Genomic DNA, 57,671 nt, shown 5'->3' on the forward strand with positions numbered 1-57,671 from the left:
ATTGACAATCAACAAGGAGACGTTGGAAGTCCATATCAGCGGCAACCTCATCCCTTTGTCTACAAAGGAATTCCAGATCCTTGCTTACCTCGCTGAGCATCATCATCGTGTATTGAGCAGGGAACAAATATACGAAGCGATATGGGGGGACGAATTCGGAGACCTGAACACGGTGACCGTTCATTTGAAAAACATCCGTTTAAAAATGGACCCGGAGCATCGTTACATAAAAACAGTATGGGGCGCTGGCTATAAATTCGCCTGGGAATAATCAAAAAAAGGGACATGCCTCGGCGCACGTCCCTTTTCCGTCTATATATATAATCGAATTATAAAATTTTCTCCAGAAACTGTTTGGCCCGTTCCGTGCTCGGCTGGTGGAAAAATTGCTCCGGCGTCGCATCCTCGATTAACTGCCCCTGATCCAGGAAACAGATCCGATCCGCCACTTCCTTCGCAAAGCCCATTTCATGTGTTACGACCACCATCGTCATGCCCGTCGTCGCCAAACCCTTCATGACATCCAGCACTTCCTTCACCATCTCTGGGTCCAGTGCCGACGTAGGCTCATCGAACAGCATAATCTCCGGTTCCATGGCCAGGGAACGTGCAATAGCTGCCCGCTGTTTCTGTCCGCCTGACAACCGGTTGGGATAAGCGGCTTCCTTATCTGCCAGTCCCACTCTCTTCAGAAGCTCCCGAGCCTTCTGCTGAGCGGTCGCTTTTGTCTTCCCTTTTACCCGTATGGGGGCATAGGTGAGATTCTCCAGCACCGTCATATGCGGGAACAGATGAAAATGCTGGAATACCATCCCGATATGCTGCCTCACCTTCGTGATATCCGTTTTTTTGGAGGTGATCTCATCATTTCGAACCCAGATCTGGCCCGATGTGGGTACTTCCAGCAAGTTCATGCAGCGAAGGAAAGTGGATTTTCCCGAACCGGAAGGTCCGATGACTGAGACCACCTCACCGCGCTTAATTTGAGTAGAGATGCCCTTCAGCACTTCCAGATTCCCGTAATGCTTGACCAAATTCTGAACCTTAATCACTGCGACGCAGCCTCCTTTCCAGCAGCTTCGCTACGCCTGTCAATGCCATAACCAATACATAATAAATCATCCCCGCAATTAAATACGGCTCAAAGTATAAATACGTTTTCGCTCCGACATAATCCGCTCTGCGCAGCAGGTCCATCACCCCGATGGTCGAGACGAGCGCCGATTCCTTCAGCAACGCAATGCTCTCATTGACCAGTGCCGGCAAGATATTCTTCATGGCCTGTGGCAGCACAATATGGATCATCATGCGCGAATACGGGATGCCAAGCGACATCGCAGCCTCAATCTGTCCCTTGTCAATCGCCATAATTCCGGCACGAATCGTCTCGGAAATATAGGCCGCAGAGTTCAGACCAAAGGCCAATAGTGCCGCCTGAAAAGGACTGATCTGATAACCCGTCAACTGCGGAATGGCGTTATAGGCGATCATAAGCTGCAAGATGAGCGGCGTACCCCGAAATATGGAGGTATAGGCCACGGCAAACCATTTCAGCGGCTTCATGGACGAAATTTTGAAAAGGGCCAGAATGGTGCCCCAAATAAAACCGACAATGGCTGCTGCAAATGTATATTGCAGGGTAACCGTAATCCCCTCGAGGATAAATGGAATGTATTCTCTAATTTGCTCTAGATTCATTTCGCTTCGTTCCCTTATGTTTCCTGATTATTTCCTGTTGCTCAAATGCTTATTTCTCAAACCATTTCACAACCAGCTCATCCATCTTGCCATTCTCCTGCATATCCTTCAGCACTTCATTGAACTTGGCTGTCCACTCCGAACCTTTTGGAAAAGCAATCGCAGAACCGCTGAGACCTTCCACCGCGATTTCTTCATACACGAGATCATCATTTTGAGCGGCGTACTTCTTGATCACGGTATCTTCAATAATCGCCGCATCCAGTCTGCCTACCTTCACTTGCTGTAAAATCTCTGGGATTTTGTTCAGGCGTGTAATCTCAATCCCTTCCACTTTACTCACTGCTTCATCTTGGGTAGATCCAAGCTGCACGCCGACGACTTTTCCTTTCAATTCCTCCAGGGAGCTGTATCCGGTCTCCGCCTTGGACACAATCGTGTTCTTCGCTTCAAAATACATGTCAGAGAAATCTGCATTCTCTTCTCGCTCCGGCGTCGGAGTCATGCCAGCCATGACAAAATCAACGCGTCCACTTTGCAATGAACCGATCAGCCCTTTAAAATCAGAATTAACGATCTCTACTTCAAAGCCGAGCTGCTCACCGATATAGTGGGCAATATCTACATCAAAGCCGACAATTTCATCTGTTGCCAGATCAATATCTTCATAAGGGGGATAATCTGCGGATGTACCCATTTTCAACGTGATGGACGGTGCTTCGTTCTCCTGATTCCCTTGATTGGAACTGGACGATTGCCCCTGGTTGTCATTCGCGGCATGGTTATTCGCTGCGTTGTTGGAACCTCCACATGCAGCAAGGATCACGACGAGCATCAGCAGTACAGACCATGCAGTTACGGTTTTCTTCATCTTCTTCTGTCTCCTTCGGTCAAATTCTAGTTGTAAATGACCTTCGTTTAGATTATAAATAACCTTAGGTCAATTTAGATTTACACATTATATCAGAAATTTCGATTCGCTGAAACAGGTTTTATACAACAACGTGAATGTTTATACGATCCACAAAAGGAGATGTAACATGACTGTCACAAATTGGACCGACTATTTTGAACACATGCTGCCGGAAATGACGGCTGAACTGAAGCACTATGCCGAATTTGAAACCCCTACCTCTGACAAACAAAGTGTCGATGCCCTTGGAGATTACATCGCCGCTCAATTCGAGCAACTTGGTTGCCGCGTTCGCAAAATGGAACAGCCTATTTATGGAAATCAGCTCATTATAGAGTATGGAACCGCTGAGGATTCTATTCTTTGTCTGGGGCATTTCGATACGGTCAAACCAGTGGGCACCATCGAGCAGCAGCCCCTGCTCGAAAAAGACGGCAAATTATACGGTCCTGGCGTCTATGATATGAAAAACGGGATTGTTATCGCCTATTTTGTGCTGAAAACCATCATCGAGCAACAGCTGCCTCTGCTTCACAAGCTGGTTTTCTTCTGGAACACAGATGAAGAAGTGGGGAGTCCAAGCTCCAGAGAAGCCATACAGGACATCGCCGCGCAATGTCAAGCTGTACTCGTGCTTGAACCCTCCACGGAAGACGGAGAAATCAATACATCCCGCAAGGGCGGTGGCGAATTCTATCTGAAGGTCCTGGGGAGGGAATCCCACGCCGGCAATGAGCACCAGCAAGGCGTCAACGCCATCGAAGAGCTGTCGCGTCACATCCCGACCATTCAGAGCTGGACAGACTATGAAGCAGGCACCACTTGCTCTGTCGGGCTAATCACAGGCGGTACAGCTAGCAATGTCGTACCGGGGACTGCAGAGGCGGTCATTGATGTGAGAGTGAGCACACAAGCAGAACGGGAACGCATCACCCGTCTGTTCCAGCAATTAAAGCCCATCCATCCAGAGGCGAAACTCGAACTCTCCGGCTCCATTTACACCCCGCCTATGGAACGCACAGAGAGATCTGCTGCCCTGTTCCGCTGGATTCAACAATTGGCGGCAGAGGAACAGCTTCACTTGCAGGAGAGAGGCTCTGGCGGCATGAGTGACGGCAATTATGCCGCTGGATCAGGTACACCTGTTGTCGATGGTCTCGGGGCTGCTGGCGCAGGGGCACACGCCGTACATGAACATATCCTGATTCACAGTCTGGCAGAAAGAGCCTCCCTGCTGTTGCGTCTCCTCGCATCCAACTTACCGGGCGAACCGCGAAGCTAAAGCCAACGCCATTTCCTGAGATATCGAGACATGGGAGATATGTGCGAATCAGCAGGGTAAGTCACAAGGAGGGTCAGTACAGTTTTATGCTCTGCTAGTAAATATCCTGTCAAAGGGTTCAGCCAGAAGTCCAAGCAGATCACAAAAAAACCGTTCAGTTCGATGCGACATTGGGATCTGTATCCCTCGGATCTGAATCCCAGTCATCGAATTGAACGGTTTGCTATGGAATAGGCCAGATATAATCAGGAAGTCAGAATGATTCCACTCTTCTCACCTGAGAAGGTACCTCTCTCCACTTATGAAAAGGGATTTGTCCGTATATCCACAACGTGTCGGACGAATCCTTCAGCATATAATAAGAGGTTCCCGGCCCTTCTATCGGATAAGCATACATACTGTATAGGGTCTCCAAACGGGAATGGGGTGGAAGATCGAGTTGCTTGGTCGTCCGGGTAAACGGTCTGACAATTTCGGCCTGACCATCGCCAGCCACCAGAAGATAACCGGTTATCCATTGTACATCCTCAGCCAGTTTCTTCACTTTGTACGCATACGTTCTGGCCTCTTCCTGTTCGACTGTTGGCTCGTTCGATCCGGTTTGCGGATCTGAATCTGCCCCTTGCTCCATGTAAATCTCATACACTTGCTGATCAGACGTTCTGGCTCTGGCAATCGGGCCAGCGCCATCATAAAACGCGCCCTTAAAATCAGTAATTTGCTCCACCTGATCCAAACCAGGCAATGCCTCAAAATGCCATGTATTTGCATCCTGTGCCTGTGGCGCGTACACGTGACCATCTGGATGAAGCAGAAGTGGAATGACATGTGAGGTGGCCTCTCTCCATGCTCCCGCCCACTCCCTATCCGTTGTCATCTCGATTGGATCAAAGGGTTGAACAAGGTTGGCATTGGATTTGTCTACCGCCACCATATTTCCGTCTTCGAGTGCCAGCAGCCAGTGCTGATACAGATCAATGGCCTGACTAATTCTCCCGGTGCCCTGCAGCATCTTGCATGCAGGGGATGCCAACATGAATTGTCCCTCCTTCGTCAAGTAAGCCTCATGGGAAACGATCTGATCGATCTCGGCAGGCAACGATGTGGGCTGGAACAATCCTTTCTCATCCAGCTGCCATACCTTCCCCGCCGACAACAGATGGAACGAGTCACTTGTCGCGAACATGTGCGCTTCCCCTGGAAATTGGCCCAGTGAAACGAATGGCTCCGCATGCTGAATGTGCGTTCCCAGCTGTCCATACTGGTTGGAACCCCAGCTCCATACATGCCCTTGCTGATCCAGTGCCAGGGCATGATCCGTTCCGAGTGCCAGTTCCACGATATGTTCGAGTCCCGGCAGTTGAGCGAACGCTGGCTCACGTGACTCCTCACCCTCGTGCGAATCGTCTCGTGCCCGTTCACTTGGTTGTGGATGGTGTTCTCCTGTCAGAGCGTGATGGGAGGAAGAAGCCCATACCGTTCCGTCTGCCTTTACAGCCACCAAAAAGTCAGAATGGGCGTACAGGTTCACCAACACATCGAGCGCTACTTTGTCTACTTTTCCCGATAAGCTGTTCAGTATCAGCCAATCCCCTTCATCCTGAATAATCAGCACCTCGTCAGACAAGCCCGCCTGTAGCTCTTGCACGTCTTGGGCCTGATAGAGGGTCTGGTAATCGGGAACCGGATGCTCTGCATATCTATCGTACGAGATGACCACAATCTCCTGATTTTGTTTCAGACCATACAATCGGAAATAACCAGCCTCAACGCGAGATAATCCTGTATTCGATCTCATCAAACGGGGGTCAGTAAACACCGGTTCTCCATCCTCACCATAAGCGGGCTTCCACTCATACAGGGAACCATTCTGTTTCAATACATATACCTGATCATGCAGAGCCTGGGTGAAGCTCTTGACTTCATCGAAACCCGTTATCGGAAAAGGCTCGCCCTCATTTAAGTACCAAAGCTGATCCTCATCATCGAGCGCAAATTCTCCATCTAGTGCTTTCACCTTGGGGAGCCCTGCCACCTTGTCGGCAAAATTCTTCACTGGCTCCTGATCTCCCCGCATGCCCCACACATAGACAGAGCCGTCCTTATCCAGTGCATAGGAAGTTCCGAATTCGAAGCCGTAGCCCGCCATATCTGCCCATTTTCTCGCACTAATCTGACGGATGCCTTCCAACATATCGGCAGGCATCGGAGGAGCGAGTTGTGGCCGATTTCCCTCCTGTTCCTTGAACATACCGCCCTGGGTTGCAGAATGATCCTCTTCACAGAACGTAAACTGAAACGATGATTGAACAGGTTGCCCTTCTTCCTCCCCCATCCCCTCGTCTTCCCTGTCATCGCCATCACGGTGATCGATCGTTCCTTTCACAACCGGTGTCCGCTTCTCATCTCCCTGACCTTCGCAGCCTGCCACCATCATCATGACAGCCACGAACAGCAGCACCCATATCCTCATTCAGGTCATCCTCATCTCTTTATCCATTTTTCCTTCTCATCCCGTACTCGTTCTTATGTGCCGTTCGGCCGACTTGTAAATCCTTGCTTCCCGAATATGTATACGCAGACTCTTCGTCCTTTTCCCCTGCCATTCAACATCCGCTATAAAAAATAGACGGATCTACGAGGTTCCCTGTTCATTTTTTTTGTCTCTGGCATTTGCCACAACGTTTGTCCGTGACGATTGTTCCTTTTCCCTTTCATTTCTTCCAGGTAATTCTTCATTTCTAACAGGCGTTTGTGCGAAAGGCTTGTCTCTGACTCCTGCCCTTGACCTTGGTGCCGAGCAGACAGGCTGAATGTGCGTTCTGTATCATGCAAAAAGGACCTTCTACCATGATAGAAGATCCTTTTTGTCATTCTGCTTATGCGATTGTCTGTCATGCTTGTCCACACACAAACGTTACTGTCCTTCTGCTTCCTTCAAACTATCCATTTGATTTGCCGCTGTTTCAATGGATAACAGAAATTGTGGAAACTGAAAAAAGTCAGACAGCTTCTTCAAAATTTCAGGATGCGGGTTGGCCCCTTGATGGATGTATTTGCGAAGCGTGGCCGGACTAATCTCAATCCATCGACATACATCCGTAGCGGATACGTCATGCACTGCCAGCAGGCCTGCCAAAATCCGATTGTGAACCGGAGAGTTCTTGATCACGCGGAACATAAACTTGCTTTCCTCCGGAATCTCGATCTCAGGATTCCCCTGCTGCTCAGCAAATACGATATGCTCCGGAAGTCCCAGGAGCTCCGCTACCTTGCGCTGATTGTCTTCACTCGGCATTCTGCCTTCATAGACCCAGGCGGCTACCGTTCGTGGTGACACACCGATTTTTTTTGCAAGTTCAGAGAGTTTGATGTTCTCAACGATTAATACAGACATAAGCACCCGGTTCTGTACATTCCAGCTGTTCGGACGTCTGAATCGACTAATGCGTACACCTTTTCCAATATGATGTCTATTTTGCTTGGCTAACTCATGAATAGTTGGCACAGATTCTCACCTCAAAAATTTACTTCTACATATCATCTAACAAAGTGACAATAGATTAACCTTCTTCGTTAATTTAGTTTATACGTCTTCGAAAGAGATTGCAATACAAGTTGAGACGCGCGTAATTCAGTTGAGGTGAGTAAACCGATGAAACGTTTGTTTTTATCGCCCATCTATCCCATTATTTGTGCGGATGAAGCCGATTTGATCTAGTGCAATCTGTCCACCATATTCCGTAGGAAATTGGAAAATAATTTGTTGTAACGTATCCCAATCAAACGCCGGATTCTGGTTTTCAAACTGCTGACGGTCAAATCGAAGCGTCTGCAGCACCTCTTCGGAATCATTCCCCAGATAGCCATTCTTCACCCATTTGTCCAGCCATTCGGTCTTCATAAATGGCGTACGTATCACCGGAGGCACCCCAATCCCCTCTTCGAACTGGAGCGAGGCTTTATTTCCCTGTCCGTCCACGGCGACAAGCTCGATCGCCAGCGGTCTTGTATCTTCCTCCGTCAGCACAGCCGGACGAACCACATCCGTTACTCTGCTAATATCAAAGGTCAGACCATCGTAAGCGAGCAGTGGATCTGCCTGGTCCAATCGCTCCAGATCAATGACATATTGTCCACCCTGGCCAGCCTGCCAGGTCAGATAGACCACATCATTTCTGCGTTTGCCGGAATCATTGCGACTTTCCAGCTCCGCTTCCTTCCAACCCGTTACATGCCGAGCTTCGATGGCAGCCCGTCCATAGCCACATGTTCCTAGTTTGTCATCTTCCTCAAAATCACATATGGAGCGCATGAGCGAATCGGCATAGCGTTGCACGTAAACGCGATCTGGCAGCCAGGACAACCCATGGCGGTAATCCTGAAACATCGGCAAATACGCAAGGCGGTCTCGCAGGGTAACCTCCAGAAATGCGCCGATCCATGTCTTTGCAATCTCCCGCTGCTCCTCGCCGGACATGAGGGCTCCGCGATTGATAAACAGGCTTCGTGGAAAGGTCAGATCGGTATCACCCCAAACCATATTGAACTGACCATGATTGGCCCCTTCCACATATAACGACGATTTGAAATGAAAGGGCGCATCCGTTGTAAACTTCACACGATCATATTGCCGATCACCGCTGAACCAGTTAACATCACTGTCATGGGCGCCCTGAATCACCAGATAGGACACATCCTTCACCACCGCTGCCTGATCTCCGGTAGCTGCATCCGTCGGAGCAATGGCCACGACCGAATCGATAGAAAAGTGATAGTCCCACTGTTGATCTGCATCTTTCGGATCTTGCTTCAATTCGTTATATACCGCCGCCATCGCTACGGCCTGACCGCCTCTGGAATGACCGATCAGAGAAATATGATCCATATCGATCTTCTCATACAGTTCATGCTGCGCGTCCCCATTCCATTGCTCGAACCATTTCAGATGCTCCAGCAACATGATGGCTCTCATTCGGTAGTCTCCATTGATTCCTTTCGACCAGGAGCCGTTCAGGAAATTTTCATCCACAGACACAGCCGCAAAACCTCGGCTGGCCAGCATCTCGGTCAGATAGACGTATCCGGGATCAGAAAATTCCTCCATTTTGTGATTGCCGTGCACGATCAGCACGAGCGGAAAAGGTCCGTCGCCCTCTGGCAAATACAGGGTGCCGTTGACAGGCAGCTCCTTCTCATCAAAACCCCAGTACAGCGAACGCAGCCAATTCCATTTGCTTACGATCTTGCTTCCGTCCACCGTCCCCGTGACATAGTCGGCCTGCTTGCCGAATTCAGGCCGTGGTCGTGTATCACCACTGCCATACGTCCGAATCAGGACACCGTGATCACCGTACGCAGCTGGATGCGGCAGCGCTTGCAGATCGTCCAGCGCCTGTGGTTTTTCCAGCTGTTCATAGCGGTACAGATCATGACCCGGCGTCACGCTCCAGAGAACATTAAAGCCAAGCCAGACGACCGCAGCAGCAGCCAGCCCTTTGCTCCAGTTCGAATTCGGTCTCGCCGCATACAGCGCGAAAGCTGCCCCTGTGAACGTTCCGAATGCCAGTCCATAGATCGTAAAAAAGATCTCTGCCCGGTTACCGGTATGAAACTGCTCCAGCACCATGTAGATCGTGACGCCGGACAGGGCACTCCCAATCCAAAAATGCCAGGGCAGCGGCAGTCGTGTCCATTTCAGCAACCAGTAGCTGGTCCGCCAAAGGATGACCGAAGCGGCATGTGCCCCGATCATCAGAATGATGATATCCAGCGCCGTGCCAAGCCCAGTCTGAATATAATAGCCCGCCAGAAACAAAATCGTTTCGGCAACGATTAGATTACCAATGAGTGCACCCTTCCAGGTTAGTCTTCCAAAACCGTATAATCTGGCAAGCTGTCTGCGCAATCCGGTTTGCATGCTTACATTCCTCTCTGCTCCTGCCCATATTCCCATTCTATTAAATGACGTTATTGTCTATTAAATCATGCCGGACAACGGTTTGCAAAATTCCACCAAACGAAAAAAGGAGAACGATAAATCGCTCTCCCATTCCCATTTGTTACTGGCTATTCCGTGCATTTGCGCAGATCTCAGCTCGGTATAATTTTCATGAATGGCTTGACCGGTACTTCCACACGCTTCCCTTCAATCGCGGATTGAATAATGGCGTCCATTACCCGTTGAACCTGGGCGCCATCTGCATAGGTAGGACGATCCGCTTCGGCCTCATCAGAATCCGTATGTGGGGAGTCGGAATGGGCTGCATGATCCCGGATGGCATCTACCCATTTCCAAATTTCATTTTTTTCTGAAATTCGCCATGGGCGAAAACGCTGTTCACTCGGTTCTGCCTCATCATTCCACCCTGGCAGGGATGGAATGTCAATGGGCTGCCATTTCTTCTGAATCCCTGTATTCGGTGCATACCACAGCTTCGTACCCAGTTCGCTCGTCAACAAATGCAAACTGCCTTCTGAGCCATGCAGCATCATTTCAATCGTTTGATTGCGATTTCCCTGAGCCGAAATCCAGCTCGTCTGAAATACTGCATGTGCGCCGTTGTCGAACGTTCCACTGAACAAGATGGAGTCCGCCGCCTGATCCGGATTGGTGCGTTCTGGCAGCTCTACCAGCTTGCCTTCTTGCAGAAACTTCATGCTGGCCTGCACGTGTGTAAGTTTCTGCTGCACAGCATACTGGACAAAATCGATCAGATGCGAGCCCAGGTCAGCCAAAACACCGTCAATCCCGCCCTGTTCCACGCTTCCACGCCAGCCAGGGGGGCCGGACAGCCCATAGTCACCCGAATACTCGAACTTTCCGGACAGAAACGTTCCGATGGCCTGCTGCTCGATCATATGCCTGATCTTTCGAATACCGGGATGCTCCCGATATGTAAAATTCACCCCGTGAACCATGCCCGATTCCGTTACATGATGCAGCATTTGCTCAGCCTCAAGCCCATCGAGCGCCAGTGGCTTCTCACATAGCACATGGACACCGCGGTCTACCGCATACAACGTAACCGGCAAGTGAAGGTGATTCGGCGTCACGATACAGACACCGTCCAGCTCCTCTGCGGCCAGCATATCCTGATAAGAACGATACGTGTTTGGAATCTGGTATTTTTCAGCCATCTTGACTGCATTCTCACCGTTTCGACTGCAGATCGCAGCAATCTCGACATCCGGATGCTGCTGCAGAACAGGAAGATACCATAGATCGGCAAACCAGCTCGCGCCTACCAATCCGATTCGAACCTGCTGCTGCTCTCTATGATCTCTTTTCAATCGCCTTCCTCCCATTCCTGTCGAACTTTTCAGGTCACTACTCGGAGTACATGATCAGTCTAGCACATGCCGTCTGCCCTCTCTGGAAGACTGAATAATCGCATCCAAAAGTCGCTGATTGATAAACCCATCCATGAACTGAGGCGCGTCCTTGCGCTCCCCTTCCTGAATCATGCCGATAAAATCCTCCAACTGGTTCATCCGATAAGATTCAGGCACTGACCAGGTTTCAAACTGGCTCTCCCAGGCGTTTTCAGCGTCTCTCGGCAGACAAATACGCAATTCATCCGGACGCTCGCAATTGACCTGGATCGTGCCTTCATCCCCGTACAAGGTGACCTGCTGGTGGTTGCCATAACCGAACGCGTTGCGGGTCGTCATGAAATGACCCACTACTTCGCCTTCCAATTCCCCGTGGAAGCTGACATAATCATCGACGTCTACCGCGCGCATTGAGCCGGATTTCACATCCCTGCGTTCTGGGATAAAGGTAGACATTAATCCTTGTACTGACGTAAACTCCCCGACAAAATAGCGGGCACAATCTATCATATGAGCACCGAGATCCCCTAATGCCCCTGAACCCGACCATTCCTCGCTAAACCGCCACGTGTGCGGGGTGTTGAACATCGGCGCGCCCCACTGCTGCAGATACTCCACCTGAATATGACGAATCGTTCCCAGCTTGCCCTGCTCCAGCAACGCCTTTGCATAGCGAAAGGCAGCGACATAACGGTAGGAAAATCCAACCATGCATACAATGGGATTTTGGTCATACTGCTCCTTCAGGGCCACCGCTTCCTCAAACGTAACCGTAAACGGCTTTTCCGTCATGATCGGCTTCTGATGAGCGATGCAGAGGGATATGACGGGCGCATGAAACTTGTTGGGCGTAATGGATATGACCGCATCCACCTGCTCACTGGCAATTAGCCCTTCCACCTCTGTAAATTGCTGTTCGGAAGGGATGGAGAGCTTGGCACCTGTTTCAGCCAGCAACTCCGCATTCACATCGCAAATGGCCGTTACCTCTGCATGATCCAGCTCGGACAGCAACCGGATATGATGATTCGCCATGCCTCCAAGACCAATCACGCCAAACCTGATTTTAGTAGACATCTCTGATCTTCCCTCCTGTCTCTTCCTGCTCGGCACTGTTTCTTGGCAATGTTTCTTGTCACCGTTGGGCTTACAGCTTCTCCAGCGGTTCAGTATTGCCGTAGATAAGCTCGCGCGCTTCAAGTGGCTTCGCCCATTCGATGGCATTGGAGATGACTTTCAGCACCTCTTTGTTGTAGTACGTTGGATAAGTCTCGTGTCCAGGACGGAAATAAAAGATCTTCCCTTTTCCCCGCTTGTAGGTAAGTCCGCTGCGGAATACCTCTCCGCCCGTAAACCAGGAAATAAAGATCAATTCGTCCGGTGTAGGAACATCAAAATGCTCTCCATACATTTCTTCCTGCTCCAGTTCAATGTATTCGGAGATGCCTTCTGTAATCGGATGCGTCGGGTCTACCACCCACAGACGTTCCTTCTCGCCCGCCTCTCTCCATTTCAAGCGGCACGTTTGCGTACCCATGAGCTTGTTGAAGATCTTCGCACAATGTCCTGAATGCAACACAATCAGTCCCATGCCATCCAGCACACGCTGATGAACCCGATTCACAATCTCGTCTTCCACCTGATCATGACCCATATGTCCCCACCAGATCAAGACATCGGTCTGATCCAGCACTTCTTGTGTCAAGCCATGCTCCGGCTCCGCCAGTGTGGCTGTGCCAATCTCTCTGCCATCCTGCTTCAGGCCTTCCGCCAGCGCCACATGAATGCCCTCCGGATATACCGCCTTTACCTCTTCGTCCTTCAATTCATGTAAATACTCATTCCAAATCGTTACCTTTGCCATTGGAAACATCCTCCTCAATCTGAATTGTTCATAGAGTGTGCTGTCAACCTTCCCCGCTTCCCTATATTCTACAGCCAATCTGCAAAAAATACGGTAAACGATATTACTGAAAAGGTTTACATTTTTCAACTTGGATTGATTGTATCACCTTATTAAATCAGGACTCAACCGAGATCGCAGGATAGTATACAATGTGAGCAAAATTGCGCAATCAGGAATAAATCAGCGTGACGAAACCGATACTGATACGTATAAAAAAAGCAATTTTTTGCCGCCATACCGTGTCAGGAGGATAAGCCATGAACAGCAAAGATTTTTACCGGGTGCTGCTGCAGGACTCCGGCGTCAACGCTCATTCCTACAAAACCATCTCCCAGAACATCCTGGAGAACCACACACTCTCGGAATATGAGAAAATGCAAGAACTCCAGGCGATGAATGAGATATTCCAGCAAATGAGCGATGAAGATCAGCATACGCTGTTAAACTAATACGTTTATTCGCAAAATCTCCAATCTGCGCCCGGCCCGGATTGGAGATTTTTGCATAAACGGAACTTCCCTAACACTTACTTTTGTCAAGTATTTAACAATATGTTAGTATATAGAGGTCATCGCCAACACAACCTGGAGGGATATATACATGGATTACACCTGCATGTGTCCTCGTTACTACTCAGCCATCGATATATTGGGAAAAAAATGGACGTGCCTCATCCTGCGTGTCCTGATGTCGGGACCCAAGCGCTTCAAGGAAATCAAGGAACAGATTCCGGAGATGAGTGACCGCATCCTGACCGAACGAATGAAAGAGCTCGAACAACTGGATATTGTCGTCCGTAACGTATACCCGGAAACCCCGGTTCGCATTGAATATCAACTGACCGCAAAAGGACGTGCGTTGAAGGACGTCGTGCAATCCATCCAGCAATGGGCGGAAGCGTGGACGTAAAGGAGGCAGCCAATGGACAGACGATCATGGCTCGTTCAGATTCTGACAGTCGGTACGATCAGCGGACTGCTTTTGGGCAGTGTACTGTACATCGCGCAGAGACTATCAGGCGATTCGGTCTTCACCTTGCTGATGAATGTGGATTATATACCCGTTCTGCGTCAAACCGTAGGCATTCTGTGGATCGAATGGGTGCTTCATCTCATCGTCTCTGTCGTACTGACAGGCGTCATATGGACGCTCTATCCTCGTCTGTTCCGGTCGATGCAGGTCGCCAAAGCGTGGATAGTCGGTACGGCAATGGTCATTGGCCTTCTGCTGTTCCCGTCCACCGTGCTGTCTGATCGCACCCCTGCCATTCAAGATGCATCTGCCTGGTTTTGGTGGATGCTCGCCCACTTCATCTATGGGCTTGTCCTGATGCAATTCTATCAAATCTATCAAACACATCAACAAGCGAAATCGAAAGAACCCGCCTGAGATTCTTTTCTCTGAGCGGGTTCTTGTTTGTGGGGGCCGATCGATTACAGCGTGCTTGCCGTTTCCTGAATGACCCGCTGCATCGGCAACTGATAGGGACATTTCGGCTCGCACAATGGCTGCTCTTTGCAAGGATCATAATCTGCACACGAAGTCAGCTTTTCTTTATGTTTCTCGTAAAAGGCCTCCCCTTTTGGCAACAGGCCAAACTTGCTGCGAATCACACTGGAAATCATCACATCCGGAATGGATATTTCCAATGGACAACTGCAATAATTGCAGCGTCTGCAATCATGACTGCCCATGTCAGCAGCCAACTGCGCCAGCTCCTGTTGTTCCTGAGGCTCTATCACCGCCTCCAGCGCCCTCAGATTCTCGTCTACCTCCTGCACGGATACCATGCCGGAAATAAGCGTATGAATATCCTGACTGACCGGATAGCGCAGCGCCTTGTCAACAGGTTGAACAAACCCGCCCGATAAAGGCTTCATCGCGGTTTTTCCCATGTTCCACCGATTAGCCGACGGAATCAAATCATCCGCCGCAAAAGGCTGGGGCAGACTCAAATGAAAAAGCACCTGATCAAAATCCCCTTTGTCGATCCACTTTGCCAGCATCTCTGGCCGGTGTCCCGTCAATCCAATATAGCGAATTTTACCCTGTGCCTTCAGCTCCATCGCCGCTCTGTATGCACCATCTTCACTCATAATCTCTTTCATTTCAGCCGGATAATTCACATAATGAATTTGCAGCAGATCCACATAGTCGGTCTGCAAACGACTCAGGCTGCGCTCTATTTCTTCCTTCGCGCCCTCGTAGTCCCGCTTCGCGGTCTTGGTAGCCAGGAAATATTCCGATCTGCGATGCGAAATGCAAGCGCCAATAATCTCTTCACTATTTTTATAGGCAGCAGCTGTATCGATATAGTTAATTCCTTGATCTAACGCATAATTCAACGTTTCTCTTGCCTGTTCCAGTGGCACGCCGGGCAGGTTCATCGCACCAAAACCGAGCGCGGACACCTTGTATCCCGTCTTGCCAAATACGCGATATTCCATGACTGTATCCTCCTTCTCCCGTTTCGTGTCCATTTTATCACAGAACCGGACCCATGCGCGCATACATTCGGACTGGATTGGAAAAAACAAGAACAGACGACGTTACCCACAGGAAAAGGAGCGAACAGAAATGAAGGCGAGACGGGCGAATATTCTGGTTCTGACCGGAGATTGGGGAGATGGACATACCCAGGCTGCTCAGGCACTTCAGCAAACCGCAACCGCTTCCTTTTCCCATCATGCCCAGGTGCAAATCGTGGACATCCTCCAGCTTTTTTCCCCCAGACTGCATGCCCTTTGCAAAACCTTGTTCCTGCGTCTGATCCGAACCTGTCCCCGCCTCTATACCTTTTTGTATGAACGAACCCGAAACGAAAGCCGCTGGAGTCGAATATTTGAACCCTTCTCCCTGATGTCCTCCCACAAAATCAAAGATCTCATAGATGCCCTCGAGCCCGATCTGATCGTCTGTACCTTCCCCCTCGCCGCCGCAACGGTCTCACGACTAAAGCAGAATCAACTGATCGATCAGCCCGTTTTCACCATCATCACCGATCATACCTGTCACACCTACTGGCTGCATGCCTGCACCGACCATTACATCGTGGCATCGACCGATATTCGTTCAGACATGATTCGGTCCGGCCTCGAGCCTCGGCAGATTACGGCCGCCGGCATTCCTGTGAAGCCTTCCTTTCTGCAACAATATGACCGCATGGAACTGGCACGCAAGCACGCCTGTCAGCCTGAACGGACGACCCTGCTCTGGATGGGCGGCGGTTACGGCATGATGGGTGATGATATGCTTGCACTAATCGGGCAGATCATCCGGGAGTACGATGTGCAGATCATTATCGTATGCGGGCGTAATCAGAAGCTGTGGAAGCAATGCCGCAAGCGGTTTCACCATCAGCCTGCCATCACTTGTACAGGGTATGTCGAACATATTCATGAGTTGATGGCCATTTCCGATTTTATTATCACCAAGGCCGGTGGACTGACGACCGCTGAAGCGATGTCCCAGACGCTCCCGATGGTGCTGTATCGACCGCTGCCGGGGCAAGAAGAGGAGAACGCCCACTATTTTGTAGAACGGGGCTGTGCATGGCTCTCCAGACATCCTGAACAATTGCTGCGGCAAATTGAAATCCTCATTCAATCTCCTTCCGCACGTGCGGCCATCCGGGCCAATATTCGCTTGCTTCACAATCAAAAAGCCGCCTTTACCGCACTCCAGACCATGCTGAATGTGCATGTCCAGGCCAGGCAAACCGATGAAACAGCCCACCCCACATCCCTGCTCCTCACCCCTTGACGCGATTTCCACAAATATTCACCGTTTTTTCTGTTGTACAATCCTTGTACAAAAGTTATAATTTAATTATACAAACTGGAAAAAGGGGTGAATTCCTCTCATGTCTACGAAGTCAACGGAGTCTACGATGTCTACGAAGTCAACGGAGTCAAAGAAGTCAATGAAGTCTACAGAGTCCATGAGCGCTGCGAAATCAAAGCAAGCAACGAAGTCAACGAAGTCCACGCCAAAAAAAGCCGTCATTATCGGCGCAGGCCCGGGCGGACTTGCCGCAGGGATGCTGCTCTCTGCTCAGCAATATGAGGTGCATGTCTATGAAAAGCAACCGTTCCTCGGAGGCCGAACCTCCAGAATGGAATTGGGAGAGTATGCGTTCGATCTCGGTCCTACCTTTTTGATGATGCCGCATTTGCTGGAAGAATTGTTTACCCTGGCTGGTCGTCAGCTCGAAGATTATGTGAAATGGCTGCCGTTAGATCCGCTTTATACATTAAAATTCGGCGAAATGTCTTTTTCTCCCACATTAGACCGGGAAGAAATGGTAGACTTAATCGAAGACCTTTTTCCGGGAAATGGAAAAGGCTATCTGTCCTTTATGAAGAACGAAGGAAAGAAATATGATCGCGTAGAGAAGCTGCTTCAGCAACCTTTTACCTCTATCACCGACTATGTGAACCTGAATGTGTTCAAGGCTTTGCCACGCCTGCATGCGTGGGACACCGTCTATCAGCGTCTGTCTTCCTATTTCTCGGATGAGAGACTCATTCATGCCTTTACCTTTCAAGCGAAATATCTAGGCATGTCCCCCTGGGAATGTCCGGGAACCTTCACCATTCTGTCTTATCTCGAACATCGCTATGGACTGATGCATCCGATCGGCGGGGTGAATCAGATTTGCAAGGCGATGGCCTCCGTCATCGAGGAAAATGGCGGCACTGTCCATTTGGCTGAAGGAGTCAAGCAGGTCAAGGTGACGAACGGAAAAGCCACGGGGCTGATTCTGGAGTCAGGGGAAGAAACAGAAGCGGATCATGTCGTGATCAATGCCGATTTCGGCACAGCCATGACCCAGCTGTTTGCGCCTGGTGTTATCCGAAAGTACACCCCGGAAAAACTGGAACAGAAAAAATGGTCCTGCTCTACCTTCATGCTCTACCTCGGTGTCAATCGAGAGATTGAGATGAACCATCACACCATCCTGTTCTCTTCCGACTACAAAAAGAATGTGGATGAAATCGTCCGCACACAGACCCTGTCCGACGATCCTTCCATCTATGTACACAATCCGTCGCGACTGGACCCTACGCTGGCTCCGAAAGGGAAGTCCTCCCTCTATGTGCTGATGCCGTGTCCGAATCTCGATGGAAACATCGATTGGGAGCAGCAAAAGGAAGCGGTTCGTGAACAGGTGTTGAATCGACTGGAGCAGGAACCGGAGCTTCGAAATCTCAGACAGGATATTGAGGTTGAGAAAATGTTGACACCGCTCGATTGGCAGCAAGACATCTTTGTATATAAGGGAGCAACCTTCAACATGGCACACACGCTGGATCAAATGATGTATCTTCGTCCGAGAAACCAGTTCGAGGAAGTCGAGAATTGCTGGCTGGTCGGCGGAGGCACGCATCCGGGAAGCGGTCTTCCTACCATCATGGAATCCGCCAAGATCAGCACGGATCTCATTCAGAAGCAAGATCAGCGTAAAAGCCGTTTCCTGGGGGTGAGCGGATGAGTCAGGTAGGGATTATCGGCACGGGCATCGGCGGTCTGACAACGGCCCTGCTGCTAAGCAAGAAAGGCATCTCGGTTACGATGTACGAGCAGCATGCCTCAGCAGGAGGCCGATTGGCATTTGAAGAGCATGCAGGCTACCGCATTGACCAAGGGCCGACCATTGTATTGCTGCCGAATATGTTACGGGAGATTCTCGAGGCTGGCGGGTTCCCCTCCGAGAAATTGGAACTTCTCAGTTGTGACCCGATGTACAAAATCCATTATGGTGACGGAACCGTGCTTCACAAATACAATGAGCTATCGCAACAAATTCGTGAGCTAGAGCGTTTGTTTCCTGATGAGGTAGACGGTTTTCTCGCTTACCTCAAAGACATGCACGTCCGCTTCAACATGGGTAAGAAAGCCTTTCTCGACAAGCCGTTTCTGAAGCAGCGAGATTTTTGGAACTTGTCCAATCTGTTGAAGCTCTGGAAGCTGAAAGCGTACAAGGACACCCGTTCCTTTGCCGCTGAATATTTTACCGATCACAGACTGATTGATGCCTTTTCCTTGCAAACCCTGTACATTGGCGGAGACCCCTATCGTTCACCAGCCCTGTATTCCCTCATTCCGTACAGTGAATATGCACACGGAATCTGGTATGTAAAGGGCGGATATGCATCGCTCGTTCCGAAACTTATAGAAGAGCTGGAATCCAGGGGCGTCACGATTGAATACAACACCAAAGTGACAAAGTTGCATGTAGAAGGAAAGCACTGCAAGGGCTTTTGGAGTGAGAATCGATATGTCGAGCATGATACGATCGTGTTCAATGGCGATTTTCCTGGAATCAGCGAGTTGCTGCCTAAGGAACTGGCTGCGGCCAAACCGCCCAAGCCATACCGGCCTTCCTCAGGCTGTGTGCTGATCTATGCAGGCGTGTCCAAACGCTGGCATCATCAGACCCCGCATCAGTTTTTCCTGCCGCCTTCTTTTGAGGGCAATATGGATGATATTTTCGTCAAGGGCAAGATTCCCGAAGAGCCGTCATTCTATTCCTTCTCGCCGGTGGAACTGGACCCTGAGGCAGCTCCGGAAGGCAAGAGCGTCCTGTATATGCTTGTTCCGGTTCCAGCCGATCTCGGCATGGACTGGACGAAGGAAGGTCCGCGCATTGCCAGACAAGTGCTTGCGCTTGCCGAAGAGAAAGCATTCCCGGGCCTCCAGGAAAACCTGGAGTGGATGAAGATTCGGACACCTGCCGATGCTTCAGCTGACGGTTGCTATGCCGGAGGGAGCTTTGGCATTGCGCCAACCTTGACACAGTCCGGAGTGTTTCGACCGCAGATTGTGCCGTTTGACGTGAAAGGCCTTTACAGTGTAGGCGCCTCGATCCATCCAGGAGGAGGCATCCCAATTGTGATGCAGGGAGCGAGTTTGCTAGTCGATCACTTAATGAAGGAGTGGAACGAATGGAAGCCATCTTTGAACAATGCGAGCAATTTATAAAGCGCGGATCGTCTACTTTTCATCGAGCCTTCAGCTTTTTGCCAGAAACCCAGAAGAATGCGGTCTATGTGATCTATGCTTTTTGCCGGCTCATTGACGACGCGGTCGATGAGCCCGAGACATCCCCGTTTACGCTGGAGCAACTGGAACGCGGCCTGGATCACTTGCAGGATACGAAGGGACATTTCATATGGCCTGCCCTGCGCTGGCTGTTCCAGACCTTCCCGCGAGCTGAGAGAGCGCCCTTTTACCGTCAGATGAAGGGACAACGTATGGACTATGTCAAAACGCACTATGATACAATCGAGGAGCTGGAAGAATACTGCTACCTCGTGGCAGGTACCGTCGGTGAAATGCTTATGCCCGTTTTGCATCAGCAACCCCATCAAGCCGATATCGAAGCCGGTATAGCGCTTGGCAAAGCGATGCAGATTACCAATATTATCCGTGACGTGGGCGAGGACATGGCGAGGGGCCGAAGATATATCCCGCTTCAACTGATGCAGGAGCACGGCTATACGGAAGCAGACTTGCAGAGCAAGACGATCAACGAATCCTTTACTGCGACCATCGAGTCTCTGATGCAGCTTTCCAATGACTGGCTGGCGCAAGGATTGAGCAGGCTTCATACGTATCCGGGACAAAGCGCCTTCTGTGTGGAATTGGCGGCCCGCTACTACCAGGCCATTCTGGATGTCGTTCAGGACAACCGATATGATGTTTTCCATAAGAGAGCCGTCGTTGGCAAGGCCAGAAAGATGCTGATGCTGCACAGCATCCGTAAAAAGTACCAGCATCAAAACAAACTGGACGGGATGAAGGAGCTGGCTTCCAGCTCATGATCAGCAAGCTGTACTGGTTTTGGTATCTCGTTGGCCTTTTGCTGATGAGCTTTTACCATGTTCCCTCGTTCCTCTCTTTTTCCAACGGACTCTTTTTAATCTTTCTGACCTTGCATGTCTTGACGCAATACCATAAACGAATCGCCAGGGAACAGCGCACAGCTTTGTATACGACGTCCCTTGTCATTTTTCTGTCCACCTTCCTGCTGGAATGGATCGGTACCGAAACCGGGTTTCCCTTTGGCGATTATCACTATACATCCGTCTTGGGACTCTCCTTGTTCGGGGTACCGCTGGCTATCGCATGCGCCTGGATTGCGATCCTGCTGATGGCACGATCCTTTACCCCAATTGCCTGGTCTCGTCCCAAGCGTGCGGCCATCGCCGCGCTATATGCCGTTGCGCTTGATCTAGTCCTTGATCCTGCCGCTCATGCGATGCAATTTTGGCAGTGGGCACCGGATCAGTGGGCGATGTATGACGTTCCCTTTCAAAATTTCGCTGCTTGGTATGTGACGGCGTTTGTGCTGCTGCTCTTACTCCCGATCCCCGATTGGAAAGATTCTCCTACACCACTCGTACGCACCTATCAGGGCCTGCTTATCATGTTCGGCGTACTGTGTGCCAAGCATGGCATGCCTTTGCTTCTGCTCGCTGCTGCCGGCTGGATCGCCATCGTCGAGTGGAGAGAGAAATGGAGGGGATCACATGCTCACCGCAAACAAACAAAAGTGGTTTGAACGATTGTTTGACTTGTATATGAAGCATTCCCTGTTAAAGCGTCATTTCCATCGTTTGGAGGTCAAAGGAGACTTTTATGATGATGGAATCGGAGAACCGGACGGGAATGTTTCGGCAACGGTGTCCCCTCCCTCAGCCATGCAGCGCGATACATCAAAAGGAACGCTCTATATGATGAACCACAGTAGCTGGTGGGATGGCCTGATCGTCTACTATGCAGCAAGGCTGGCTTCCAGCCGTTCCCACTATATGATGATGGAAGAAGAACAGCTGCGAAAGTATGCTTTCTTCCGCAAGTTGGGGGCGTTCTCCATTAACAAATCAAATCCCAAATCGATGATGGCCTCGCTCAGGTACAGTCAGGAGCTGCTCGAACAGGGCGCGAGTGTGTGGCTGTTCCCACAAGGCGATATCTATCATCAGGAGGCCCGTCCACTGACGTTTTTCAGTGGAGCGGCCTATTTGGCGAAACAGGTCACTGAGGCTCCCGTAGTCCCGGTGACCCTTTATTATTCCCTGACCATGCATCAGAAGAACGAGGCATCGTTGTGGCTCGGGGATGCGCTGCCAGCGGATTGGAAGCAGCTGGATCGGCGGGAATGGACGAAACGGATGGAGGTCCACATGGAGAAGCAGCTGGATGCCCATCGCAGCCTTGTTATCGCTCATGCGCGAGCAGACTCACGGCCGGGGTTCTATCCACTGTTCGGCAAACGTCCCGTGACCGGACGACAGGCAACCGCCAAGCATAAGGCAGGTGGCTGAATATGTGGCTGACCTTTTTACTGCTCGGCACCATGCTCGTTCTCGGCATGCAGCTTGCTTTCGTTCTATGGAACCTGTTTGTTTTTCGCGGTCACAGACTGCCTCATCCCCGCATGCATTCCGATGAGTGGCACACCGATCCACCTCTCATATCGGTCTTGATTCCGGCGCGTAATGAAGCGCGCAACATCGCCGCATGCATCCAGGCCGTGCAGCATCAGCATTACCGCAACATCGAGATCATCGTGCTGGATGACCAGTCCGAAGATCAGACTCCGGCCATTCTCGAACAGCTGAAGCGAGAGGAATCGCGGCTGCAAGTTCTGTCTGGCCGCCCTCGCCCTAGAGGATGGGCCGGGAAAGTATATGCCTGTCATCAGTTGAGCAAGCAAGCGCGGGGTCGCTATCTCCTGTTCCTGGACGCCGATGCCAGACTGGAGAACGATGCAGTAGCGCGGGCTCTGCTGGCAGCCGAGCAGCAACAAATCGGACTGATAACCGGATTTCCAAAGCAGGTCACACGGACATGGGCAGAGCGGCTTGTGGTCCCTTTCATGATGTTTTCCATCCTCTGTCACCTGCCACTAAAGCTCGTCAGAGGGAGTTCGGACCCGAAATTTGTTGCCGCACACGGCGGTTTTATGTTTTTTCACCGTGACGTGTACGATCATATCGGTGGACATGAGGCCATCGCTTCTTCTCTAGTCGATGACATGGACTTGGCACGACGGGTGAAACAGGGTGGACATTCCGTGCTGCTGGCTGATCTGACCTCCATCTGCTCGATGCGCATGTATACGTCTTTTCATGAAGTATGGATGGGCTATCAGAAAAACATGTACCTCTTATTCGGCGGAAACAGCTTCCTGCTGGCTGCCATGATGATTGGCTACAGTTGGCTGTACGTACTGTCCCCGGTGGTCATGCTCTGCAGCCTCGCAACCGGTCACTGGCAAGCGGGCATACTGGCCGCCCTTAATGTGCTGCTGGGTATTTTCATAAAAGCAATCATTGACAGGCGAAATAGCATTCCCTGGATCGTCTCCTGCTTCCTGCCTGTCTCTGTCGTGCTTGTCTGTGCCATCGGCTTGTCCTCCTGGCTCAAAGCCAAATCCGGAAAAGGCTATACGTGGAAAGGAAGGGTCTATCATTGAATGGCGCACATCAATCGAGTAAATCAAACAGACAGATCATTGTAATCGGCGGCGGATTGGGTGGGCTGTCTGCCTCCATTCGCCTGGCGGCAGCAGGCTACCAGGTCACCGTGCTAGAAAAGGAAGCGCAGCTTGGTGGCAAACTGCAGCGGGTTTATGAGGGTGCTTATGTCTTTGACCGTGGACCCAGCACCATCACCATGCTGAATGCCTTTCAACAAGTGTTCGAACAGGCCGGCAGACGGATCGAAGACTATGTGGCATTTGTTCCTCTCTCCCCGCTCGCCCGCAACCGGTTTGCAGATGGGCACCAGGTAGATCTGGTGTCAGATACTGACCGCATGCAAGAGCAGATCGCAGCGTATTCAGCAGAGGACGCCGCCCGGTATCCTGCTTTCCAGAGCAAGGCCAGGGACATGCTCGATATTTCCGGCAAACAGTTTCTCCATACGCTGATGCTCAGCTGGAAGGACAAGCTGCGTCCGTCCCTGCTGCGCGCCTTTGCCTCCATTCATCCGTTGAAGACCTATCAGTCATTGCTGGGCGAACACTTCTCACACCCGAATACGCTGGCCATGCTGGGCCGCTATGCAACCTATACCGGGTCTTCCCCCTTCCAAACTCCTGCTGTCTTTGCCATGCTTCCGGCGCTGGAGACTGATGGCGGCATCTACGGAGTGAAAGGTGGGACTTATGCGATTGTGCAAGCTTTTACTAGACTGGCACAGGAATTGGGCGTTGTCATCCATACCCGTACAGAAGCGCATCAGATTCGGATTCAGAACCAGCAGGCAACAGGCGTAGAAACGAGCGCCGGCTTCTTTCCTGCCGATCAGATCATTTGCAACGGAGATCTCTTGACCAGCTATGCACGATTGCTTGCTCCGGAGCATCGACCGAGCATGCCGGACCGGAAGCTGAAGACCTATGAGCCTTCCTTGTCCGGATTTGTCATTTTGGCCGGTCTCCCGCGTGTGTATCCGCAATTGTTGCATCACAATGTGTTTTTTCCGGCTGATTATCCGCAGGAATTCGTCGATTTGTTTGAAACGCGCACGCCCGTGCAGGACCCGGCGATCTATGTATGCCGGAATGAAACTTTCCAGGATGAGCCACCAGACTCGCCATATGGTGCGCAGAGTCGCTTGTTCATTCTCGTCAATGCACCGGCCCTGCGTTCTCCGTCCTCGATTCACTGGGACTCCCTTCGTGAATCATATGCAGGCATGATCCTGGAGAAACTAGCCCATTATGGGTTGCAGGGCATCACAGACAGCGAAGTACGCATCACCTATACCCCGGAACAGCTGGCACAAGACACCTATGCACATCTGGGTTCGATTTACGGTATCTCCTCCAATGGCGCCAGGCAGGCTTTTTTCCGACCGGCAAACCGCTCCAGAGACATCTCGAACATCTGGTTTGCTGGAGGGACTACCCATCCTGGCGGCGGCACACCGATTGTCACGCTGTCCGGACAGCTTGTGGCTGAGCGCATGATTCAACTAGACAAAGGATAACTTCGTATATTCATACAAAGCAGGTGAGTAAATGACGTCCATTTCAAAACGCAAGCAAGATCATATCCAAATTTGTTTGGAAGAAGAAGTAGAAGGGCTGAACCAGACAAACGGCTTCGACCAATACCACTTTCAGCATGAAGCGTTGCCGGAGATCCATTTTCACGCGATCTCCACCCGTAGCAGCTTTCTCGGGAAAGCACTAAAGGTGCCCTATCTGGTCAGTTCCATGACAGGTGGAACGGATGAGGCTACGCGGATCAACCGCAAGCTGGCGAAGGCCGCTCAGGAGAGAGGATGGGCATTTGGGGTCGGCTCCGTCCGTGCCGCCATTGAACACCCGGAACTGATGGACAGCTTTCGAGTAAGGGATGTCGCACCGGATGTGCCGATCTTGACCAATCTGGGTGCGGTTCAGCTCAACGAAGGATACGGCGTAGAAGCTTGTCAGCAAGCGGTTGAAGCGATAGAAGCCGACGGACTCGTCCTCCATCTGAACAGCCTGCAGGAAATTTTTCAGCCAGAAGGAGATGTCAATTTCGAAGGACTGTTATCCAAGATCGAGCAGCTCTGCCGAGCCCTTCCTTTTCCGGTCGGAGTTAAAGAAGTAGGCTTCGGCATTAACGGTAAACTGGCACAAAAGCTGATAGAGGCGGGGGTTGCCTTTGTTGATGTCGCCGGAGCTGGCGGAACTTCGTGGATTCAGGTAGAAAAATATCGTCTGCAGGACCCGGTCAGACGAGCAGCCGCCCAGACGTTCGCAGAGTGGGGAATCCCAACCGCCGTATGTCTGGAGCAAATGCGATCATACGCCCCACATGCGGTACGGATTGCAAGCGGTGGCATGAAAAATGGGCTCGATGCAGCCAAGGCCATGGCGCTGGGCGGTCATCTGGTCGGATTTGGACGTACGCTGCTGCCAGCCGCCGTGGAAGGCGAGGAACCGTTGCACCTGCTGATGCAGCAACTGGAATTCGAGTTGCGGGCGGCCATGTTTGGCGTGGGATGTGCCGATCTGGATGCACTGGGATCTACGGACGCCCTGCATCAGGTTGATCGTACGCCGCCAATGCGTTGAACAATTGACCAAACAACGCGGTCCCGTGATGGGTCAAATTGGACTGTTCGTCGCGTACCACCACAGCCAGCGCATACCGGGGGCGAGGAACGGGGCCGTATCCGATGAACCATTCATGGCTCCCTTGCTCACCGTTTGTCCCGAGCTCGGCTGTACCTGATTTACCTGCCAATGCCCAGTCAGCGTGACGAAGGCTTTTGCCCGTCCCTTGCTCCACCACTGCTGTCATCCAGCGCGTCAGGATGCGGGTCGTTTTCGCTGACAGACCCGAATCAGCCAGTTTGACTTTCTCGATTTTGCGCTTCACCGTTTCATTCCGAAACTGCACGGAAGTGACGGCCCTCGGTTTCATCACCTTTCCTTCATTCAGAAGGGTCACAATCCAGTTCGCTGCCTGTAAAGGACTGATTCGAACATTTCGCTGACCAATCGCAGCCTGCGCGAGCTCACCCCCGTCTATCTGTCCCGATGAGACCGGGGATAGAAAGATGCGCCCCTTCTCCTCTTCGGGAAGCATACCATATGGGGTCAATAACCCGAGATGCTCACTCCATGCCTGAAGCTCTTCTGCCTGTATCCGCTCTGCTATTCGGGCAAAGGCCACATTGCAGGACTGGGCAAAAGCCTCCTGGGCCGTGATCTTCCCATGACCCTCTTTTTTCCAGCACATCAGTCCGTATTTTCCGTAATGCCCCCTGCATTCAAATTGTTCCTTCGGATGCAATAACCCGTGTTCCAGCGCATAGGCCGCGATAACCGTTTTGAAGATCGACCCGGGAACGAGGGCTTTGACTGCATAATTCGTCATCGCCGTCTTGTCCGGAAACGCGGCATATGGATCGAGCATTGGTCTGCTGACCATCGCCCGTACCTCGCCATGTTGCACATCCAGCAACACGGCCGCCCCTACCTCCAGCTGATGCCTTTTCATATAGTCATCCATGGTCTGTTCCAGTTTATACTGAAGGGCACTATCCAGTGTAAGCATCACTCGCAGCGGATACAGCTCATGTGCCGCTCCCACCATGCGGCTGCCCAGCCCTGCCAGAGGTCTCTGCTGCCCATCCTGGTAATGAACGAGAGCGTGACTGCCTACCCCAATCATCTCTTCATTCCATTGCAGTTCCAGTCCAGACACCCCGATTTGACTGTTCCGTGTCAATCTCCCCTGTTCCAGTTCCAGCGTATACCGCTTGTCAATCCGCTCCGGATACTGCGCCATTCGACCGATGAGATGACTGGCCAGGTAAGGGGATATATACCGCTGCGTATACGAAACCACCTCCATGCCTGGCATTGCCGCTGCATCGAGTGACTGGATCTGCGTCTCCGTCAAGGCAAGCGTATCCCGCCTAAAAGGTGATGCCGGCCACAAAAACGGCTCCTGCTCCGCCTCCAGCTGCTGTTGAATAGATGAAGCGGACTGCCTGACAATCGGGGACAGAAAGGAAGCCACATGTTCAGGTGAATGAATCATCGCCGGGAAAATCGCCAGCCCCTGTTGACGTTTCCCGGTCAAAGGTATGCCGTGTCGATCAACAAAATGGGCCCTCCCTTCATCCAGGACGAGTCGCTGCTGTCTCTGCATCACGGATCGTGCAATCAGATTCTTGCCCCCATATTGCTCCGCCCGCCATTGTATCCATCCCAGGCGGAGATCACAGACTAGGAGCATGAGCATGAGCAGAACCAGCAATCCAAATATACGATGTTTCTTGATCATGACATGACCCCCTTTCTTTCAAGCCTCGCTTGGACTCGCTTGTTCTTACTTGGAACTGCTTGCCTCCCAAGCTATGCGAGCCAGCCCCTCGTAATTTACAAGCAGTGCAATTCACGCAAGACTGGCAGATCATGCAAGTTACCGAGACGGCGTATAGATTCATCGGAAGCTAGTATGCGCAGATATGGAAATTTTATGAAATCTCATATTCGGAACGATTTGAACAGAAAAAGATCCCGATTGCAGATGCAACCAGGATCTAGACGGCTATCATTGAAATTTCGTTTTCAATTGTTCAGCTAATTCAATCGGGTCCGTCAAGGCCAGCGAACTCAGCTCATCTGATGAGCCCAATCGCCATTTCTCAGTATGCGAGATCCGTTGTTGGGGAGCAAGTTTTCTAAGTGGGCTTAACGATTCCAGCTCCAGAAAATCTCGGTTCGTATACAGCTCAAAATTCACATTGTCATCCGGATAGGTTTCCCCTTCTTCAAACGGAATCTCCTTGATAAAAACCTGGTCCTTCCACACATAGGCAGCCCAGCCCTCCGTATGGTTCAGACCGATCTTGAAGGGATCGCCCTGCAGATCCTGACGAACCGCGAGATAGGCTTCTCCCCACGTTACCCGGGCATCCCCCAGATTCGTATACGGCCATACCACCAGGCGACGCGTAGGGAGATAATCATCATAACGCTTCGGCTGCGGGATAACAGCCACACCTCCAGGTGCCAGCATCGTCAGCGACCAGGCCGCCAATTCAACCTCCCACACGCCCTGATTTTCAACGCTATGGTGTACAAGCACCTCCGACCCCTGCAGGGAAATCTGGATTTTCTTTTGCACCTGATTGCCTTCTTCAACAGGAGGAATAAAGCAGTAGCGGTGATCGCGCTGCTCCCATCTTACAGGCTGATCGTCGGGGTAATAGGTTCTCGGATAAATTTCCGGACTCGTCCACAGGCGGTGTCCTCCATACATTTTGAAATCTCGGCCGCCATAAATGGCAAAGGCATCTCCGCTCTTCAAGTACCGATGGTCAGGGTCCTGAAACAGCATATTCGCTCTGTTCAACAGCGAGACATGAAGAATTCGAGGACCGAACGAGAGGGACACCCAAAGCTCCAGTTCCTCATTATAGATTCGTAGACAGGATTGCCATACTTCATGCTGAAATACCTCATGTTTCACTTCATGCTTCACTTCATTCACCTGCATTCATCCTTTCTGAAGCCTGTTTCCTATTTACGCTGCCAGCCGGACTGAATCATAAACTGGTCAAACCCTGCCCGTCCTGATTCCGTTTGCTTGAACACGCCGGCATCAGCTAATACGCGGGAAAATTTCTCACCGACCTGTTCGTGCAGCCACGTCTCCCCTTCAGCTTCTGTCAGGCTATCTGGTCTTACATCTGCCTCCATCATCTCCGCTATCCATGTACGATGCTTGTGCAAGGGAGAATCGGCTGCCAATTCGCTTAACGCATCCTCACCTTTTATGATTCGCTCGATAGCAGATAATTCCTCCTGCAATCGCCCAGGCAATATGGCCAGCCCCATTACTTCGATGAGACCGATATTTTCTTTCTTAATGTGATGCAAAGGCCGGTGTGGATGAAAGATTCCCTCCGGATGCTCCTCATTCGTGCGGTTGTTTCTGAGCACGAGATCCATGACATAGTTCTCACCGTTTCGTCTGACGATCGGGGTAATCGAATTGTGCGGAATGCGCTCTCCAGCTTGTTCGCTATAAGCCTGAATCTCATGCTCTGCATCCGAATACCCTTTCCAGGCTGCCAGCAGCGCTTCAGCGGCCCTTGCCACTTCCTCCTTGCATCGGCCAGTCAATCGCACGACAGACATCGGCCATGCCACAATCGATGCTCGTACATTCGTTTCTTCTATACTCTGATAGCTGTATATATCTTTCGCATCTTCAATCGGAAACCGATGCTTCCCTGCCTGAAAATGATCATGCGACAGGATGGAACCACCCACGATTGGAAGATCGGCGTTCGAACCGATGAAATAGTGCGGCATCTGTTCCGTGAAATCCAGCAATCTTCGGAATGTCTGCCCCGTGATCTGCATCGGGACATGCTCTTCCCGGAAGACGATGCTATGTTCCTCGTAATAGAGATAAGGAGAATATTGAAAGTACCAGTTCTCCTCATTCAGTTGAAAAGGAAGAATGCGCAGGTTCTGTCTGGCCGGGTGATCCACTCGCCCTGCATATCCGACATTTTCCTTGCAAAGCACGCATTGCGGATAATGGACAGTTTTCGCCTGTCTGAGTTTGGCGATTTCCTTCGGGTCCTTTTCCGGTTTGGACAGGTTGACCGTGATTTGCAGGTTGCCATACTCCGTCTGGTGCTCCCAGTACAAGTTTTTGCGAATGCGATCCATGCGAATGTAATTGGCATGCTGGCTCAACTTGTAAAAATCGGTGGTAGCACGCTCGATGCCGTGTTCCCTGCGAATGTGCTGGAAGCGATGCTCCACGGCTGATGGTCGGGGCATAACAAGCCCCATGATGCGGGCATCGAACAAATCTCGCTCAGTCACCGTATTGTCCGGGATCAGTCCTCGTTCAGCCGCCATATCAATGAGCGGGGTCAAGATATCTGTGAGCGGCAACGGCTGCATGTGTGCATGCTGCATCGGCTGTATCTGCTTTGCGGCAGGCGCCTCTAACTGGAACAGATCAAGCAAGCCGTTCCTCGTGTAGGTGGTGTCCATCGGTTCCATCATGCCATGAGCCAGCGCATAGTGTAGCAGGGCTTCTATCCATTCCTCTGCCGTCTTGCCGTTCCAGTTCGTCTGTTCCGTCATGATGACTCACCGCCTTTTCGAATCAAGGATGGCGAGGCATACCCTTGGGGATGGTGAACATGCCACTCCCAGGCGGAGGCCAGCACCTCTCTCAAGTCCGTTCTGCTTGGCTTCCAGCCGAGCTCATTTCTTGCTTTCTCTGAGGAAGCAACCAGCACAGCCGGATCTCCTGCACGTCTGTCTTCCATACGAGCCGGAATGTCCCGTCCAGTGACTTCCCGCGCAGTCTCAATCACCTGCTTGACAGAGAAGCCTTGCCCATTGCCGAGATTATATATGCCGCTGCGGGACTGACTACGTAATGCATCCAACGCAAGGATGTGCGCGTCGGCCAGGTCACTAACATGAATATAGTCGCGAATGCACGTCCCATCTTCTGTCGGGTAATCTTCGCCGAATATGGAAATATGAGACCGCTGACCGAGTGCAGTCTGCAACACGAGCGGAATCAGATGGGTTTCAGGCTGATGATCCTCCCCGATTTCACCGCTCGCATGAGCACCCGCCGCATTGAAGTAGCGCAAGGAAATAAAATGAATACCATGCGCGGTTTCATACCATCGCATCATTCGTTCCATCGTCAGCTTCGTTTCACCATACGCATTTGTCGGAACGATAGGGTCATCCTCATGAATCGGAATCTGAACCGGTTCACCATAGACCGCAGCTGTGGAGGAAAAGACGATCCGTTTCACCTGCTGGCGCACCATGGCTTCAAGCAAGCACTTCGTGCCATATACGTTGTTTTCGTAATATTTGCCCGGATTCTGCATACTTTCGCCGACCAGTGAGTAGGCCGCGAAATGAATGACCGCATCCACTTCATAGTCCTTCATCGTCTGTTCCAGCTTCTGCACATCCCGAATGTCTCCTTCGACGAATAGCGCACTATCCGGTACCGCCTCCCGATGACCGGTCTCCAGGTGATCATACACCACCACCTGCTCTCCGCGTTCAAGCAGAGCAGCGACCGTATGGGAGCCGATGTATCCCGCCCCGCCTGTTACCAATACCTTCATCTTGCTTCCTCCTTCCATTCATGTACGCCGTTACCGATGCCACATACATAAAAATCTGCGGTCAATCCGGTTTCCGAGCGATAATGTTTGCCAATGTGTTCAATGAATTCGGCTATATGTTTCTCATGAACGAGGGATACCGTGCAGCCGCCAAATCCGGCTCCCGTCATGCGAGATCCGAGTACGCCTTCCATAGACTGGGCCGCCTCGACGAGGACATCCAGCTCTTTGCAGCTTACTTCATACAAATCGCGCAAAGAAGCATGCGATTCATTCATATATTGACCGAAGACGTTCAGTTCTCCAGCTTCCAGAGCCTTCACCGACTTCAGTACCCGTTCATTTTCCTCTACGACATGCTGGGCACGCTGTCGAACAAGCTCATCCGTTATCAGATGACTCGCTTCATGAAATTGCTTGACATTCAATTCTCCGAGCAGTTTCAGTTCAGCCCATTTCACCTGCAACGCTTCCACGGCCAGCTGGCATTGCTCACGTCGTTCATTGTATTTGGAATCAACGAGTCCTCTGCGCTTGTTCGTATTGGACACGATAATACGATAAGCACTTGATTCAAATGGCACATGTTGATAATCCAGGGTGTCACACATGAGCAGAACCGCATGATCCGCTTTTCCTCGTGCAACGGCAAACTGATCCATGATACCGCATTTCATTCCCATATACTCGTTTTCCGCTTTCTGAGAAAGCAGGGCAATTTCTGTGCGATCAATCGGATGATCCTCCATCGCAAGGAGGCCATAGGCGGTCACCACTTCGATAGAGGCAGAAGAAGACAAGCCGGCACCGTTCGGAATCTCTCCCTGATACAAAATGTCATAACCGCGATCTATCGTATAACCGGACTGCTGAAGCTCCTTGATCACCCCTTTCGGGTAATTCATCCAGTCATCCTCGGCTTGGTAAGGCAAATCATCGAGAGAGAAAGTCGCAGTCTGCGGAAAGTTGGCTGACGCAAGCCGAAGCTGTCGGTCCGTTCTCGCCCTCGCGATCATCCAGGTTCCGAATGTCAGGGCTGCAGGGAACACATATCCGCCATTGTAGTCCGTATGTTCGCCAATCAGATTGACGCGACCCGGGGCATGAAAAATTCGAATCGGCTGATCCGGGTGATCCCTATCTCCAAAACGTTCTGTAAATGCTGCAAACCATGTTGTCAAGCTATGCATATACGCTCACCTCATATCCCGATTATCGTCTTCACTTCTGGTTTTCTTCTATCTTCAATATATCGTGAGGCGGGTAGCATCTCTATAGAGGGATGTATCTACTTCATGGATAAATGTAACTTTTATGCTACAATAGTGAGAGCAAAGACTGGAAAGGAGGGCGCGGATATGACCCTTTCTACTTCCTATGAACTAGCCATGAATCCACTTCCCGGCAAGGAACGGGATGTGCATATTCTGTTCTCCGGCATCAGCCAGACAGCCGCTGGACACAAGATCGGTCCGCGATTGTATGATTATGTATTGATTCATTATATCATTTCCGGCAAAGGTCGCTTCGAAATTCAGGGCCAGCAGAATGATCTGGAAGCAGGTGACAGTTTTATTATTCGACCCGAACAGCTCATTTCCTATCAGGCCGATGAAGAAACACCGTGGAAATATGTCTGGATTGCCATCCAGGGGAGCGGATGCGAGGAATTGCTCGAACAGGCTGGCCTGAACCCTTCACGATCAGTCGTATCCATTCCGAACCGAAACCGGGTCATCACCCTGTTTGCCAAGATTCGAACCGCCTTTCAGCAGCAGGCGTCCCTGTCTGCCCTGATGCCTCTTGGCTATTTGTATTTGCTGCTGGCAGCGTACAAGGAAGCCCTGCTTGATTCCAATGCACGCAAGCCGGCACAGGCCGACCAGATTTCGCTGGTGGACCAGATGATCCATTACGTCTCTACGCAGTATACGTACCCGGTCTCCATCGAACAGATGGCAGAAGACCTGGGTTACCACCGCGCATACCTGTCACGGGTATTCAAAAAAGAAACCGGTCTGACCCCCGTCTCCTTTTTGCAAAAGGTGCGCGTAGACAAGGGCAGACAATTGCTCAGAGAGCGAAGAGATCTGACGATTGAACAAGTCGCCTACTCGGTCGGATTTGAAGACCCCCTGTATTTCTCGCGACAGTTCAAGAAGCATTTCGGCCTGTCTCCCACCCACTATCAGCAAGAAATCAAGTCGTGAATCATGAGGTTCGTCAAGCCATTATGATAATCAAAACAGAACGAAGGGAAGATTCAGATATGTGTAGAAATATTAAGACGCTTTTTAATTATGATCCGCCAGCTACAGAGTCTGAGATTCAAGCGGCCTCTTTGCAGTTCGTCCGCAAGATATCAGGCTATCGGGCTCCTTCTCAGGCCAACGAAGCAGCCTTCCATCAAGCCGTGGAAGAGGTTGCCGCTGCAGCAAGCAAATTGCTCGATAATCTCGTCACCCAGGCAGAACCGCGCAACAGGGAAGCCGATTTGCAGCGCTCCCGTGCAAGAAATTCCAAGAGATTCGCTCCGAGAGAGATGAGTGATACGAATCGTTTACAAAACACAGATAAATCGAGTTCCTATTAAGCGGACTGTATAACAATAAAAACAGGCTATCATCGATAGCCTGTTTTATTGTTGATAGTATCTTGTGTGTCTTACCAGGATCACTTCAGGTGCCAGGTAAGCTCCACTAGATATATATTATTCGGTTTTGAAACGGTTCAGAGATTCCTGCAGGGACTTGGATAACCCTTCCAGCTTCTCAGCCAGCTCCACCAGTCCTTCACTTGCACTTTGCTGCTGCCCAGACAGGGAAGCGACCTCTTCCGAGGTTGCCGAAGATTCTTCGGAAACCGCGCTCACACTGGACATGGCTTCTGACAATGTCTGTTGGGAGCGATTCAATTGTTCGATAGACTGGGTGGTTTCATCCAGACTCTCGACAAAGCTCTGCATCTCAGACTGTACATTTGTGAAGATGTCCGATGCATCCTTTACGGAAGCCAGCTGTTCCTGATAGAGCGGATAAGCCTCTGCAAGCGCAGATGCCGTTTCTTCCATTTCGGTCAGAATGCTTAACGTAATTTGACCCACGACGTCAATATTTTGTCTGGATTGGTCTGCCAGATTGCGAATTTCATCCGCTACGACCATGAAGCCTTTGCCCGCTGCGCCCGCTCTGGAAGCTTCAATCGTGGCATTCAGGGACAGTATGTTCGTTTGTTTCGTCATATTGTGCAGGACATCCAGCACCTTCTGAATAGAGGAAGTATTTTCTTTCAGACGATCTACGCGAGCGACCATTGCCCGGGTCATTTCTTCTGTCGTATTCGTCTTCGTAATCAGTTCGGCCATATGATGGCTTCCCTTTTCCCCCGCTCGCTGAATCTGCTGCGCCGAAACTCCAAGTTCCTGGTTGGAATCGACGACTTTGTTCATCTGTTGGGAGAAATGATTGGTGATTTCATTGCCTCTTTCAGCCTCCACCGCCAGTGTGGAAGCCCCTTCTGCAATTTGCTCGGTAGCCAGTGTAATTTCCTTGGCGGAGATAGCCGTATTTTTGGATACGGTGGACAAATGAACGGCTGTATCCAATACATCACTAGCCGATTGATTCGTCGCGACTACCAGCTTCGTGATTTCCTCCATCATCCGGTTGAAGCTTTCGCCTACCTGACCAATTTCGTCCTTCGTCTTGACCTTCGTACGAACCGCCAGGTTGCCTCTCTCCCCTTCATTCATCAGGTTTCGCAGGTTAGACAGCGGTGCCGCTACCAGCTTCACCATAATGAAGCCAACCAGCAAGGCGAGTACAATGGATACGAGCAGCATGATGGTCGTAATGTTGGCGATCTCGCTTGTACTTTCAGTCAATTCACTGATCGCAATCGTGCTCGCTACCGTCCAGTTGTTGGATGGAGATTGGTCATAGACGAGCAACAGCTCCTCGCCGTCCTCCCTCGTGACGGTTTCCGTATCGCTCAGTCGATCGGTCTTCTTCACATTTTTCAGCAAATCTGTAGATTGCGCGATCAAATCCGGATTAGCAGCGAATACAATCTGATGATTTTCATCAATGACATATTTGCTGCCTGTTTCACCAAGCTGAATATTGTTCAGTTGATCACCGATAACCGACAGCTTCAGCTCCATCAGGATCACACCGTAAGTTTCCCCGCTCATTTTATTTTTGACCAGTCGGGTCAGTGCGAAGGTATCGATTCCCTGCTCACTAATAAACCCGCCCTTGCGCGTTCCGGCCCAGTACGGTCTCCCGTCAAGTTCTGTGGCTTTCTGGAACCAGTCTTCCTCGGCCAGTCCCTTCTTCACATTCAGGGTATCGGTCGAAACCAGCAGTGTACCATCTGTGGAAATAAAGCTGAGGGAATCAATTCTCGAATCAGCCAGAATGATGTTGAGCATCGTCTCTTCCAGCGTCTTCGTCACCTGCAGCTTCTCATACTGATTGGCTCCCTGATCTCCCAGTACATCTACCAAATCACTGACACGCTCGGAGTAGGCATCATCCAGAATGAATTGCAGCGTGGTCGCTTCAAAGGAATCGTACACCATGCCCAGCTTTTCCCGTACCTGGATGATGGTCTGGTGAGAGGATTTGGACACTTCCTTCGTGATAATATCCTTGGAGGTTGTGTAGGACTGCCAGCCCACAATGCTGACGATCAGACAAATGCTCAAAAAGAAGAAGAGAAATAATTTGCTGCCTACAGATGTGACCGGATTAATACGGCTCCATAAGGTTCCCTTGCCACCTGAATGAGTCTGTTGAACCTTCGGCTTTTTTACTTTTTCACTTTTTGCGTTGGATGCGGCTTGCGTTTTCTTGTTTGGTTTCAGAGCCATAATTATCATCACCACCGTTGTCTATTATGTATAGATTGCATATTTTCTAATTCGACAGCTTTCGTGTGAATCCTTCACTTCAATATGACAATGTCTGTTGAAATCCTCTCCGATCCTACAAAAAAATGGAAGCGATGCACGTGATGTATTTATTAAACGAAAAGAAGCCCTTTCAAAGCAAGTCCTCCCATCGATCAAAAACCGTTCACATCCGCGATCATATAGAGTGTGCAATCGATTTAAATTCCACTTCATGCCCTGGCGAATTTTTCTTTGCAATTGCAACCCTGGCTTGTCCCTTTCTTGCCACTCACATGCCACATGCAACTTGAATGCATCTCCATTGTCATTTGCTCTTTGTTCTTTGCTTGCAACTAATGGCCGGAAATAGAAAGAGGACTGCCCGAAAGTCGAAAATCCCGCTCTCGTGCAGCCCCGTCTATTGAATCGAATGGTTTTACAAGCTTAGGTGCTGCCTGATCCACTGCCGGTTGTTGCGTATGCTATCCAGGGAGCCTATCTGACATTCGTCCTGCTCGACGATCAGCCACTCCACCCCGTTCTGATCGGCTGCAGCGGCAATGGCCTGCAGGGGCAGCTGTCCTTTGCCCAGTTCAACGGTTAGCGGGGTGCCATCCTCCGCGAGGGCCAGATCCTTGTAGTGGATCAACGGCACTCGTTGGCGGTACTGCTGAATATAGGAAACGGGGCTCAAACCGGCATGTTGAATCCAGCACACATCCAGCTCCAGCTTCAATTGCTGTGAGGACAAGTGCTTCGCCATCGCATCCAGCGCAGGCATGCCTTGAACGTGGCTCGTCAGTTCAAAATCATGGTTATGGTAGCAGAACTGAAGACCTGCCTCCTGACATTTCTCGCTAATCCGGCCAAGCTGCTCGAATACCTCGATCCAGGCTGCTTCATCTTCCCGCTTGCTTTCATCAACAAACGGAATAATCAGATAGGTACCCCCTAGCGTTTTCATGGCTGCAACCTGTCCGTCTGCATCCTCGAGCATGGCTTCCAGGGAGACATGACTTCCCGCCGCTTGCAGACCCAACCGATCGAGGTGCCCCCTAAGTTCCGTCGCAGGCAAATCACCATATCCTGCAAATTCTACTCCTTCATAGCCCATTTCAGCGATTTTCTCCAATGTACCGATGAAATCCTTCTCCGTTTCATCTCGAACCGTGTACAACTGAACGCCAATCTTCATGGTTTTCATCCTCTCTATATTTTCTTTCCAGCGTAAACGTCTTTTCGCTATAATGAAATGAACAATATAAAGAAACCTGAACAATCTGGCTATATTTATAAATGGATAGAAAGGGTGGTATATCCATCATGGCACACATCATCGCACAACCAACCTGTGAAGTGCTTACATCCGGTTACTCCTACCATTCGCGGGAATATCGCATTGAAGTGAAGGAAGGCCTCCAGAAGTATCTGATTCGCCTGCAGACGGAGGGAACAGCGGATTTGCTGGTGAAAGGCAAGGTGCAACGGATGATGCCGGGTGATCTGCTGCTCGTTCATCCGAATGACCCTTATTTCTTGCGGGCAGGCAGTACGATGCCAGTTAGTCCGAGTCACGGACGAAGTGGAAGCGGTGACTACTATATCTTTTTGTCTGGTCCCTTTGTAGAAAAGTGGTGGAGGCTTCATCACCCCAACCCCCATTATCACGTATCCCTGGACGGAGAAGTATGTCAGTTGATGAAACAGATCGCACGAGCCCAATATCGGGAAGGAACGAGAGCCAGAGATATACAGGATTATCTGGCCAAGGCATTGCTGCTTACGATCGAGTCTATGATGATGGAGCAGAATCGAAACCATCAGCAATCGTATGTCGCCTATCAGATGAAGCATTACATTGAGAAAAATATTGCCGACTCATTTCAAATTCAAGATGTAGCGGCCGAAGCCAAGCTAAGTGTTTCCAGAGCCGTCCACCTCTTCAAGGAAGTCTTTCAGACCAGTATGATGCAGTACGCTCTTGAACTGCGTCTGGACATGGCGAAAGAGCGCATCCGGTATACGCCGATGAATCTCGAGCATATCGCAGAAAGCTGCGGTTTTAACAGTTACACGTACTTTCACCGGGTATTCAAACGCAAGTTCGGCGTTTCGCCGGGCCTTTATCGGCAGAAGCCGTAGAGAAGAACCCACACATGGCTCACTCCAAACGCTTACAGCACAACAAAGCGTCGGCCTGAGCTATATGCTCCTGTCCGACGCTTTGAATAACCGGCTTCCTCTGCAGGAAGTCCAGATGCTATACTTTTTTTCTCATCATGTCCATGGGCTTCACTGGCTGATCCACTTTCAACCGGATGGTTTGCAGCGGATGACGGGCAGCATCCAGCACCTGACCCTTGTCATCATAGATTTCTTCAACCTTTTGCTTGAAGAAGGTTCCCTTCGGACCAAAAAATTCAATCTCATAACCCGGCTTGAAGTAATTGCGCTGCTGAATTTCTGCCATCTGTGTTTCTGGATCATAGTCCAGCACCAGACCTGCGAAGTCATAGCCGATCATCTTGTCCTCAGGGCCAAAGATATGATCTTCATGTCCCGGTGTCTGATAGAAAAAGCCGGTATTAAGCGGTCGGTTGGCTGCCTTGTAGATTTCTTCCTGCCATTCCCGTTTGAGGCTGTAGTTTTCCGGATCTTCCATGTACGCATCAATGGCCTGGCGATAGGCATTCACCACCGAAGCCACGTAATGCACACTCTTCATGCGGCCTTCGATTTTGAAGCTGTCTACACCGGACTCGATCAGATCAGGCACATGATCAATCATGAATAGGTCCTTGGAGCTCATAGAAAAGCGGTCGTCCTCTTCCTCGAACAGCGGAATGTCTGTTCCAAGCTTTTGATCCTGTCCTTTTTCATACAGATCATACTTCCAGCGACACGACTGACAGCAGCCCCCTCGATTGGAATCACGATCTGTGAAATGATTGGACAGGGTGCAGCGGCCTGACCACGAGGAGCACATCGCGCCATGAATGAACACTTCAATCTCCACATCGACCCGATTTTTAATTTCCACAATGTCCTCCATCGTAGCTTCCCGGGCCAGTACAACTCGCGGTGCGCCTTCTTCTTTCCAGTATTGCACGGCTCTCCAGTTCATCGTGGACTGCTGGGTGCTGACGTGCACTTCCAGCTTTGGTGCAGCACGCTTGGCCGTTTCCATAATAATCGGATCAGCGGTAATGATGGCCGCAATGCCAGCTTTCTCCAGCTCAATTAGATACGCTTCCAGCCCTTCAATGTCTTCATTGTGGGCATATATATTCGTGGTGACAAATACTTTGGCACCATAACGGGACGCAAAGGCTACGCCCTCTTTCATTTCTTCAAATGTGAAGTTATCTGCATTCGATCGCAGTCCATAGGCCTGTCCCCCGATATATACAGCATCTGCGCCGTAATGGATGGCCATTTTCAGCTTCTCCAGATTGCCTGCGGGCGCAAGCAGCTCCGGACGATCGAGCTTGCGTCTTGAAGGATTCGGTTGCTTCATCACATCTACTTGCATGGTCATCCCTCCTGTCACCTTAATACACCTGTTCCTTGAACAAAAATCCGAAGGTCAGTTCCCGATTCGGGTCTTGCAAAGCCTGAATGCGTGCAATCCATTCCGGCTGTAGCACATAGGCTTCCGGGTTGGCATAATACGCATCGATCGCAGCCCGATAACTTTCGACCGTCGCCACGTGGTAGGCAGGGGTTTTCAGCAAGCCGTCGATTTTCACACTATCCAGATCCACTTCAAACAACTCGTCAAGGGCTTCCATCAAACAAATGTCGTCAGGACTCATCATATGGGTGCCTCCCTCATCCTCAAAAACCGGCACATGCAGCTCTTGCCGTTCTTCTTCAATAAGGTACAGTCCCCTCTCCTGTCCGAACTCGCTGAGAGAAGCCTCTTTGCCCTGGTGCGCCATATAGTTCTGCAACAGGTTGCGCTTGGAATGGTACATGTTCGTCATGCCGTGAATCTGTACCTGGACGTCCATATCCGGGAGCATACGCTTCACTTCGTGAATTTCCTCCAGGTTCAGTTCCCGAGCCAGGATCACCCGGCTTGCCCCCTTGGATTGCCAGTATTTCGCCGTCGCATAGTTCGTCGCGGTCATTTCTGTATTCCAGTGCAGGTCCATTTCAATCGACAATTCTTTAAGAATCATCAAGATGGCAGGGTCACCGAAAACAAGTGCATCCGCGCCCCATTGATGAAGGTTGGCTACGTATGCCTTCACGTCCTCCAGCATGTCATTGCTGAAGATCTGATTGACCGAAATATAGGCACGGGCGCCGCCTTGATGGATGCGTGCAATGCCAGCCTGCATATCTTCCATCCGAAAGTTCCCGGGCATGCGCATGCCAAACCGGTTCTCTCCAATATTGACTGCATCTGCACCAGCCTGGATCACTTCATCAATTTGCGTCAGTGAATCGGCTGTGGCAAGCAGTTCAGGTTTTTTTCTCATGCTGTCTCACCTGCTTTCATCTAGAATGATATATGGTACTCACTGCCAACCCATCTCCTACGGTCAGCATCATGGTATTCATCTGAGGATGATTCATTAAATATTCATTATACCCTTTCAACTTGCGAACGAGGGAGCGGTATTTTTTGGGAACCTCCGATTCAGGCAGGGACGGATAACCTCGAAACAGAACGTTGTCCGTCACGATAAGTGCCCCCTCCGTACATTTTGGCAATGCCTTTTCCAGGAAAACTGGATATTGCCCCTTGGCGGCATCAATGAACACAAAGTCAAAGGGTTCGACGAGTGTATCCAGCGTGCAAGCCGCATCTCCAATCACAACCTGACTGCGATCGGAAAGTCCTGCTTCCGCCAAATTATGACGGGCTCGCGCTGCTCTCTGCTCATCCAGTTCGAGTGAAATCAGTTCACTGTTGTCACACGCCAGAGCCATGGAGATGCCGGAATAGCCGATGGCCGTTCCAATCTCCAGAATGCGCCGAGGCTGGCGAGTCTGCACGAGCCAGGCCAATACCCGACCCGCTTCGGGAACAATACTCGGAATCCCCTCTTCCCTGCTCTCCTGCTCAAGCCTCGCCAGAACAGGATGCCGCTCAGGCAGTAATGCATGCATATACGCGCTCATCGATTCGGTCACAAAGCTCAAGATTGAACCCCTTTCCTTTTCCATACAGTTCCCGTCATCCGTTCTGCTCACTTTTCCGCTTGTTCTCCAGATGCTGGTCATACGTTTCGGCGAATAAATGTCCGAAGGTGCCATCCTTCTTCGTCACATAATAATAATAAGGCGTTTCATCCGGGAACAGGGCTGCTTCAATGGAGGCAATGCCTGGTGCGGCAATCGGCCCGGGCGGGAGACCCGCATTTTGATACGTATTGTAGGGACTGTCCACTTCCAGATCTGCATAAAGCAGACGTTCCTTCTGCTTGTCCAGCAAATATTGGACGGTGGCATCGATTTGCAGTGGCATCTGATCATTCAGCCGGTTATAAATAACCGAGGCTACGATCGGTCTTTCTTCGTCCACAACGACTTCCCGCTCAATGAGGGAAGCAATCGTCATCAAATCATGAAAGCTGAATCCCAGCTGAGCCAGACGTTGATCAAGCTGCTCCTGCCATGGCTCCTCACCTTTTGCCTGAAACAGCAACTCCAGCTTGCGCCCCAGCTCCTGGAATGTGCGCGCCACCATCATCTCAGCCTCTGCGTCCTTAACGAAATCATAGGATTCCGGAAACAGATAGCCCTCCAGCTTGTACATATATTGATCCGATTCGGGAATCGCCTGTAAATACGATCGAATCTGCTCATCTCTGTCCGGTTTGGCAGTGGCTTCAGGAAAAGTCAAATTCGCGATCCATTCTTCATCCGGATTTTTCATGGCATCCAGGAAGGAAGCCTCGTCTGCCGGAGACAACGCGGCCATGATCGGGGCGATTTGCTTCACGGTGAACCCTTCGGGAATGGTCAATGTCTTCATCTCGGCCTGTACGACATCCCCGCTGTTCAGCTTGGCGATGATGGCATCCTTGTCCATGCCTGGCTCCAATGCATACGTACCCGCCTGAAAGCGACTGCCCTCATTCCGGTAACGCAAATAGAACTGGAATATCAATCCATCTCGAATTAACCCTTCCTGTTCAAGCTGATTGGCAATTTCTCTGGAGCTCATTCCTCGCTCAATGACAAATTCAATCGCTTCAGCCTCACTTCCACCCTCTGCCTCAACTGGCTGGAGCGCCTGAATCACATAGGCTGCTCCCCCTGCCACAATACCTGAAATAAATAGTAATGGAATCAGGATCACCAGCATGACCCGTTTCCATCGTTTCCTTTTCGGCGCGCGTTCGACTATTTCCCCGGAAATGTTCCGCTGTTCGTAATCCTGTTCCTCATCGCTCTTCCCATACATCCGCTGTTACCCCCTGTCAACAAAAAGAGCGGACGTCTCCGTCCACTTCATTTTCAACCATTATGGAGCCTCATCATTTTTCGCTAGTTTATTATATACCATATCGTCATAAAGTTCTGCAACCGATTCCCACTCTTCATCATCTTCGATGTTTTCCAACTGAAATTCGTCGGTTGCCTTCTTCTCATAACGAAACACTTCCACATCCAGATCTTTTTTCATCTGTTTGGTCTGCAAGATGGCATAGTACCGGTCACGGAGCTGGATTTCAGCCAATATACGATATGGCTCCGGGGACAATCCCTCCAGCTCAATTTCGTTCCCGTATACGTCTCTGAGATGGTGAACCTCCGTATAAGCTGGTTCCATGCCGTTTACCCTTCTTCCTGATCAAACTCATCCATCAAGGTGTTGAATGTTTCTTCGACAATATCCCATTCTTCCTCATCATCAATCGTGAACAGTTTGAGATCATCTCCGTCTTCTTCATAACGGAAAGCAAAGACTTCCGCCTCTTCATCCTGCTCACTCTCAACCGGAACGACCATCATGTACGTCTTTTCCGAGCCATCTACTTCAAACTTCATGATGACTTCAAACTCGTTCTCGTTCCCTTCTTCATCGGGGATAATAATGACTTCCGGGTTTTCTTCCTGATTGATCGGTTCGTTTGTCATGTTCAATCACCTCTTCTTAAGATTTCGCATCCAGATAATTTTGCAAAATAATCGCGGCTGCGATTTTGTCTACGACCTGTTTCCTTTTTTTACGACTCACATCGGCTTCCAGCAGCGTCCGCTGGGCCGATACGGTTGACAGTCTCTCATCCCACATCGTAACGGGCAAATTGCATGTCTTCTCCAGCGTAGCGGCAAATTCCTGGCATATTTCACCGCGTGGTCCGATCGTGCCGTTCATATTCTTGGGCAGCCCTACCACGAATCCGCTGATCTCATATTGTTTGGCCAGCTCCTGAAGACGATTCAGATCCTGCTTGAGATTCTTCCTGCGGATAATCTCAATACCCTGGGCGGTCCATCCAAGCTCATCACTGACCGCGATACCGATCGTCTTGTCGCCTACATCCAAGCCCATTACTCTCATCCCTTACACCTCAATCCTGGAAAAAACCGATGGAGGAGTGCTGTCTATTGAAGCATTTCCAAGCCATCGGTCAACTAAACACCTGTTTATTTCGTGTTGCCTTGCTGCTGTTGAAGATAAAATTTAACCAACTCTTCAATCAGCTCATCTCTTTCTCTTCTGCCCATCATACTTCTTGCATTGTTATGGCGCGGAATGTAAGCAGGGTCCCCAGACAGCAAATAGCCGACAATCTGGTTAATCGGATTATACCCTTTTTCTTGCAGTGCGTCATATACCGTTAGCAAGATTTCTTTCGGTGATGTCTCGAATTCATCCGCTTTGAAATCAAATTTCATCGTTTTGTCCATGGAACTCATCACCTGCACCTCCTGCACAAATTCCCAATCCGCTTGGGGAGTCTTATCAAGCTTCAACCTGCTGCTTCAAAAACTCAGGGACTTTCGCAATCGCCTCGTCCAGTCTCGCTATATCCTTGCCGCCTGCCTGCGCCATGTCCGGTCGTCCACCGCCACCGCCGCCGCAAACGGCCGCTGTCTCCTTAATCAGTTTGCCTGCATGATAGCCACGCTTCACCAAATCCGGTGTTACAGCCCCAACCAGTTGAACCTTGTCATCAATGGCTGCTCCTAATACTATAATAGCCGATTGCAGCTTGGATTTCATCTCATCGGCCACATTTCGAAGGGAATCCATATCCGAAACATCCAGCCTGACGGCAAGTAGTGGAACACCGTCTACGTGCTGTACCTGATCCGTCAAGGAACCGGCTTCGATCTGACTTAGTTTCGCTTTCAGCGATTCATTTTCCTTGCCTGCTTCTCGAAGCTGCTGACTCATGCTCTCAATGCGGGCAGGTACGTCCTGCACCTTCGATTTGAGAAGGGCCGCTGCCTGTTTTAATGTATCCAGCTGCTCTTCCATATATTGATAAGCGCCTTTGCCTGTTACGGCTTCAATCCGGCGGATACCGCTACCGATGCCCGACTCGCTCAAAATCTTGAACATGCCGATCTGTGCCGTCTGCTGAACATGACAGCCTCCACAAAGTTCCAGGCTGAAATCTCCGATCTGTACAACCCGTACGACATCCCCGTATTTTTCTCCGAACAGGGCCATGGCTCCCATTTCCTTCGCTTCGTCCAGACTTTTGCGCGCGATCGCAAGCGTCGTGTTGGCCCAGATCTGTTCATTGACAATCTGCTCGATCTGTTCCAGTTCATCTATTGTGACACTGCCGAAATGAGAGAAGTCGAAACGAAGGCGATCCGGTGCGACCAGGGAACCTGCCTGGTTGGCATGCTCGCCCAGCACCATCTTCAGCGCACGATGCAGCAAATGCGTAGCGGTATGATTTTTGATAACCGCTTCCCGAATGGTTGAATCCACAACAGCCTCAACAGTTTCGTGAAGACGCAGCACACCTTCCTGTACTTCCACCGTATGCACATGCTGCCCGTGTGGCGCCTTTTTCACGTCTTGAACAACCGCTTTAAGTCCTTGACCAGCCAACACACCATGATCGCTGACCTGACCGCCGCTTTCCGCATAGAAAGGCGTCTGATCCAGCACGACCTGGCAAACTTGACCGCTGCCGACTTCTTCGACGAGCTGATCCTCGACGATGAGTGCGATGATCTGGCTGTTTACACGCAGCTCCTCATATCCGGCAAACTCGCTCGCAGCCGTAAAATCAGACAATGGACCCCCTTGGATATTCATGCTTCCCGTATCCTGTCTGGCTGCTCTTGCCCGCTCCCGCTGCTTTGCCATCTCTGCCTCAAAGCCTTCCCGATCAATCGAAAGACCTTGCTCTGCAGCGTAATCCTCCGTCAGATCCAGTGGGAAACCATACGTATCATACAGCTTGAAGCACTGCGATCCTGTAATCAGATTGGAGCCTTCCTGCTTGGCCTGTGCAGCCAACTGCTCCAAAATGGACAGCCCTTCGGAAAGGGTTTCATGGAAACGTTCTTCCTCACTGCGAATGACCTTCACGATAAAGTCCTGCTTCTCCACAAGCTCCGTATAATGCGTGCCCATAATGTCGGCCACAACGGGCACCAAACGATACAGGAACGGCTGGTCAATGCCCAGTACCTTTCCGAATCTTACCGCACGACGCAGCAAACGGCGAATGACATATCCTCTTCCTTCATTGGAAGGGAGGACACCATCTCCGGCAGCAAAGGCCACCGTACGCACATGGTCGGCAATGACCTTCAGGGCCACATCCATCTCTTCTTGCTCTTTATATTTTACTCCCGCTATACGAGAAGTTTCCTGAATAATTGGCTGAAATAAATCGGTATCAAAATTGGAGTCCACCTCTTGCAAAATCGAAGTGAATCGCTCCAGACCCGCGCCTGTATCGATGTTTTTGGCAGGAAGCGGTGTATAGGAACCGTCCTTGTTGTGATTGAACTGTGAAAATACGTTGTTCCATACTTCGAGGTAACGTTCGTTCTCCCCACCCGGATAACATTCGGGATCGCTAGCATCTCCAAAGGACTCACCGCGGTCATAGAAGATTTCCGTACATGGACCGCATGGCCCTTCCCCGATATCCCAGAAGTTCTCATCCAGCTTCACAATTCGATCCGCTGGCAGACCGATTTTCTTGTTCCACAGATCGAATGCTTCCTCATCCTCCGGATGAATGGTCACGGACAGACGTTCCGGATCAAATCCAATCCACTTCGGATCGGTCAGAAATTCCCACGCCCACGTAATCGCTTCTTCCTTGAAGTAATCGCCAATCGAGAAATTCCCCAGCATTTCGAAAAAGGTTTGGTGCCTTCTTGTTTTCCCGACGTTCTCGATATCATTGGTGCGAATACACTTTTGCGCATTGGCGATGCGAGGGTTGTCCGGTTTGATGCGACCGTCGAAATAAGGCTTTAACGGCGCCATCCCGGCATTGATCCACAAGAGAGAAGGATCATTGTGCGGGACGAGTGAAGCACTTGGTTCGATTTTGTGGTTCTTGCTTGCAAAAAAGTCCAGCCATTTCTGACGAATTTCACTAGATTTCATGATGGTTCCTCCAACATCGATAAGATCAGATTCAAGCTTTCTTATTCCTATATATGAATCATAATGGAAAGAAAGGCTCCCGTATCGGAGCCTTTGTATCGTTGACCGTTTCATTTTCCATATCATGCAAAATTATATCGGCTAAAGGCCTTGCCTGTCAAGGAACTCAGGCCCTGTTCACAGATCGTTCCCCGGTGCCGTAACTTCTTCCTGCCCCTGACATCCCATCCACACCCGGTCAGGTAACAGGCTTGCGGCGAATGTAGTAGGTAAAGACATGCTGGACGATCACTTTTGCAGCCGCAAACATCGGAACACCGAGGATGAGACCGACGATGCCTGCCAATTCTCCGCCAACCAGCAAGACAAAAATAATCGTTAGGGGATGCATATGAAGTGTCTTGCCTACCACCTGCGGGGAGATAACGTTGCCTTCGAGCACCTGTACGATCGTATTTGCAATCACAACAAGCACCATCATTCTGACTGACACGGTTGCAGCCATGATCACAGCAGGCGCGGCTCCAAGATACGGACCCAGATAGGGCACGATGTTGAATATGGCCACGACAAAGGCCAACAGGAGCGGATATGGCATGCCAATGATGAGGTAACCGACATAGGCGAGGAGGCCAACAATGACACAAACAAGAAATTGCCCCCTTACATAGCTGCCCAGTGCGTGGTCGATCTCCATCAGCAGGCGTACGACGCCCTTGCGTCTGCGCTTAGGGACGATCGTCAGCGCGGCCCGTTCCAGCAATTTGAAGTCTTTCAATATGTAAAAAGCCACAAACGGAATAATAAACGCCACGAACAGCGTACTGATCGTGCTGCCAATGCGATTCAGTAAATTGGAGATTTGACTGCTGATGCTTTTCTCGATCCGCAACAACGAATCCTGAATCCCTTGCTTGATCGTGTCGGGTACAGTCTGGTTCTCATGAACGGCATGCAACCATTCCTGCGCCTGCATGGACATCTCAGGCAAATGCGCATTTAATTCCTTTAGCTGGGAGATAAACATCGGGATCAGGTTCATGAGCATGACCGTGAGTGAGCCGATAAACAGCGCATAGATGAGCAAAACGGCGATTGTTCTTGGCACTCCCCGGTCATTGAGTACACAGACGACCGGATTGAGTACATAGGATATAATCATCGCGATGATAAACGGCGTAAGCACGGCTTTCGCAAAGCCATAGATCCACGAGATGATGGGATAGATTTGCTGGGTAAAAAACAAGATCAGCACGATCAGCAGCAGATAGGTCAAGGTCATAGCTGCTTTGGAACTCATCCATCGTTCCATTGTAAATATAGAGCCCCCTTCATGTTCTTCGGTGGGTGTGCTCTATATTATATGTACGAGCTGACCGGTTTACTCCAACCAAAAACACTCTCTATTCGTTATGGCAGCGAACAGAGAGTGTTTTTTCAGATAGGCAGATGACTTACGTGGCATGCATATGTGTCATTTCCTCTTCAAAGAACAGATCGTCCAGGGAGCTTAACGTACCGTCTTCCTCCACCTGGTAGACGGACATTTTATCTCCGTTGACGGTCAATTCGATGAAGCAACCCCAGCAATAAAACTGGTGGGAGCCGATTTTGCCTATGTCTTTCGAGTTGCAATTTGGACATCGCATGGTTATTCCCTCACCCTACTGATTAGTAACGATTTTCTTCACGTCTTGCTCTGATACGGATGACACGATCACGGCGTCCTCCCCAATTCTCATCGGGGTTTGAATCGGGAGCCAGCTGCGTCCCTCCTGGATATCAGACAGAAAACCGTCCGTTAGTTCAAGCCCTACTATATCTTTGTCCGAATCTTTGGAAAAATAAACATCTTCTATGGTTCCAAGTTGATGACCGTTTGATGTATATACGGGTAATCCCTTAAAATGTTGACTGCACAACCAGTCTCCATGAAGTTCTTCCTTCCAGGGTTGAATCACATCCGCATTCGGGAGCATGACCGCATCATCCCCGATGCTCAGCAAGGCATCCATTCGAATCATTCGCGGAGCTGACAGCCAGCGTTTGGCATCAATCAGCATGCCTGCTGCTTTAAACTCCTTGGAGATCAGAATGTCCTTGCAGGTTCCAAGCTCTTTGCCCGTCTCCACATCGAGAATGGGCAGGCCTCTGATTTGATGAGCTTGCAGCAAACCGTGACAACTCCCTTCTACCTATTACGCATACGTAAAACGACGGTTGCAATTTTTTTTGCGGACGTTTCAATTTCTTTTTCAGTCGTATCGTAGCCCAGGCTGATGCGAATCGCGGACGCCAATCTGGCCTCCGGCAGGTGCATCGCTTTGAGCACATGGGATACTTCAAAGGAGCCTGACGTACAGGCAGAACCGCTGGAAACCGAAATCCCTTCCATATCGAGACTCATCAGCATCATTTCCGTTTGCGTGCCGATGAAGCTTACATTCAATATATGGGGAAGGTGTTCCTCCGGGTGTCCATTTACGAGGACTTCCTGTTCACCCACATGCATTCGTAACTGCTCTACCATTTTTAGACGAAGTGCCGACATCTTTTGTTGCTTGTTCGACAAATCTTGCAAGGAAAGGGCAACCGCCTTGGCAAATCCGGCAATACCCGCTACATTTTCTGTACCGGCTCGCCTTGTCCGCTCCTGCAACCCGCCATGAATCTGGGCCTGCAGAGGAGCATGACTGGCCTGATAAAGCAGACCTATACCCTTGGGACCATTGATCTTGTGACTGCTGAAGCTCATGTAATCCACGGGCAGCTCATTCAAATTCAACGAGAGAGCGCCAAGCACCTGCACCGCATCCACATGAAAAAGGATGTCGTGACGTTTTGCGATGTGTCCAATCTTTTCGATAGGCTGCACCGTTCCTGTCTCATTATTGCCAAACAAAATGGTGATTAATCCTGTGTCGGGTCGAATGGCACCTTCCAGTTCTTCCAGAGAAAGCTGGCCATTCTGATCGACATCCAGATAGGTCACTTCTACCCCTTGCGTTTCCATATATGCACAAGCATGCAGCACGGCATGATGCTCCGTCCTGCATGTGATCAGGTGCTTTTTATGGGGGGAGAGAGCTTCCATTGCCCCCAGAATGGCCAGGTTGTCGCTTTCGGTACCCCCGCTGGTAAAGATCAACTCTGCAGGCTTGCATCCAAGCAGCCGGGCAATCTGATCGCGGGACCGGTTCAATACATGGCGAGCCTGTCTTCCGTGATGATGAATACTGGAAGGATTTCCTATGCATTCGTTGTAACAGGTCATCATTTCTTCCAGGACTTCAGGTCGGAGTGGCGTCGTGGCGGCATGATCCAAGTAAATTCGATTCATCTGCCTGCCCCGTTAAATGTAGAACATATAGTGCTCGCTCAGTCCCTCATCCTCGTATTGAATGAGGTTGGCAAGCGTAGTTGAATCCAGCACCTGTGCAATGCTGTCTCGAATGCGAATCCACAGATCCCGCTTCGCAGGATCGTCTTCTTCTGTAAAATCAACCGGGCTAATTGGACCTTCCAGCACACGAATAATATCCCCTGCACTGATTTCTTCCGGGGTTTTGGAGAGAATATAACCGCCATATGCCCCGCGGACACTCTTGACCAGTCCCGAGTTTCTCAGCGGAGCGACGAGCTGCTCCAGGTAATGCTCAGAAAGCTGATGCTTTTCTGCTATACTTTTCAGAGAGGTTGGCCCTTCACCGAAATGAACAGCCAGCTCCATCATGATGGTTAATCCGTAACGACCTTTTGTAGATATCTTCATTGCCTAGCACCTCTTCTAGCCTTCAAGACTTCAATTTATCGTGAATCCGGTTCCGGATCTTCGTATTCTTTCCACTATGGACGGAATCAAGTTCTATGTTATCATAGTTACTAAGCTTTAGTAAGTACATTCCTACCATTTTACTAGACATTTTGCATACAATTCATCAAGCCGACATTTTTCCGGCAGAACCTGCTGTTAGGGTACGCCAATATCGGCCAAACTAAACCATATATCTACAGAACACCTCCGTGTTCTTCACGAATAGAAAGGAAATCAGATCATGCAAAAATCACCAGCTGAAACCCGGGTCGTCGTTGGCATGTCTGGAGGGGTCGATTCCTCCGTGACTGCGCTGCTGCTCAAGGAACAGGGATACGATGTCATCGGCATCTTCATGAAGAACTGGGACGACACCGACGAATTCGGCCATTGCACGGCTGAGGAAGATGCCGAGGACGTGCGCAGAGTATGCGATCAGCTCGAAATCCCGTATTACACGGTCAATTTTGAAGAGGAATATGCGGACAAGGTTTTCTCCTACTTCCTGGATGAATATCGCAAGGGACGGACACCCAATCCCGATGTGATGTGCAATCGGGAGATCAAGTTTGGAGAGTTTCTGGACAAAGCGATGCAGCTCGGTGCCGATTACATCGCAACCGGACATTACGCACGGGTCGTTCATCAGGACGGTGAATTTCAGCTTCTGAGAGGGGTGGACACGAACAAGGATCAGTCCTATTTCCTCAGCAAGCTCAATCAGGCCCAGCTGTCCAAAGCGATGTTCCCGATTGGGCATCTGCCCAAGCCAGAAGTCCGGGCAATTGCCGACAAGGCGGGGCTTGCCACGGCCAAGAAAAAGGACAGCACAGGCGTCTGCTTTATCGGGGAGCGCAACTTCAAGGAATTCCTCAGTCAGTATTTGCCTGCACAGCCGGGAGATATCTGTACACTGGAGGGCGAGGTACTCGGTCGCCATGATGGTCTGATGTATTATACCCTCGGTCAAAGACAAGGACTGGGCATCGGCGGTTCAGGAACAGGCGAACCGTGGTTTGTAGCCAGCAAGGATCTGGCTTCCAACCGTCTTTATGTGGTACAGGGAGGCAAGCATCCCGCCCTCTTCTCCGGCGGATTAACCGCCTCGGATGTCGTATGGATCAACGATAGACCGCGAACGGAACCGTTTACCTGTACCGCGAAATTCCGGTATCGGCAAGCAGACCAGGATGTAACCGTTCATCCTCAGGCTGACGGCACTCTGCGTGTCCAGTTTTATGAGCCGCAAAAGGCGGTTACACCAGGACAAGCAGTCGTCTTCTATGCAGGTGAGCAGTGTCTTGGAGGCGCCACGATCGATCAAACGAGTACAGTAGACGAATCCATCTAGATCAACGAAACAAGCGAATCTCTTGTGATGCCAGCCAGCCAGCCTTCCCATGCCTTTTACAAGCGTGGAAAGGCTGGCTTTCTTATTCCTCGTTACCCAACCTTCTTCAAGAAAAATTCGCACCAGGCACAATCGTCCATCGGTACAACCGTTTCAGCAAAATGAAAAGGGTGATATTCAGGAATAGAAAGTGTCCGTGTGTCCAAAAGGTCGCGATTTCCAGACACTTGAAGTAGACAAGGATTTCATCCAGCACCATGATGACCCCAATTGCAGCCCCTTTCCAGATCCAGTTTCTCAGCGTCGTGAAGACAAAAAGAGGTGTCAGTACAAACATGTAATACATCGCAGATCCGGCAATATGATCTTTGTAAGGGTCCTCAAACCACCCTGGTGTAAACAGCAGGGGCTCCACAAAAACCACCAGAAAAAAATCGATCGTGACAATCAGACTCATCGTCATCAGGTACACCGTTGTCCAGCGCAGCCATTTCACCTGTGCAGTCCGCAGCAGATGAAGCCAGTAACGGGAAATGAGAAATAGAATCGGAAACAAAGTAGCCGTGTAGGCCAGTTCCCACCAGTGGTGAAAATAAATCTCCATCTTCAAAAATCCAATCTCAATCGCTACAAACATCAGATCGATCGCGATGATCCACTTCCAGCCTAATCGAAAGGCCGCAATGATCGTGGCTGCAATGGGGACGGAAACAAAATTCGAAGGCACGGAGCCGAGTATGTTATCCAGGTATTCCCTTTCCAGGTAATTCGGATTGTACGTATAGCTATTGAGCAGCACGAGGATGAGATACTCCACGACGTAGATCAGACCGGATATGCCCAGCAGGAGCGGAACGAGAATGGCTTCTCTCTTTATGTATAAGGTGATAAAAAAAAGCACATAGCTGACGATGGTCAATAAGGTGAACCAAAAACTGTTTGGAAGCTCACTCACTATCATTTCCCACCTTTCCACCTGACTACCCCTATTCTCCCCAATTGCCTGATCCTCCACTCCTTTTCTTGCAGAATATGATAAAATATTCATGAGTTGTGTGTATGTAACACTTATCTGGAACATAGATCATGAGAACCTATACAGAAAACATACATAGAAAATGAAAGCAGGAATCAGTCATGTGGAAAAATTTCATAACCCGTCCAGATTGGTCTGATGTTTACCCCTTTGAAATGTTTACCGCCCAGCATCTCGTCCCACTGCTATTGCTCATCGGATTTATTCTGCTGTTATATGGCTCAAGAAGGCAATTGCAAGCCCCGTTTCCAGACAAGCTGGTGCGTTTCGGGCTTGGCGGGCTTCTTATCGGGATGGAGACGATCCTGTATGTCTGGTATATCCAAACGGATTATTTTACATGGTCACAGTCCCTCCCCTTGCAATTATGCAGCCTGAGCTACATCCTCACCATCCTGATCCTGCTGTTTCCAAACAGGCGGCTGTATGAATTTTTATACTTTGCCGGGATTGGTGGAGCGATACAGGCCATTGTCACACCGGTCGCGATCTTGTCCGGGTTTCCGCACTTTACTTATTTTTATTTCTTTATCGGTCATGCAGCGATTGTGTGGGTCGCCTTGTATATGACATGGGTACATCATTTCAGACCGACGTTTGGCTCCATTTGGCGTGTGCTGCTGTATTTGAACATCCTCTTGGTCGCTGTGGTGCTTCCTGCGAATCTGATCACCGGGGGCAACTATTTCTTCATTGCCAGGAAGCCTGCAGGAGATTCTCTGCTAAATGTGCTCGGTGACTGGCCCTGGTACATTCTCTCGCTCGAAGGAGTCGCTATCCTCATGTTTCTGCTCCTCTACGTGCCCTTTCTGAAAATCCCGCCCAGAAGGAAGGGCTGAGTGGTCTGTTCCTTTGACGTATTGTCAATTCCTCATGCCATGTGATATGCTACGAATGTTTCACCATGAAGAAGAAAATCCGTGTATGCCATGATTTTGCATTTTGGCATTCGGTAGAGGTTCGCGAACTCCCTCTATAAAAAACTAAGGCAAGCGAGCAACCGCTGTATTCGCTAGTTTTCAGCACGATGCGTATAGGCTGAGCGAATGTCAGGCGGAATCGTTTATTTTTGTTTTCTATAGGCTACGCGAGGCACCGCGTTTTTCTCGTTCTTCTTCCCGCCAGACTGTCTACATCCTAGCAGTCGGCAGAATAAGGAGGAGATTTTTTTATGTCTAATGATCCGTCCAAATCCCTTGCAGAAGACTCCCATTCATCCGTGCAGCAAACGGAAGGACTTACCCTGCTTGGTCAGCAAGGTACCAGGTATCCTGCAGAATATGCCCCCGAAGTATTGGAAACCTTCATGAACCAACATCCCGGACGGGATTACTTCGTCAAGTTCAATTGTCCGGAATTTACCAGTCTGTGTCCGATGACCGGGCAGCCAGACTTCGCCACTCTCTATATCTCCTATATACCTGATGTGAAAATGGTGGAAAGCAAGTCTCTCAAACTGTACTTGTTTTCTTTCCGCAACCATGGTGATTTTCACGAGGATTGCATGAATATCATCCTGAACGATCTGGTCGCACTCATGGAGCCACGCTATATCGAAGTGTGGGGCAAATTCACACCTCGTGGCGGTATCTCCATCGATCCTTATGTGAATTGGGGACAGCCGGCAACAAAATATGAGCAGATCGCCGAACATCGGCTTTTGAACCACGATCTCTATCCCGAGAAGGTCGATAACAGGTGAGGAGGAAGGCAGATGATGGAGAGATCAAGTGAAAAAGCAGTCGTGGTTTTTAGCGGAGGGCAAGACAGTACAACCTGTCTGTTCTGGGCGATGCGGCGATTTGCTGAAGTAGAGACCGTCACGTTTGATTATGGACAGCGTCATCGGGAGGAACTGTCCGTTGCCGCCGAGATTGCCAGTGAGCTGGGTATCCCCCATCAGGTGCTGGATATGTCTTTGTTAAACCAGCTGGCTCCGAGTGCATTGACACGCCATGAACTAGATATCGAGACAAAAGAAGGAGCGCTTCCCACAACCTCTGTAGACGGAAGAAATCTGTTGTTTCTTTCTTTTGCGGCTGTACGGGCAAAAGGAATCGGCGCCAACCATCTCGTTACAGGGGTGTGCGAGACTGATTTTAGCGGATACCCGGATTGCCGGGATGTTTTTATTAAGTCGCTAAATGTGACACTGAATCTGTCTATGGATTATCCCTTTGTCATTCACACGCCGCTTATGTGGCTCAACAAAGCGCAAACGTGGGAGCTTGCCGACCACCTCAATGCATTTGAATTTATTCGGGAGCGCACACTGACCTGCTACAACGGTGTTCGCGCAGAGGGATGCGGTGACTGTCCAGCCTGCAAATTGCGTCAAGCTGGCCTGAACGATTACCTGAATCGTTCCGAACAAATGGGAGGTGCATCACAGAGATGATCTATCAGACTTACCCTTCAGTTCCCCATTCCTTTGTCTATGAGTTGAACAAAGATTTTTCATTCGCCGCAGCCCATTATATTCCAAGGGAAAAAGCAGGGGTATGCAGCCAGCTTCACGGGCATACGTATGTGGTGAACTTGACGATTGCCGGAGACGAACTGGATGACTGTGGCTTTCTGGTCAATTTTAAGACGATTAAGAAACTGGTCCATGACCGATTTGATCATACCGTACTGAACGAGGATGAATGGTTCGATCATCACGAGTCTGCGCGATTGCCTTCTACAGAGATCGTGGCGCGCATGATTGGAGAGCTGGTCCAGGATTATTTGAATACACTGCCGAACGGGGCGCGATGCTTACAGGTATTTCTGAGAGAAACGCCTTCGAGTTATGTCGTCTATAAACCCAAACAAGGAGATTCACGATGAGCAGCAGAGAAACGATCCCGGTATTGGAGATTTTCGGTCCTACTATACAGGGGGAAGGGCTTGTCATTGGACGGAAAACCATGTTTGTCCGAACAGCTGGTTGCGACTATTCGTGCCACTGGTGTGATTCTGCATTCACCTGGGATGGTTCGGCTAAAAATGAGATTCGCCACATGCATGCAGAAGAGATACTGGATGAATTGGGGAAAATCGGAGGTTCTGGTTGGTCACATGTCACGCTGTCCGGTGGAAATCCAGCTCTGTTGTCTAGTCTGGCCTTACTCATTGATAACTTGCATGAGCGGGGGTTCAGCATTGCGCTGGAAACACAAGGCAGTCGCTGGCAGGAATGGTTGATGGAGATCGATGATCTGACCTTGTCTCCGAAGCCACCCAGCTCTGGCATGAAGACGGATTGGATCGTACTGGACAAGATCATCGCCAGACGGAAGGAGGGTGACCGAAACGAAGGGCTCAGTCTAAAAGTGGTCGTGATGGACGAAATCGATCTGACTTATGCCGTTCAGGTGCATCAGCGTTATCCCGATGTTCCTTTCATCATTCAGGCCGGAAATGATGATCCGACCAGCACGGACCCTGACAAGCTTGCCGTAAAATTGTTGAAGCAGTATGCGTGTCTGGTTGACCGCGTCATGAGATCAGAAGAACTGCGCAACGTGCGCGTCCTTCCTCAGCTTCATGCGCTGCTGTGGGGAAACCGGAGAGGTGTATAATCGACCTTATCCTTTTCCCTTCTGTCTCTCCCGCTTCTCCTGATTCATCTTGATCTTCTCTTCCATTCCCTGACGGGTCGCTTCATAGATATGCAACCGCTGCAGGTGATCCGGCAAATACTGCTGGTCGACGTAATGGTTAGGATAATCATGCGGATACTGATAGCCCACGTGCCCCAGCTTGTCTGCGCCCTTGTAATGCGTATCACGCAGGTGAAGCGGCACCTCTACTCTGCCTGACTGCTCTATCGCACGTTGAACCTTGCCTATCGCGCGTGCAATGGCATTGGATTTGGGGCTTTCTACAGCAAACAAGATCGCCTGGGCGACGATGTATTTGGATTCCGGCCACCCGATCTGTTTATACGCCTGCATCGCACTGACTGCCTGCACCATCGCCTGGGGATTCGCAAGACCAATGTCTTCACTGCAGGCGACGGTCAGTCTGCGGATAAAGGTGACAGGGTCCATGCCCAGCTTGTCTACGGCATACAGGAACCAGAACAAGGCTGCGTCACTGGAGCCGCGAATGCTCTTGTGAAAGGCGGACAGCACATCATACTGGGTGGAAGTGTCCGCCTTTACATTTTTGCGTCGGATCGATTCCTCGGCATCTGCCAGCGTAATGTGGATATGCCCATTTTCATCAGGAGATGTC

Annotated in this window: 56 protein-coding genes and 1 riboswitch (2 of these 57 cut by a window edge); of the genes, 23 read left to right on the plus strand and 33 right to left on the minus strand. The window is 50.4% G+C overall.

The window, feature by feature from the left end; translation table 11 throughout:
- Positions 1–271 carry the 3' end of a response regulator transcription factor gene (locus ACFSUC_RS01890; protein WP_379927735.1) on the plus strand. 407 nt of this gene lie to the left of the window's left edge, so only the last 271 of its 678 coding nucleotides appear in the window; its start codon lies off the left edge, out of view; the stop codon is at positions 269–271.
- Between the two features lie 58 nt (positions 272–329).
- Here the strand turns inward: ACFSUC_RS01890 and ACFSUC_RS01895 are convergent, their stop codons facing one another.
- The 3 genes from ACFSUC_RS01895 to ACFSUC_RS01905 are packed head-to-tail and all read right to left on the minus strand — an operon-like array spanning position 330 to position 2,569.
- Positions 330–1,052 (minus strand): amino acid ABC transporter ATP-binding protein, encoded by a 723-nt coding sequence (locus ACFSUC_RS01895; protein ID WP_379927737.1) that lies wholly within the window; start codon positions 1,050–1,052, stop codon positions 330–332.
- Positions 1,045–1,698, minus strand: a complete 654-nt coding sequence (locus ACFSUC_RS01900; protein ID WP_379927738.1) for an amino acid ABC transporter permease — start codon at positions 1,696–1,698, stop codon at positions 1,045–1,047. Before ACFSUC_RS01900 ends, ACFSUC_RS01895 begins: the two co-directional genes overlap by 8 nt.
- A gap of 49 nt (positions 1,699–1,747) precedes the next feature.
- Complete coding sequence (locus ACFSUC_RS01905; RefSeq protein WP_379927739.1) at positions 1,748–2,569, minus strand: transporter substrate-binding domain-containing protein; 822 nt, start codon at positions 2,567–2,569, stop codon at positions 1,748–1,750.
- A 169-nt stretch (positions 2,570–2,738) separates the two neighbouring features.
- Between ACFSUC_RS01905 and ACFSUC_RS01910 the strand changes: the two genes are divergently transcribed.
- Entirely contained in the window at positions 2,739–3,893 is a 1,155-nt protein-coding gene (locus ACFSUC_RS01910) for a M20 family metallopeptidase (protein WP_379927740.1), read from the plus strand.
- A gap of 253 nt (positions 3,894–4,146) precedes the next feature.
- Here the strand turns inward: ACFSUC_RS01910 and ACFSUC_RS01915 are convergent, their stop codons facing one another.
- From ACFSUC_RS01915 to ACFSUC_RS01940, 6 genes are all read right to left on the minus strand, one after another.
- Positions 4,147–6,366 (minus strand): hypothetical protein, encoded by a 2,220-nt coding sequence (locus tag ACFSUC_RS01915; protein WP_379927741.1) that lies wholly within the window; start codon positions 6,364–6,366, stop codon positions 4,147–4,149.
- Positions 6,367–6,810: 444 nt separating this feature from the next.
- Entirely contained in the window at positions 6,811–7,401 is a 591-nt protein-coding gene (locus ACFSUC_RS01920; RefSeq protein ID WP_379927742.1) for a helix-turn-helix domain-containing protein, read from the minus strand.
- A 162-nt stretch (positions 7,402–7,563) separates the two neighbouring features.
- Entirely contained in the window at positions 7,564–9,813 is a 2,250-nt protein-coding gene (locus ACFSUC_RS01925) for a hypothetical protein (RefSeq protein WP_379927743.1), read from the minus strand.
- Positions 9,814–9,986: 173 nt separating this feature from the next.
- Entirely contained in the window at positions 9,987–11,186 is a 1,200-nt protein-coding gene (locus tag ACFSUC_RS01930) for a Gfo/Idh/MocA family protein (protein WP_379927744.1), read from the minus strand.
- A 54-nt stretch (positions 11,187–11,240) separates the two neighbouring features.
- Positions 11,241–12,305, minus strand: coding sequence for a Gfo/Idh/MocA family protein (locus ACFSUC_RS01935; RefSeq protein ID WP_379927745.1), 1,065 nt, complete (start codon positions 12,303–12,305; stop codon positions 11,241–11,243).
- 70 nt (positions 12,306–12,375) lie between these two features.
- Positions 12,376–13,092: a ThuA domain-containing protein gene (locus ACFSUC_RS01940; RefSeq protein ID WP_379927746.1), complete on the minus strand. Its 717-nt coding sequence runs from the start codon at positions 13,090–13,092 to the stop codon at positions 12,376–12,378.
- A gap of 299 nt (positions 13,093–13,391) precedes the next feature.
- On the opposite strand from ACFSUC_RS01940, the gene ACFSUC_RS01945 reads away from it, so the two are divergent.
- The 3 genes from ACFSUC_RS01945 (at position 13,392) to ACFSUC_RS01955 (ending at position 14,523) form a co-directional block, all read left to right on the plus strand.
- Positions 13,392–13,583, plus strand: coding sequence for a hypothetical protein (locus tag ACFSUC_RS01945; RefSeq protein WP_379927747.1), 192 nt, complete (start codon positions 13,392–13,394; stop codon positions 13,581–13,583).
- Positions 13,584–13,734: 151 nt separating this feature from the next.
- Positions 13,735–14,043, plus strand: coding sequence for a winged helix-turn-helix transcriptional regulator (locus ACFSUC_RS01950; RefSeq protein WP_379927748.1), 309 nt, complete (start codon positions 13,735–13,737; stop codon positions 14,041–14,043).
- A 12-nt stretch (positions 14,044–14,055) separates the two neighbouring features.
- Positions 14,056–14,523: a hypothetical protein gene (locus ACFSUC_RS01955; protein WP_379927749.1), complete on the plus strand. Its 468-nt coding sequence runs from the start codon at positions 14,056–14,058 to the stop codon at positions 14,521–14,523.
- 44 nt (positions 14,524–14,567) lie between these two features.
- Here the strand turns inward: ACFSUC_RS01955 and ACFSUC_RS01960 are convergent, their stop codons facing one another.
- Positions 14,568–15,581: an aldo/keto reductase gene (locus ACFSUC_RS01960; RefSeq protein ID WP_379927750.1), complete on the minus strand. Its 1,014-nt coding sequence runs from the start codon at positions 15,579–15,581 to the stop codon at positions 14,568–14,570.
- Between the two features lie 130 nt (positions 15,582–15,711).
- Between ACFSUC_RS01960 and ACFSUC_RS01965 the strand changes: the two genes are divergently transcribed.
- The 9 genes from ACFSUC_RS01965 to fni all read left to right on the plus strand — a co-directional run bounded on the left by ACFSUC_RS01965 (position 15,712) and on the right by fni (position 26,218).
- Entirely contained in the window at positions 15,712–16,896 is a 1,185-nt protein-coding gene (locus ACFSUC_RS01965; protein WP_379927751.1) for an MGDG synthase family glycosyltransferase, read from the plus strand.
- 178 nt (positions 16,897–17,074) lie between these two features.
- Complete coding sequence (locus tag ACFSUC_RS01970) at positions 17,075–18,628, plus strand: phytoene desaturase family protein (protein WP_379927962.1); 1,554 nt, start codon at positions 17,075–17,077, stop codon at positions 18,626–18,628.
- On the plus strand, positions 18,625–20,118 hold the full coding sequence (locus tag ACFSUC_RS01975) for a phytoene desaturase family protein (RefSeq protein ID WP_379927752.1): 1,494 nt from the start codon (positions 18,625–18,627) through the stop codon (positions 20,116–20,118). Before ACFSUC_RS01970 ends, ACFSUC_RS01975 begins: the two co-directional genes overlap by 4 nt.
- Positions 20,082–20,960, plus strand: a complete 879-nt coding sequence (locus ACFSUC_RS01980) for a phytoene/squalene synthase family protein (RefSeq protein WP_379927753.1) — start codon at positions 20,082–20,084, stop codon at positions 20,958–20,960. Before ACFSUC_RS01975 ends, ACFSUC_RS01980 begins: the two co-directional genes overlap by 37 nt.
- A complete protein-coding gene (locus ACFSUC_RS01985; protein ID WP_379927754.1) occupies positions 20,957–21,700 on the plus strand; it encodes a carotenoid biosynthesis protein in 744 nt (247 codons plus the stop codon). Before ACFSUC_RS01980 ends, ACFSUC_RS01985 begins: the two co-directional genes overlap by 4 nt.
- Positions 21,669–22,466, plus strand: a complete 798-nt coding sequence (locus ACFSUC_RS01990; RefSeq protein WP_379927756.1) for a lysophospholipid acyltransferase family protein — start codon at positions 21,669–21,671, stop codon at positions 22,464–22,466. The genes ACFSUC_RS01985 and ACFSUC_RS01990 overlap by 32 nt, the downstream gene beginning before the upstream one ends.
- Positions 22,467–22,468: 2 nt before the next feature.
- Positions 22,469–23,620 carry a glycosyltransferase gene (locus tag ACFSUC_RS01995; protein ID WP_379927757.1) on the plus strand — a complete coding sequence of 384 codons (1,152 nt, stop codon included), beginning with the start codon at positions 22,469–22,471 and terminating at the stop codon, positions 23,618–23,620.
- Complete coding sequence (locus tag ACFSUC_RS02000) at positions 23,617–25,140, plus strand: phytoene desaturase family protein (protein ID WP_379927758.1); 1,524 nt, start codon at positions 23,617–23,619, stop codon at positions 25,138–25,140. Before ACFSUC_RS01995 ends, ACFSUC_RS02000 begins: the two co-directional genes overlap by 4 nt.
- A 31-nt stretch (positions 25,141–25,171) precedes the next feature.
- Entirely contained in the window at positions 25,172–26,218 is a 1,047-nt protein-coding gene (gene fni / locus ACFSUC_RS02005; protein WP_379927759.1) for a type 2 isopentenyl-diphosphate Delta-isomerase, read from the plus strand.
- Here the strand turns inward: fni and ACFSUC_RS02010 are convergent.
- The 5 genes from ACFSUC_RS02010 to ACFSUC_RS02030 all read right to left on the minus strand — a co-directional run bounded on the left by ACFSUC_RS02010 (position 26,172) and on the right by ACFSUC_RS02030 (position 32,981).
- Positions 26,172–27,941 (minus strand): peptidoglycan D,D-transpeptidase FtsI family protein, encoded by a 1,770-nt coding sequence (locus ACFSUC_RS02010; RefSeq protein ID WP_379927760.1) that lies wholly within the window; start codon positions 27,939–27,941, stop codon positions 26,172–26,174. The two genes, fni and ACFSUC_RS02010, sit on opposite strands and share 47 nt — an antisense overlap.
- Before the next feature lie 270 nt (positions 27,942–28,211).
- Positions 28,212–29,153 carry a hypothetical protein gene (locus ACFSUC_RS02015; RefSeq protein ID WP_379927761.1) on the minus strand — a complete coding sequence of 314 codons (942 nt, stop codon included), beginning with the start codon at positions 29,151–29,153 and terminating at the stop codon, positions 28,212–28,214.
- Between the two features lie 29 nt (positions 29,154–29,182).
- A complete protein-coding gene (locus tag ACFSUC_RS02020; RefSeq protein WP_379927762.1) occupies positions 29,183–30,772 on the minus strand; it encodes a UDP-glucose--hexose-1-phosphate uridylyltransferase in 1,590 nt (529 codons plus the stop codon).
- Positions 30,769–31,791: a UDP-glucose 4-epimerase GalE gene (galE, locus tag ACFSUC_RS02025; RefSeq protein WP_379927763.1), complete on the minus strand. Its 1,023-nt coding sequence runs from the start codon at positions 31,789–31,791 to the stop codon at positions 30,769–30,771. Before galE ends, ACFSUC_RS02020 begins: the two co-directional genes overlap by 4 nt.
- The gene (locus ACFSUC_RS02030; RefSeq protein WP_379927764.1) at positions 31,788–32,981 is read right to left on the minus strand and encodes a galactokinase; all 1,194 of its coding nucleotides are present in this window, start codon (positions 32,979–32,981) and stop codon (positions 31,788–31,790) included. Before ACFSUC_RS02030 ends, galE begins: the two co-directional genes overlap by 4 nt.
- Positions 32,982–33,149: 168 nt before the next feature.
- On the opposite strand from ACFSUC_RS02030, the gene ACFSUC_RS02035 reads away from it, so the two are divergent.
- Both ACFSUC_RS02035 and ACFSUC_RS02040 read left to right on the plus strand, forming a co-directional pair.
- Entirely contained in the window at positions 33,150–34,001 is an 852-nt protein-coding gene (locus tag ACFSUC_RS02035; protein WP_379927765.1) for an AraC family transcriptional regulator, read from the plus strand.
- Positions 34,002–34,060: 59 nt separating this feature from the next.
- Positions 34,061–34,384, plus strand: coding sequence for a DUF2277 domain-containing protein (locus ACFSUC_RS02040; RefSeq protein WP_379927766.1), 324 nt, complete (start codon positions 34,061–34,063; stop codon positions 34,382–34,384).
- Between the two features lie 117 nt (positions 34,385–34,501).
- Here ACFSUC_RS02040 and ACFSUC_RS02045 read toward each other — a convergent pair whose 3' ends face one another.
- Positions 34,502–36,664, minus strand: a complete 2,163-nt coding sequence (locus tag ACFSUC_RS02045; protein ID WP_379927767.1) for a methyl-accepting chemotaxis protein — start codon at positions 36,662–36,664, stop codon at positions 34,502–34,504.
- A 457-nt stretch (positions 36,665–37,121) separates the two neighbouring features.
- Positions 37,122–37,880 (minus strand): sugar phosphate isomerase/epimerase family protein, encoded by a 759-nt coding sequence (locus tag ACFSUC_RS02050; protein ID WP_379927768.1) that lies wholly within the window; start codon positions 37,878–37,880, stop codon positions 37,122–37,124.
- Between the two features lie 128 nt (positions 37,881–38,008).
- On the opposite strand from ACFSUC_RS02050, the gene ACFSUC_RS02055 reads away from it, so the two are divergent.
- Positions 38,009–38,827, plus strand: a complete 819-nt coding sequence (locus tag ACFSUC_RS02055) for a helix-turn-helix transcriptional regulator (protein WP_379927770.1) — start codon at positions 38,009–38,011, stop codon at positions 38,825–38,827.
- Between the two features lie 118 nt (positions 38,828–38,945).
- Here ACFSUC_RS02055 and ACFSUC_RS02060 read toward each other — a convergent pair whose 3' ends face one another.
- From ACFSUC_RS02060 to cymR, 14 genes are all read right to left on the minus strand, one after another.
- Positions 38,946–40,217 carry a peptidase U32 family protein gene (locus tag ACFSUC_RS02060; protein ID WP_379927772.1) on the minus strand — a complete coding sequence of 424 codons (1,272 nt, stop codon included), beginning with the start codon at positions 40,215–40,217 and terminating at the stop codon, positions 38,946–38,948.
- 19 nt (positions 40,218–40,236) lie between these two features.
- Positions 40,237–41,172, minus strand: a complete 936-nt coding sequence (locus ACFSUC_RS02065) for a peptidase U32 family protein (RefSeq protein ID WP_379927773.1) — start codon at positions 41,170–41,172, stop codon at positions 40,237–40,239.
- A 16-nt stretch (positions 41,173–41,188) separates the two neighbouring features.
- On the minus strand, positions 41,189–41,830 hold the full coding sequence (locus ACFSUC_RS02070; RefSeq protein ID WP_379927963.1) for an O-methyltransferase: 642 nt from the start codon (positions 41,828–41,830) through the stop codon (positions 41,189–41,191).
- A gap of 43 nt (positions 41,831–41,873) precedes the next feature.
- Positions 41,874–43,106, minus strand: coding sequence for an endolytic transglycosylase MltG (gene mltG / locus ACFSUC_RS02075; RefSeq protein WP_379927774.1), 1,233 nt, complete (start codon positions 43,104–43,106; stop codon positions 41,874–41,876).
- 60 nt (positions 43,107–43,166) lie between these two features.
- Positions 43,167–43,475: a DUF1292 domain-containing protein gene (locus tag ACFSUC_RS02080; protein ID WP_379927775.1), complete on the minus strand. Its 309-nt coding sequence runs from the start codon at positions 43,473–43,475 to the stop codon at positions 43,167–43,169.
- Positions 43,476–43,480: 5 nt separating this feature from the next.
- Positions 43,481–43,783, minus strand: coding sequence for a DUF1292 domain-containing protein (locus tag ACFSUC_RS02085; protein ID WP_379927776.1), 303 nt, complete (start codon positions 43,781–43,783; stop codon positions 43,481–43,483).
- A 16-nt stretch (positions 43,784–43,799) separates the two neighbouring features.
- The gene (gene ruvX, locus ACFSUC_RS02090) at positions 43,800–44,210 is read right to left on the minus strand and encodes a Holliday junction resolvase RuvX (RefSeq protein ID WP_379927777.1); all 411 of its coding nucleotides are present in this window, start codon (positions 44,208–44,210) and stop codon (positions 43,800–43,802) included.
- Positions 44,211–44,296: 86 nt separating this feature from the next.
- Positions 44,297–44,569, minus strand: coding sequence for an IreB family regulatory phosphoprotein (locus ACFSUC_RS02095; RefSeq protein WP_379927778.1), 273 nt, complete (start codon positions 44,567–44,569; stop codon positions 44,297–44,299).
- Between the two features lie 46 nt (positions 44,570–44,615).
- Positions 44,616–47,246 (minus strand): alanine--tRNA ligase, encoded by a 2,631-nt coding sequence (gene alaS, locus ACFSUC_RS02100; protein WP_379927779.1) that lies wholly within the window; start codon positions 47,244–47,246, stop codon positions 44,616–44,618.
- Between the two features lie 238 nt (positions 47,247–47,484).
- A complete protein-coding gene (locus ACFSUC_RS02105; RefSeq protein ID WP_379927780.1) occupies positions 47,485–48,558 on the minus strand; it encodes an AI-2E family transporter in 1,074 nt (357 codons plus the stop codon).
- Positions 48,559–48,700: 142 nt separating this feature from the next.
- On the minus strand, positions 48,701–48,895 hold the full coding sequence (locus ACFSUC_RS02110; RefSeq protein ID WP_379927781.1) for a hypothetical protein: 195 nt from the start codon (positions 48,893–48,895) through the stop codon (positions 48,701–48,703).
- Between the two features lie 15 nt (positions 48,896–48,910).
- Positions 48,911–49,420, minus strand: coding sequence for a PRC-barrel domain-containing protein (locus tag ACFSUC_RS02115; protein ID WP_379927782.1), 510 nt, complete (start codon positions 49,418–49,420; stop codon positions 48,911–48,913).
- A 17-nt stretch (positions 49,421–49,437) separates the two neighbouring features.
- On the minus strand, positions 49,438–50,586 hold the full coding sequence (locus tag ACFSUC_RS02120) for a cysteine desulfurase family protein (protein WP_379927783.1): 1,149 nt from the start codon (positions 50,584–50,586) through the stop codon (positions 49,438–49,440).
- A gap of 12 nt (positions 50,587–50,598) precedes the next feature.
- Positions 50,599–51,018, minus strand: coding sequence for a cysteine metabolism transcriptional regulator CymR (gene cymR / locus ACFSUC_RS02125; RefSeq protein WP_379927784.1), 420 nt, complete (start codon positions 51,016–51,018; stop codon positions 50,599–50,601).
- 283 nt (positions 51,019–51,301) lie between these two features.
- Here cymR and mnmA point away from each other — a divergent pair, with 283 nt between their 5' ends.
- Positions 51,302–52,411: a tRNA 2-thiouridine(34) synthase MnmA gene (gene mnmA, locus ACFSUC_RS02130; RefSeq protein WP_379927786.1), complete on the plus strand. Its 1,110-nt coding sequence runs from the start codon at positions 51,302–51,304 to the stop codon at positions 52,409–52,411.
- Between the two features lie 106 nt (positions 52,412–52,517).
- Here the strand turns inward: mnmA and ACFSUC_RS02135 are convergent, their stop codons facing one another.
- A complete protein-coding gene (locus ACFSUC_RS02135; protein WP_379927787.1) occupies positions 52,518–53,366 on the minus strand; it encodes a hypothetical protein in 849 nt (282 codons plus the stop codon).
- A 182-nt stretch (positions 53,367–53,548) separates the two neighbouring features.
- Between ACFSUC_RS02135 and ACFSUC_RS02140 the strand changes: the two genes are divergently transcribed.
- The 5 genes from ACFSUC_RS02140 (at position 53,549) to queE (ending at position 57,013) form a co-directional block, all read left to right on the plus strand.
- Positions 53,549–54,286: a YwaF family protein gene (locus ACFSUC_RS02140; protein ID WP_379927788.1), complete on the plus strand. Its 738-nt coding sequence runs from the start codon at positions 53,549–53,551 to the stop codon at positions 54,284–54,286.
- Positions 54,287–54,396: 110 nt separating this feature from the next.
- Positions 54,397–54,440: riboswitch (PreQ1 riboswitch) on the plus strand.
- A gap of 178 nt (positions 54,441–54,618) precedes the next feature.
- Positions 54,619–55,149, plus strand: coding sequence for a preQ(1) synthase (gene queF, locus ACFSUC_RS02145; RefSeq protein WP_379927789.1), 531 nt, complete (start codon positions 54,619–54,621; stop codon positions 55,147–55,149).
- A gap of 12 nt (positions 55,150–55,161) precedes the next feature.
- Positions 55,162–55,845, plus strand: coding sequence for a 7-cyano-7-deazaguanine synthase QueC (gene queC / locus ACFSUC_RS02150; RefSeq protein WP_379927790.1), 684 nt, complete (start codon positions 55,162–55,164; stop codon positions 55,843–55,845).
- Complete coding sequence (locus ACFSUC_RS02155; protein ID WP_379927791.1) at positions 55,842–56,279, plus strand: 6-pyruvoyl trahydropterin synthase family protein; 438 nt, start codon at positions 55,842–55,844, stop codon at positions 56,277–56,279. Before queC ends, ACFSUC_RS02155 begins: the two co-directional genes overlap by 4 nt.
- Positions 56,276–57,013, plus strand: coding sequence for a 7-carboxy-7-deazaguanine synthase QueE (gene queE / locus ACFSUC_RS02160; protein ID WP_379927792.1), 738 nt, complete (start codon positions 56,276–56,278; stop codon positions 57,011–57,013). The genes ACFSUC_RS02155 and queE overlap by 4 nt, the downstream gene beginning before the upstream one ends.
- Positions 57,014–57,019: 6 nt before the next feature.
- On the opposite strand, the gene ACFSUC_RS02165 is transcribed toward queE, so the two are convergent.
- Positions 57,020–57,671, minus strand: partial view of a replication-associated recombination protein A gene (locus ACFSUC_RS02165; RefSeq protein ID WP_379927794.1) — the 3' end only. 677 nt of this gene lie beyond the right edge of the window; 652 of the gene's 1,329 nt are visible here — the last part of the coding sequence; its start codon lies off the right edge, out of view; its stop codon occupies positions 57,020–57,022.

The organism is Marinicrinis sediminis, assembly GCF_042685085.1.
In the GTDB taxonomy this organism is placed as follows: domain Bacteria; phylum Bacillota; class Bacilli; order Paenibacillales; family KCTC-33676; genus Marinicrinis; species Marinicrinis sediminis.

Coding starts and splice junctions, on each gene's coding strand:
- mnmA (WP_379927786.1), top strand. CDS start 51,302: ATGCAAAAATCACCAGCTGAAACCCGGGTCGTCGTTGGCATGTCTGGA.
- ACFSUC_RS02080 (WP_379927775.1), bottom strand. CDS start 43,475: ATGGAACCAGCTTATACGGAGGTTCACCATCTCAGAGACGTATACGGG.
- ACFSUC_RS02085 (WP_379927776.1), bottom strand. CDS start 43,783: ATGACAAACGAACCGATCAATCAGGAAGAAAACCCGGAAGTCATTATT.
- ACFSUC_RS01950 (WP_379927748.1), top strand. CDS start 13,735: ATGGATTACACCTGCATGTGTCCTCGTTACTACTCAGCCATCGATATA.
- ACFSUC_RS02020 (WP_379927762.1), bottom strand. CDS start 30,772: ATGACGGAACAGACGAACTGGAACGGCAAGACGGCAGAGGAATGGATA.
- ACFSUC_RS02055 (WP_379927770.1), top strand. CDS start 38,009: ATGGCACACATCATCGCACAACCAACCTGTGAAGTGCTTACATCCGGT.
- ACFSUC_RS01940 (WP_379927746.1), bottom strand. CDS start 13,092: ATGGCAAAGGTAACGATTTGGAATGAGTATTTACATGAATTGAAGGAC.
- queE (WP_379927792.1), top strand. CDS start 56,276: ATGAGCAGCAGAGAAACGATCCCGGTATTGGAGATTTTCGGTCCTACT.
- ACFSUC_RS01980 (WP_379927753.1), top strand. CDS start 20,082: ATGGAAGCCATCTTTGAACAATGCGAGCAATTTATAAAGCGCGGATCG.
- mltG (WP_379927774.1), bottom strand. CDS start 43,106: ATGTATGGGAAGAGCGATGAGGAACAGGATTACGAACAGCGGAACATT.
- ACFSUC_RS02155 (WP_379927791.1), top strand. CDS start 55,842: ATGATCTATCAGACTTACCCTTCAGTTCCCCATTCCTTTGTCTATGAG.
- ACFSUC_RS01910 (WP_379927740.1), top strand. CDS start 2,739: ATGACTGTCACAAATTGGACCGACTATTTTGAACACATGCTGCCGGAA.
- ACFSUC_RS01945 (WP_379927747.1), top strand. CDS start 13,392: ATGAACAGCAAAGATTTTTACCGGGTGCTGCTGCAGGACTCCGGCGTC.
- ACFSUC_RS01900 (WP_379927738.1), bottom strand. CDS start 1,698: ATGAATCTAGAGCAAATTAGAGAATACATTCCATTTATCCTCGAGGGG.
- ACFSUC_RS02120 (WP_379927783.1), bottom strand. CDS start 50,586: ATGAATCGAATTTACTTGGATCATGCCGCCACGACGCCACTCCGACCT.
- ACFSUC_RS01995 (WP_379927757.1), top strand. CDS start 22,469: ATGTGGCTGACCTTTTTACTGCTCGGCACCATGCTCGTTCTCGGCATG.
- ACFSUC_RS02030 (WP_379927764.1), bottom strand. CDS start 32,981: ATGCATAGCTTGACAACATGGTTTGCAGCATTTACAGAACGTTTTGGA.
- alaS (WP_379927779.1), bottom strand. CDS start 47,246: ATGAAATCTAGTGAAATTCGTCAGAAATGGCTGGACTTTTTTGCAAGC.
- galE (WP_379927763.1), bottom strand. CDS start 31,791: ATGAAGGTATTGGTAACAGGCGGGGCGGGATACATCGGCTCCCATACG.
- ACFSUC_RS01965 (WP_379927751.1), top strand. CDS start 15,712: ATGAAGGCGAGACGGGCGAATATTCTGGTTCTGACCGGAGATTGGGGA.
- fni (WP_379927759.1), top strand. CDS start 25,172: ATGACGTCCATTTCAAAACGCAAGCAAGATCATATCCAAATTTGTTTG.
- ACFSUC_RS01985 (WP_379927754.1), top strand. CDS start 20,957: ATGATCAGCAAGCTGTACTGGTTTTGGTATCTCGTTGGCCTTTTGCTG.
- queC (WP_379927790.1), top strand. CDS start 55,162: ATGATGGAGAGATCAAGTGAAAAAGCAGTCGTGGTTTTTAGCGGAGGG.
- ACFSUC_RS01915 (WP_379927741.1), bottom strand. CDS start 6,366: ATGAGGATATGGGTGCTGCTGTTCGTGGCTGTCATGATGATGGTGGCA.
- ACFSUC_RS02045 (WP_379927767.1), bottom strand. CDS start 36,664: ATGGCTCTGAAACCAAACAAGAAAACGCAAGCCGCATCCAACGCAAAA.
- ACFSUC_RS02010 (WP_379927760.1), bottom strand. CDS start 27,941: ATGATCAAGAAACATCGTATATTTGGATTGCTGGTTCTGCTCATGCTC.
- ACFSUC_RS01960 (WP_379927750.1), bottom strand. CDS start 15,581: ATGGAATATCGCGTATTTGGCAAGACGGGATACAAGGTGTCCGCGCTC.
- ACFSUC_RS02110 (WP_379927781.1), bottom strand. CDS start 48,895: ATGCGATGTCCAAATTGCAACTCGAAAGACATAGGCAAAATCGGCTCC.
- ACFSUC_RS02040 (WP_379927766.1), top strand. CDS start 34,061: ATGTGTAGAAATATTAAGACGCTTTTTAATTATGATCCGCCAGCTACA.
- ACFSUC_RS01925 (WP_379927743.1), bottom strand. CDS start 9,813: ATGCAAACCGGATTGCGCAGACAGCTTGCCAGATTATACGGTTTTGGA.
- ACFSUC_RS01955 (WP_379927749.1), top strand. CDS start 14,056: ATGGACAGACGATCATGGCTCGTTCAGATTCTGACAGTCGGTACGATC.
- ACFSUC_RS02035 (WP_379927765.1), top strand. CDS start 33,150: ATGACCCTTTCTACTTCCTATGAACTAGCCATGAATCCACTTCCCGGC.
- queF (WP_379927789.1), top strand. CDS start 54,619: ATGTCTAATGATCCGTCCAAATCCCTTGCAGAAGACTCCCATTCATCC.
- ACFSUC_RS02060 (WP_379927772.1), bottom strand. CDS start 40,217: ATGCAAGTAGATGTGATGAAGCAACCGAATCCTTCAAGACGCAAGCTC.
- ruvX (WP_379927777.1), bottom strand. CDS start 44,210: ATGAGAGTAATGGGCTTGGATGTAGGCGACAAGACGATCGGTATCGCG.
- ACFSUC_RS01970 (WP_379927962.1), top strand. CDS start 17,075: ATGAGCGCTGCGAAATCAAAGCAAGCAACGAAGTCAACGAAGTCCACG.
- ACFSUC_RS02140 (WP_379927788.1), top strand. CDS start 53,549: ATGTGGAAAAATTTCATAACCCGTCCAGATTGGTCTGATGTTTACCCC.
- ACFSUC_RS01935 (WP_379927745.1), bottom strand. CDS start 12,305: ATGTCTACTAAAATCAGGTTTGGCGTGATTGGTCTTGGAGGCATGGCG.
- ACFSUC_RS02095 (WP_379927778.1), bottom strand. CDS start 44,569: ATGAGTTCCATGGACAAAACGATGAAATTTGATTTCAAAGCGGATGAA.
- ACFSUC_RS01975 (WP_379927752.1), top strand. CDS start 18,625: ATGAGTCAGGTAGGGATTATCGGCACGGGCATCGGCGGTCTGACAACG.
- ACFSUC_RS01990 (WP_379927756.1), top strand. CDS start 21,669: ATGCTCACCGCAAACAAACAAAAGTGGTTTGAACGATTGTTTGACTTG.
- ACFSUC_RS02050 (WP_379927768.1), bottom strand. CDS start 37,880: ATGAAGATTGGCGTTCAGTTGTACACGGTTCGAGATGAAACGGAGAAG.
- ACFSUC_RS01905 (WP_379927739.1), bottom strand. CDS start 2,569: ATGAAGAAAACCGTAACTGCATGGTCTGTACTGCTGATGCTCGTCGTG.
- cymR (WP_379927784.1), bottom strand. CDS start 51,018: ATGAAGATATCTACAAAAGGTCGTTACGGATTAACCATCATGATGGAG.
- ACFSUC_RS02105 (WP_379927780.1), bottom strand. CDS start 48,558: ATGGAACGATGGATGAGTTCCAAAGCAGCTATGACCTTGACCTATCTG.
- ACFSUC_RS02065 (WP_379927773.1), bottom strand. CDS start 41,172: ATGAGAAAAAAACCTGAACTGCTTGCCACAGCCGATTCACTGACGCAA.